Here is a 55,488-nt window from a genome sequence, read left to right as displayed (position 1 = left end):
CGATGTCCAACAATGGCCCAGACTTGCGTAATGTGCTTTGGTACAACCAGCTTGGCATGCACGACGTTGACCGTGTCGGCGGCAAAAACGCCTCCCTCGGTGAAATGATCACCAATCTTTCCGATTTGGGCGTGGCCGTGCCGAACGGTTTTGCCACCACCGCACAGGCGTTTAACGATTTCCTCGAACAAAGCGGTGTTAACCAGCGCATCTATCAGCTACTGGATCAGACCGACGTTGACGACGTTGCACAACTGGCCAAGGCCGGCGCCCAGATCCGCCAATGGGTGATCGACACGCCGTTCCACGCCGAGTTCGAACGCGAAATTCATCAGGCTTACCAACAGCTCGCCGACGGCGAACCGGAAGCTTCCTTCGCGGTGCGCTCCTCCGCCACGGCGGAAGACATGCCGGACGCGTCCTTCGCCGGCCAGCAGGAAACCTTCCTCAACGTGCAGGGCATCGACGCCGTAATGGTGGCGATCAAGCACGTGTTCGCATCGCTGTTCAACGACCGCGCCATCTCTTATCGCGTGCATCAGGGCTATGACCACCGCGGCGTGGCGCTGTCGGCGGGCGTACAGCGCATGGTGCGCTCGGATTTGGCCTCTTCGGGTGTGATGTTCACCATCGATACCGAGTCCGGCTTTGATCAGGTGGTGTTTATCACCTCCGCCTTCGGCCTGGGTGAAATGGTGGTGCAGGGCGCAGTGAACCCGGATGAGTTCTACGTGCACAAACCGACGCTGCAAAACGGCAAGCCGGCGATCGTGCGCCGCAACCTGGGTTCGAAAAAGATCCGCATGGTGTACGCGCCGTCGCAGGATCACGGCAAGCAGGTGCGCATCGAAGACGTGCCGGAAGCGCAGCGCAGCCGTTTCTCGCTGACGGATGACGAAGTGCAGGCGCTGGCGCAGCAGGCGATCCTGATCGAAAAACATTACGGCCGCCCGATGGATATCGAGTGGGCGAAAGACGGCCATACCGGCAAGCTGCTGATCGTGCAGGCGCGCCCGGAAACCGTGCGCTCCAACGAACAGACCATGGAGCGCTACCAGCTGAACGGCTCCAGCCCGGTGCTGGTGGAAGGCCGCGCCATCGGCCACCGCATCGGCGCCGGTCCGGTGAAAGTGATCCACGACATCAGCGAAATGGATCGCATCCAGCCGGGCGACGTGCTGGTCACCGACATGACTGACCCGGACTGGGAACCGATCATGAAGAAGGCCGCCGCGATCGTCACCAACCGCGGCGGGCGTACCTGTCACGCGGCGATCATCGCCCGTGAACTGGGGATCCCGGCGGTGGTGGGCTGCGGCCACGCCACCGACGTGCTGAAAGACGGCCAGAAAGTCACCGTCTCCTGCGCGGAAGGCGACACCGGCTTCGTTTACAGCGATATGCTGGACTTCAGCGTGCAGAGCTCCGAAGTGACCGAGCTGCCGGATCTGCCGCTGAAGATCATGATGAACGTCGGCAACCCGGATCGCGCCTTCGACTTTGCGCGTTTGCCGAACGAAGGCGTGGGCCTGGCGCGGCTGGAATTTATCATCAACCGCATGATCGGCGTGCACCCGCGTGCGCTGCTGGAGTTCGATCAGCAGACGCCGGCGCTGCAAAACGAGATTCGTGCGCTGATGCAGGGTTACGATCATCCGGTCGAGTTCTACGTCGGCCGCCTGACCGAGGGCATCGCGACGCTGGGCGCCGCCTTCTGGCCGAAGCGCGTGATCGTGCGCCTGTCCGATTTTAAATCCAACGAGTACGCCAACCTGGTGGGTGGCGACAAGTATGAACCGCACGAAGAGAACCCGATGCTGGGCTTCCGCGGCGCCGGCCGCTACGTGGCCGACAGCTTCCGCGATTGCTTCGCGCTGGAGTGCGAGGCGGTGAAACGCGTGCGTAACGAAATGGGGCTGACCAACGTCGAAATCATGGTGCCGTTCGTGCGCACCGTGGCGCAGGCGGAAGCGGTGGTGGCCGAGCTGGCGCGTCAGGGGCTGAAGCGCGGCGAAAACGGGCTGAAAGTGATCATGATGTGCGAGATCCCGTCCAATGCGCTGTTGGCGGATCAGTTCCTCGAACACTTCGACGGCTTCTCCATCGGCTCCAACGACATGACCCAGTTGGCGCTGGGGCTGGATCGCGATTCCGGCGTGGTGTCGGAGCTGTTCGACGAACGCAACGACGCGGTGAAAGCGCTGCTGTCGATGGCGATTCAGGCGGCCAAGCGCCACGGTAAATACGTCGGCATCTGCGGCCAAGGCCCGTCCGACCACGAAGACTTCGCCGAGTGGCTGATGGAGCAGGGCATCGACAGCCTGTCGCTTAATCCGGACACCGTGGTGCAGACCTGGATCAATTTGTCGAAAAAGAAATAATTTCTCGGCATCGCTGAGGCATTAACGCCGGGCCGCAGTTAACGCTGCGGCCTTTTTATTTCTGAATGTAAATAACGGCGCGTAAAATAATCAATTCGACGAAAAAAGAATAAAAAAAAAGCCCACCGTAGGAGATGGGCAAAGACTACACACAGCAATTCACATGTATGGCATTACATTGTTCAGAAAGGTTGCTTTAAAATCAGTGATTTGAAGCAATAGATGGCCATAATACTAGATTTTTGAACGCGACTAGTCATTAAGAATCATCCTAATCGATAGCGGCATCACATTTTATTTGCGGGAGTTATCTCTTTTTGCCGTTTGCAACAAACAGGGATTTACATTGCACCTTTCATTCGCGGTACCGTAATCAATATATGGCGGCATTATATTGGGTGGAGATATTACTCGAATGGGGTAGGAATAACGGCAGGAATGAAAAGTTCCGCCCGACGATGCGGGCGGAAGAGGGGAATCAGCGTTTTTCCAAATCTTCGATGACTTGCTCCGGCGCGGTGGTCGGCTCCGGCGCTTCATCCATCCAGGCGGTCAGCAGGCGATAAGATACCGCCAACACCACCGGGCCGATGAACAGGCCAATCATGCCGAAGGCCAGCAAGCCGCCGATAACGCCGGACAGGATCAGCAGCAGCGGCAGATCGGCGCCCATGCGGATCAGCACCGGGCGCAGCACGTTATCCAGCGTAGCCACCACGCAGCTCCAGACCAGCAGCACGGTGCCCCAGGTGGTATCGCCGTGCCAGTACAGCCAGATGATGGCCGGCACCAGCACCAGCAGCGGCCCCAATTGCGCCACGCAGCAGATGAAGATCAGCATCGTCAGCAGAGTGGCGGCCGGAATGCCGCTCACCGCCAGACCGATGCCGCCCAGCACCGACTGCACCAGCGCCGTCACCACCACACCCAGCGCGACGGCGCGGATCGCCTGGCCGCCCAGCAGCACCGCCGCATCGCCGCGCGCAGAGCCGAGGCGCACCGCAAAGTGGCGGATGCCCAACGCCACCTGCTCGCCGCGCGCATACAACAGGGCGCTGAACAGCAGCATCAGCGCGCAGTGCAGCAGCAGACGGCCGATATGCGCCGCCTGCGCCACGAACCAGGTAGCGGTCTGGCCGAAGTACGGCTGCACCTTCGCCAGCAGCGCGGCGCCGCCGGCGTTAACCAGCGTATGGTAGCTGGAATAGAGCCTGTCGCCGATCATCGGCACGGACTGCAGCCAGGCGAGATCGGGAATATGCAGTTTGCCCGGCGAGCTGGCCCAGGCGATCAGCGGCGCGCTGTTATCCACCACACTGCTGATCAGCAGAGAGATAGGCAAAATGAACAGCAGGATCAGCAGCAGGGTCATCACCAGCACCGCCAGCGAGCGGCGGCCCCACAGCAGCTTTTGCAGTTTGAGCAGCAGCGGCCAGGTGGCGATCACCACCATTCCCGCCCAAGCGAAGCCGAGAATGAACGGTTGGATCACCCAAAAACAGGCGACGATCATGATGGCGATAAACAGCACGCCGAAAATAATTCGCGGTAAGTCGTAACGCGATTGCGGGAGTGGCATCAGTGGCTTCTCATCCTGGTCAATTAAATCCCTGGCACCGGCGAATCGGGTGCCTGTCGGTCGGTTTATTACCGCCGGACGGCCGCCTGTGGCGGCGTTCGCAGGGCGGTAATAATGTGAATGCCTTCACTAAACGAGTATGTTAGTTTTTAGTGTCACTAAAAAATAGGGTGGGTCTGAATTAAAGGCCCGATTCAGCGTACATCAGCGCATAAAAAATAGACGGACAGGGTCAAAAAAGCGAATGATCCCACAGATTTCTCAGGCGCCCGGCCTCGTTCAACGGGTGCTCGACTTTTTGGAAGCACTGAAGCAAAACGGATTCAACGGCGATACCGCCACCAGCTATGCCGACCGGCTGACGATGGCCACCGACAACAGCATCTATCAGCTGTTGCCCGATGCGGTGGTGTTTCCCCGTTCCACCGCCGACGTGGCGCTGATCGCCCGCCTGGCCGGGGAAGAGCGATTCAATGCGCTGACCTTCAGCCCGCGCGGCGGCGGCACCGGCACCAACGGCCAGTCGCTCAATACCGGCATCGTGGTCGATATGTCGCGCCATATGAACCGCATTCTGGAGATCAACGTTGAACAAGGCTGGGTAAAAGTCGAAGCCGGGGTGATCAAGGATCAGCTGAATCAATATCTGCGGCCGTTCGGCTACTTCTTCTCGCCGGAACTGTCCACCAGCAACCGCGCCACCCTGGGCGGCATGATCAATACCGACGCCTCCGGTCAAGGCTCGCTGGTGTACGGCAAAACCTCCGATCACGTGTTGGGCCTGCGGGCGGTACTGCTGGGCGGCGAGATGATCGATACCCGCGCCATGCCGACGGCGCTGGCGGAAACGATTGCTCTGGACGAGACCGCCGAAGGGCGTATCTACCGCACGGTGCTGAACCGCTGCCGCGAGCAGCGCTCGCTGATCCTGGAGAAATTCCCCAAGCTCAATCGCTTCCTCACCGGTTACGATCTGCGCCACGTGCTGAGCGACGATCTGCAAACCTTCGATCTGACGCGCATCCTGACCGGCGCCGAAGGCACGCTGGCGTTTATCACCGAGGCGCGGCTGGACATCACGCCGCTGCCGAAAGTGCGTCGCCTGGTCAACGTGAAGTACGACTCCTTCGACTCGGCGCTGCGCAATGCGCCCTTTATGGTCGAAGCCAAGGCGCTGTCGGTGGAAACCATTGATTCCAAGGTGCTGAACCTGGCGCGTGAAGACATCGTTTGGCACTCGGTGAACGAACTGATCGCCGACGTGCCGGATAAAGAGATGCTCGGGCTGAACATCGTCGAGTTCGCCGGTGACGATCGCGCGCTGATCGACGGCCAGATGGAAACCCTGTGTCAACGGCTGGACGAATTGATCGCGCAGCGGCAGGGCGGCGTGATCGGTTACCAGATCTGTGGCGATCTGGCGGGCATCGAGCGCATTTACAACATGCGCAAGAAGGCGGTCGGGCTGCTGGGCAACGCCAAAGGGCGCGCCAAGCCGATTCCGTTCGCCGAGGACACCTGCGTGCCGCCGCAACACCTGGCGGACTATATCGTCGAATTTCGCCAACTGCTCGACGACCATAACCTGAGCTATGGCATGTTCGGCCACGTCGACGCCGGGGTGCTGCACGTGCGCCCGGCGCTTGATATGTGCGACCCGCAGCAGGAAGTGCTGATGAAGCAGATCTCCGATCGGGTGGTGGCGCTGACCGCCAAATACGGCGGCCTGCTGTGGGGTGAGCACGGCAAGGGTTTCCGCGCGGAATACAGCCCTGAATTCTTCGGGGAAAAGCTGTATGAGGAGCTGCGCCGCATCAAAGCGGCGTTCGATCCGGATAACCGCCTGAACCCGGGCAAGATCTGTGCGCCGCTGGCGGTGGATGCGCCAATGATGCAGGTGGACGCGGTCAAACGCGGCACCTTCGATCGCCAGATCCCGGTCGAGGTGCGTACCTCGTTCCGCGGCGCGCTGGAGTGTAACGGCAACGGCCTGTGCTTCAACTTCGACGTGCGCAGCCCGATGTGCCCGTCGATGAAGATCAGCGGCAACCGCATTCATTCACCGAAAGGGCGGGCGACGCTGGTGCGCGAGTGGCTGCGTCTGTTGGCCGAGCAGGGCGTCGATCCTTTGGCGCTGGAGAAACAGCTGCCGCAGCAGCGAGTCAGCCTGCGCGGTTTGATCGAGAAGACCCGCAACAGCTGGCACGCCGGCAAGGGCGAGTACGACTTTTCGCACGAAGTGAAAGAGGCGATGTCAGGTTGCCTGGCCTGCAAGGCCTGCTCCACGCAGTGCCCAATCAAGATTGACGTGCCGGGATTCCGTTCGCGCTTCCTGCAGCTCTACCACACCCGCTATCTGCGCCCGGTAAGCGACTACATGGTCGCCGGCGTGGAGAGCTATACCCCATTGATGGCCCGCGCGCCGAAGGTGTTCAACTTCTTCTTCCGCCAGCCGTGGCTGCGGGAGATGAGCCGCAACGCCATCGGCATGGTCGATCTGCCGCTGCTGTCCAGCCCGACGCTGCGTCAGCAGCTGTCCGGCCACCGCGCGACCACGCTGACGCTGGAGCAGCTGGAAGGGCTGAGCGCCGAGCAGCGCGCAGATCACGTGCTGATCGTCCAGGATCCGTTCACCAGCTATTACGACGCCAAAGTGGTGGCGGACTTTGTCCGGTTGGTGGAGAAGCTCGGCTATAAACCGGTGCTGCTGCCGTTCTCGCCGAACGGCAAGGCGCAGCATGTGAAGGGGTTCCTGACGCGGTTCGCCCGCACCGCGCGCAAAACCGCCGATTTCCTCAACCGCGTGGCGCAGCTCGGCATGCCGCTGGTGGGCGTCGATCCGGCGCTGGTGCTGTGCTACCGCGACGAATACCGCGAGATCCTCGGCGCCGAACGCGGCGATTTCCAGGTGCTGCTGGTGCACGAATGGCTGCAGCAGCGGATCGCGGATCGCGCCGAACAGCCGGCGACCGGCGAACCCTGGTATCTGTTCGGCCACTGTACCGAAACCACCGCGCTGCCGGCCAGTGGCCAACAGTGGGCGGCGATCTTCGCGCGCTTCGGCGCCAAACTGGAGAACGTCAGCGTCGGCTGCTGCGGCATGGCGGGCACTTACGGCCATGAAGCCAAGAACCTGCAAAACTCGCTCGGCATTTATGAGCTATCATGGCACCCGACGCTGCAGCGTTTGCCGCGGCAGCGCTGCCTGGCGACCGGCTATTCCTGCCGCAGCCAGGTGAAACGCATCGAGGGCAATGGCGTGCGCCACCCCTTACAGGCACTTCTGGAGATGATTGAGTGAAATTGTGGAAACGTGAAACATCGCTGGAGCAGTTGAACCGCGCCGGCGACGGCTGCATGGTCAGCCATGTGGGCATCGAGTTTACCCAGCTGGGCGAGGATTTCCTCGAGGCCACCATGCCGGTCGATGGCCGCACCCGGCAGCCGTTCGGGCTGTTGCACGGCGGGGCGTCGGTGGTGCTGGCGGAATCGATGGGATCGATGGCCGGTTACCTGTGCAGCGAGGGCGAGCAGAAAGTGGTGGGGCTGGAGATCAACGCCAACCACCTGCGCGCGGTGTTCGATGGCCAGGTGCGCGGGGTGTGCCGCGCACTGCACGTTGGCCGCCGTCATCAGGTGTGGCAAATCGAGATCTTCGACGCGCGCGATCGGCTGTGCTGCACCTCGCGTCTGACCACGGCGGTCATCGACTGATTCCCGCCGGTTTCCGCAGGCGAGCGGCCTGCGGAGCCTTGCGCCTTACAGCTGAAACGGCACGCGTTTGACGAAGTCCTTCTGAAACGCGTTTGCCTTCTCCCAGGTGCCTTCCATTGCATATTTTTGGCAGATCAGCGTCAGCGTGTGGCGAGCGAAGTGGTAGCTTTGCACCCGAAAAAGCTGGCAGCGCTGTGGGTTGTTGATCTCGACGATCAGCCGGTTGTGCAGCTTGCTGAGCGCATGCAGGTAGCTGTCGTCGTCGCCGTTCTCCAGACACAGATTGGCCATGGTGAGGCTGACGCTGTTGTACCGCTTCAGGTGGTCGATATTGCATTCCGGGCGCCGCAGCGCCGCTTCGGCCATGTAAAAGTCCACCGTGGCGTCGCGCACGCTGAATTTGTAGTCATCAATCTTGCCCAGCAACCATGCGTTGATCGAAAGAGTCATTGGCTTCGCGCTCAAATTACAATTGAATGATAATCATTATCATATAAACTGCCGCGTTGCCGATCAATCCCCGGCGCGGCGTTTTTTCATCGCGCGGGGGTGTAAAAGGCCGTCGACGACCCAATTTAATCCTGAGCGACTAAACTTTAACCTGAGGGTGCGCGCTTGCGCCGCGCCACGAAATGCCGATAAACGCACATTTACGACAGACAGAATGCAGAAATAGGTATTTTCTATGAATGTTTAGATCGGCAACACCCCGCGGCGCTGTAACGCTGACGGGCCACCGGGGAGTGCGGTACGGTGATGCAGGATAGAGAACAAATTCATAGGGATAGCATGCACGCCTTGCCGCCAGACGCCGCAAGCCGCCTCGGGTGTCCCGTTGGCTTGCCGCGCGCCGCAGCGAAAAACCGCGCTCGCGGCGGATACCCCCGCAAAACAAACGGTTGAAGTGATAATCGTTATCACTAACATATAAGCAACCCAGATTGGCTGTGGCCAAACACGAGTGTGAGGTAGACCCTATGCAAACGGAAAATGTCGGCACTTTTTCTCTGGATGAAAATGTCTGGCAAGGCATTTCGCTCAGCGACAGCGCCGTACGACAAATAACCAAACTGATGCAGCAGGATCCGCAGGTGAAAGGGCTGCAGCTAGGGGTGAAACAATCCGGCTGCGCCGGCTTTGCCTATGTGCTGGATCTGACCCGCGAACCCGCCGATGACGATCTGCTGTTTGAGCGCGACGGCGCCAAACTCTATGTGCCGCTGAAGGCCATGCCGTTCATCGATGGCACCACGGTAGATTACGTCCGCGAAGGGCTGAATCAGATATTCAAATTTAACAACCCTAAAGCTCAGCATGCCTGCGGGTGCGGCGAGAGCTTTGGCGTTTGAGCGATGCAATCAACATGACACGAAGCAATGTAGAAATGCCTAATGAAGTGCAGGCTTGGGTCAGCGAAGGTCGCTACAAAGAAGGTTTCTTCACCCAGCTGGCAACCGATGAGTTGGCCAAAGGCATCAACGAAGAGGTGGTGCGCGCCATCTCGGCCAAGCGTAACGAACCCGAGTGGATGCTGGAATTCCGCCTCGAGGCCTACCGCGCCTGGCTGCAGATGGAAGAGCCGCACTGGTTGAAGGCCAATTACGATCGTCTGAACTACCAGGACTACAGTTACTATTCGGCGCCGTCCTGCGGCAGCTGCGACGACGCCTGCGGTTCGCAACCCGGCGCCGAGCAGCAACCGGGCGCGGCGACGGAAAAAGATTACCTGACCAGCGAAGTGGAGCTGGCGTTCAATCAGCTCGGCGTGCCGGTGCGCGAGGGCAGCGAGGTGGCGGTGGACGCCATCTTCGACTCGGTCTCTGTCGCTACCACTTACCGTGAAAAACTGGCGGAGAGCGGGGTGATCTTCTGCTCGTTCGGCGAAGCGATCCAGGAATACCCGGATCTGGTGCGTCAGTACCTGGGGCGCGTGGTGTCGTCCAACGATAACTTCTTCGCCGCGCTGAACGCCGCGGTGGCTTCCGACGGCACCTTCGTTTATGTGCCGAAGGGCGTACGCTGCCCGATGGAACTGTCGACCTACTTCCGCATCAACGCCGCCAAAACCGGCCAGTTCGAGCGCACCATCCTGATCGCCGACGAAGGTAGCTACGTCAGCTATATCGAGGGCTGTTCCGCCCCGGTGCGCGACAGCTATCAGCTGCACGCGGCGGTGGTGGAAGTGATCCTGCATAAAGACGCCGAAGTGAAATACTCGACGGTGCAGAACTGGTTCTCCGGCGGCGAGAGCAAGGGCGGTATCCTCAACTTCGTCACCAAGCGCGCGCTGTGCGAAGGCGCCGGCTCGAAAATGTCCTGGACCCAGTCGGAAACCGGCTCGGCCATCACCTGGAAATACCCGAGCGTGATCCTGCAGGGCGACAATTCGATCGGCGAATTCTTCTCGGTGGCGCTGACCAGCGGCCATCAACAGGCCGATACCGGCACCAAGATGATCCACATCGGCAAAAACACCAAGTCGACCATCATCGCCAAAGGCATCTCCGCCGGCCACAGCGAGAACACCTATCGCGGCCTGGTGAAAATCCTGCCGGGGGCGGAAAACGCCCGTAACTTTACCCAGTGCGACTCGATGCTGATCGGGCCGGACAGCGGTGCCCACACGTTCCCTTACGTTGAAGCGCGCAACAACAGCGCTCAGCTGGAGCACGAAGCCACCACCTCGAAGATCGGCGACGACCAGCTGTTCTACTGTCTGCAGCGCGGCATCAGCGAGGATGACGCCATTTCGATGATCGTCAACGGTTTCTGCAAGGACGTTTTCTCCGAGCTGCCGCTGGAGTTCGCCGTCGAGGCGCAGAAACTTCTGGCCATCAGCCTGGAACACAGCGTGGGTTAATCGCCGCATTTTTAGCGCCGCCGGCGCTATCTGAGGACACAGCATGTTAAGCATCAAGAATTTGAAAGTCAGCGTGGAAGGCAACGAGATCCTCAAGGGATTGGATCTGGAGATCAAACCGGGCGAAGTGCACGCCATCATGGGGCCGAACGGCTCGGGCAAGAGCACGCTGTCCGCCACGCTGGCCGGGCGTGAAGAGTATGAAGTGACCGAAGGGGAAGTCACTTTCAAAGGCAAGGATCTGCTGGAGCTGGATCCGGAAGATCGCGCCGGCGAAGGCGTGTTCCTGGCCTTCCAGTACCCGGTGGAGATCCCCGGTGTCAGCAACCACTTCTTCCTGCAGACGTCGGTCAACGCGGTGCGCAAATACCGCGAGCAGGAGCCGCTGGATCGCTTTGACTTCGCCGATTTCATCGAAGAGAAAATCGCGCTGCTGGATATGCCGGCCGATCTGCTGACCCGTTCGGTCAACGTCGGCTTCTCCGGCGGCGAGAAAAAGCGCAACGACATTCTGCAGATGGCGGCGCTGGAGCCGGATCTGTGCATTCTCGATGAAACCGACTCCGGCCTGGACATCGACGCGCTCAAGATCGTCGCCAACGGCGTCAACTCGCTGCGGGACGGCAAGCGCGCGTTTATCATCGTCACCCACTATCAGCGCATTCTGGACTACATCCAGCCGGATTACGTACACGTGCTGTCCCAGGGGCGCATCGTCAAATCCGGCGATTTCTCGCTGGTGAAACAGTTGGAGGAGCAGGGCTATGGCTGGCTTACCGACCAACAGTAATTCAAACGCGCTGCAGCAACTGTATCGCCTGTTCGAAGGCCGCGGCGGCGAGCGTTCGCCGCATGCGCTGGCGCACTGGCAGCAGGCGCTGCGCCTCGGCTGGCCAACGCGCAAGCATGAAAACTGGAAATACACGCCACTGGAGAGCCTGCTGGAGCAGCAGTTCCTCGAACCGCAGCCCGCGCCGGTGAGCGCTGAGCAGCTTGAGGCGCTGACGCTTGGCATCGATGCCTGTCGGCTGGTGTTTATCGACGGCCGCTACAGCGCCGCGCTCAGCGATGGCGATTTGGGCGAATACCAGTTCGAATTGACTGCCTACGGCACGCCGCAGGCGCTGCCGGAGCCGATCCAGCCGGAAATTTTCCTGCACCTGACTGAAAGCCTGGCGCAGGAAACCAGCCTGATTCGCTTGCCGGCCGGCAAGGCCCCGGCCCGCCCGCTGTACCTGCTGCACATCAGCAGCGGACGCGGCGCCACCGGGGAAGTGAACACCGTGCATCATCGTCACCATCTGGAGATCGGGCGCGGGGCCGAGGCGGAAGTGATTGAACACTACGTCAGCCTGGGCGAAGCCGCGCACTTCACCGGCGCGCGCCTGACCGCCAACGTGGCGGACAACGCCGGGCTGTTGCACTGCAAGCTGGCGTTTGAGAGCCAGCCGAGTTACCACTTTGCCCACAACGATCTGGTTATCGGCCGCGACGCGCGGGTGAAAAGCGACAGTTTCCTGCTGGGCGCCGGCCTGACGCGCCACAACACCAGCGCGCAGCTGAGCGGCGAAGGCGCAAATCTGGTGATCAACAGCCTGGTGCTGCCGGTGGGCAAAGAGATCTGCGATACCCGCACCTATCTGGAGCACAACAAGGGCTATTGCGAAAGCCGCCAGCTGCATAAAACCGTGGTCAGCGATCGCGGCAAGGCGGTGTTCAACGGCATGATCAAAGTGGCCAAGCACGCGATCAAAACCGACGGCCAGATGACTAACCATAACCTGCTGTTGGGCAAGGTGGCGGAGGTGGATACCAAGCCGCAGCTGGAGATCTACGCCGACGACGTCAAATGCAGCCACGGTGCCACCGTGGGGCGCATCGATGAAGAGCAACTGTTCTATCTGCAGTCGCGCGGCATCGACAAACACGCGGCGCAGCAGATGATCATTTTCGCCTTCGCCGCCGAGCTCACCGAAGGCATCGCCAATGACACCATCCGGGAACGGGTGCTGGCGCGTATCGCCCAGCGCCTGCCGGGGGAGGCTGAATGAGTTATCCGATTGAACGCGTGCGCGGCGATTTCCCGCTGCTGGCGCGTGAGGTGAACGGCCAACCGTTGGCCTATCTCGACAGCGCCGCCAGCGCGCAGAAACCGCAGGCGGTGATCGACCGCGAGCTGGAGTTCTACCGCCACGGTTATGCGGCGGTGCATCGCGGCATTCACACCCTGAGCGCCGAGGCGACCCAGCAGATGGAAGCGGTGCGGGAACAGGCGGCACGCTTTATCAACGCCGCTTCAGCGGAAGAGATGGTGTTCGTCAAGGGCACCACCGAAGGCATCAATTTGGTGGCCAACAGCTTTGGCCGCCACCTGCTGCAGCCGGGCGATGCGATTCTCATCACCGAGATGGAGCACCACGCCAACATCGTGCCGTGGCAGATGCTGGCGCAGGAGCGCGGGCTGCAGCTGCGGGTGTGGCCGCTGCAGCCCGACGGTACGCTGGATCTGGCGTTGCTGCCGGAGCTGGTCGACTCGTCCTGCAAACTGCTGGCGCTGACCGAGGTCTCCAACGTGCTGGGCACCGTCAACCCGGTGCGCGACATCATCGCCCGCGCCAGAGCCCTGGCGCCGGAGCTGACGGTGCTGGTGGACGGCGCGCAGGCGGTGATGCACCAGCGCGTCGATGTTCAGGCGCTGGACTGCGATTTTTACGTATTTTCCGGCCATAAGCTGTACGGCCCTTCCGGTATCGGCATGCTGTACGGCCGCCAGGCGTTGTTGCAGCAGATGCCGCCGTGGGAAGGGGGCGGCTCGATGATCCGCCAGGTCAGCCTGACGGCGGGCACCACCTTCGCCGATCCGCCGTGGCGCTTCGAGGCCGGTTCGCCGAACACCGCCGGCATCATGGGGCTGGGGGCGGCGTTCGATTACGTTGAAGCCCTGGGCCTGAATGCGATCCACGATTATGAACAGTCGCTGATGCACTACGCGCTGGAGGCGCTCAGGCAGGTGCCGACGCTGAAAATCTATGGTCCGGCCCATCGCGCCGGGGTGATCGCCTTCAACCTGGGGGAGCACCATGCCTATGACGTCGGCAGCTTCCTCGACCAGTACGGCATCGCCATTCGCACCGGCCATCACTGCGCGATGCCGCTGATGGCGTTTTATCAGGTGCCGAGCATGTGCCGCGCTTCGCTGGCGTTATATAATACCCGCGAAGAGGTGGACCGGCTGGTGGCCGGGCTGCAACGCATTCATCAGCTATTAGGCTAGGCCGGGGCGCGTCCCCGGCGGTACGAAAGGATCCCCATGGCGAATTTGCCGGACAAAGATAAATTGGTGCGTAATTTCTCCCGCTGTTTGAACTGGGAGGAGAAATACCTGTACGTGATTGAACTCGGCGCCAAATTGCCGCCGCTGGACGAGGCCGAGCGGCAGGCCGGCAACCTGATTTCCGGCTGTCAGAGCCAGGTATGGATCGTGATGCGCCGTGATGAGCAGGGGCAGGTCGAGTTTCACGGCGACAGCGACGCGGCGATCGTCAAAGGGCTGCTGGCGGTGGTGTTTATTCTTTATCGTCAATTGACGCCACAGCAGATCGTCGATCTCGATGTGCGGCCGTTTTTCGGCGAGCTGGCGCTCAGCCAACATCTGACGCCTTCGCGTTCACAGGGGTTGGAGGCGATGATCCGCGCCATTCGCAGCAAAGCGGCGCAGCTGGCCTGACCCATAACGCCCGCATCCTCAAGGCTCATTGATACCTTCGCTTTGTCAATGAGTCTTTACAATCCGCAGTTTTCCTCCCGGCAATGCTCCCAATTCAGTGATATTTCAGCAGCTTACCTATTGACGTTTCGTTGACAATCAGCGGCGGCGATTACGTTATAACGTGTTGATTTTTAGAGGACTTATTGCCTTTGATACCAGCGTTGCTAGTATTAATCAGGTATTGTCTGATTTACCCACCGCCAGGCGCTCGTTAGCCTTGGGGGCGAACCGTCATAAAAAAATATAGGGATGATAATGAAACGTGCGTTGAGTTTAATGGGCATGGTCTTCGCCACCGTATTGGCCGGCACGCAGGCCGCCAGTGCGACCGAGTACCCGCTGCCGCCGCCGGACAGCCGTCTGATCGGTGAAAATACCACTTATACCGTGCCAAACGACGGCCGTCCGCTGGAGGCGATCGCCGCCGACTACAAGATCGGCCTGCTGGGCATGCTGGAAGCCAACCCCGGCACTGACCCGTTCCTGCCCAAGCCGGGTACGGTGCTGACCATTCCGACCCAAATGCTGCTGCCTGACACCAAGCGTGAAGGGATCATCGTCAACCTGGCCGAGCTGCGTCTTTACTACTACCCGAAAGGCGAGAACAAAGTGATCGTCTATCCGATCGGTATCGGCCAGACCGGGATGCACACGCCGCTGGAGGTGACCTCCGTCAGCCAGAAGATCCCTAACCCGACCTGGACGCCAACCGCCAATATCCGTAAACGCTATCAGTCCCAGGGCGTGACGCTGCCAGCGGTGGTGCCGGCCGGCCCTGAGAATCCGATGGGGTTGTTCGCCCTGCGTCTGGCGATGGGGCGCGGTGAATACCTGATCCACGGCACCAACGCCAACTTCGGTATCGGCATGCGCGTCAGCTCCGGCTGCATTCGTCTGCGTCCGACGGATATCGAAGCGCTGTTCAATCAGGTGCCGCGCGGTACGCGGGTGCAGGTGATCAACGATCCGGTGAAGATTTCGGTTGAGCCGGACGGCAAACGCTATGTGGAAGTGCATCAGCCGCTGTCGCGGGTAGAAAGCGACGATCCGCAGACCATGCCGATTGCGTTGTCTAAAGCGGAGAAAGCCTTCGCTGCGGATGCTCAGACCGATCGCGCCATGTTCGATAGCGCGGTTGTACGCCGTTCTGGCATGCCGGTGCTGGTCAACGTAGGGGAGAGCCCGTCGGCGGTGAGTTTGACGCCTGCAGCGACGCCTGAGGCGAATAAGAGCCCATTCAAGGCAGCGCCAATCAGTTCCGTGAACTAAGTTTGCAGGATTGTGTGGTCGAAGAGGGGTTCAGCGTGCTGAGCCTCTTTTTTTGCCTGCGGTGCAGGAAAAACCAGTCCAAGGGACAGGCAAAAAAAACGGCGCACAATGTGCGCCGTTTTCAATAACCAAAGCTATCTTACTTTTTGTAAGCGTGAGCTTGGTTGTCCAGACGCTGGTTAGCGCGTGCTGCGTCGTCTTTAGCAGCTTGAACGTCAGAACGCATTGCGTTCACGTCGTTGCTCAGCTGATCAACTTTAGCGTTCAGAGTCTGAACGTCAGAAGACAGTTGATCGATTTTAGCGTTGCTAGAGCAGCCAGCCAGCAGAGTGGAACCCAGGATTACCGCGCCCAGTACCAGTTTAGTACGATTCATTATAACACCCTCTAGATTGAGTTAATCTCCATGTAGCGTTACAAGTATTACACAAACTTTTTTCGAAAGAGAATAATTTTTTAGTGTTGAGGTGCTTTATTTTGATCGTTCGCTCAAACTTGCATCTGGTTTTACAAATTAGTTAAAAAAACGAGGGAAAACAGCCGGCTTCCATGGGACTACTCCGATTCTTTATTAGCTAAATAATGAGCGGATCGCGGTTGCGTTTTGAGAAAAATAGTTTACTGCCGATAAAAAAAACGCCGCAAAGCGGCGTTTTGATCAAGGCAATTATGTCACGTTTTATATTACAGCACGTGTACCGAGGCAGTGTTGGTGGTGCCGCTCGGCACCAGCGCGCCGGAAACCATCACCACGACGTCGCCTTTCTGTGCCAGGCCGCTGGCCAGGGCGGCTTCTTTACCGATGCGGTAGAAGTCGTCGGTAGAGGCGATTTCCTTGACCATCTGCGGGATGACACCCTTGCTCAGCACCAGCTGGTGCGCGGTGGTTTCATTGGTGGTCAGCGCCAGGATCACCGCGTTCGGGAAGTATTTACGCACGGATTTCGCTGACTTGCCGCCGCTGGTGGCGACCACGATCAGCGGCGCGTCCAGTTTCTCGGCGGTTTCAACCGCACCGCGGCACACCGCTTCGGTGATGCGCAGCTTGCGGCGATCGTTCAGGGCGTCGATGCGGCTTGGCATCACGCGATCGGTACGCTCGCAGATGGTCGCCATGATGTTGACCGCTTCCAGCGGGTATTTGCCCTTGGCGCTCTCGCCGGACAGCATGACGGCATCGGTGCCGTCCAGGATGGCGTTGGCAACGTCGCCGGCTTCCGCGCGGGTAGGGCGCGGGTTCTTGATCATGGAATCGAGCATCTGGGTGGCGGTGATCACCACTTTACGCGCGCGGTTGCATTTCTCGATCATCATCTTCTGGGCGAAGATCACTTCTTCGACCGGGATCTCCACGCCCAAGTCGCCACGGGCAACCATGATGCCGTCGGACGCTTCGAGGATCTCGTCGAAGTTGTTCAGGCCTTCCTGGTTTTCGATCTTGGAGATGATCTGGATTTGCTCGCCGCCGTGGGCTTTCAGGTGTTCGCGGATCTCCAGCACGTCGGAGCGTTTACGGATGAAGGACGCCGCCACGAAGTCGACGCCTTGCTCGCAGCCGAAGATCAGGTCGCGTTTGTCTTTTTCGGCCAGCGCAGGCAGTTGGATGGATACGCCCGGCAGGTTGACGCCCTTGTTCTCGCCCAGGTCGCCGTTGTTCAGCACTTTACAAACGACTTCGTTCTCGGTCACGTTGGTGACTTCCATGCCGATCAGGCCGTCGTCAACCAGCACGGTATTGCCGATCTTCAGGTCGGCGGCGAAGCCGGCGTAGGTGACCGCCACGCGTTCGCTGTTGCCGATCACGCTCTGGTCGGTGGTGAAAGTGAAGGTTTGGCCGGCGACCAGCGAGGCGTCTTTGCCGCCTTCCAGTTTCATGGTGCGAATTTCCGGGCCTTTGGTATCCAGCAGGATGCCGGCGTTGATGCCGGTTTTCGCCATCACGGCGCGCATGTTCTTGATGCGGTTGCCGTGCTCTTCATAGTCGCCGTGAGAGAAGTTGAGACGCATCACGTTCATGCCCGCATTGAGCAGGTTGGTCAGCATTTCTTCCGATTCGGTTTTTGGACCGATGGTACAAACAATTTTGGTCTTTTTCATGGCGGAGTTTTCTACAAGTTGTGATGGATAAAAAAACGAATTTGACCGGCGCGGTTTACGCCGGTAGGGAATTTGGGCCGTGCCTGGTGGTGAAAAACATAGTTAAGGATAGGTGACGACAGTTGAAGTGGGGCGGAAAAATTCAGCCCGCGCGGGGGCGCGGGGATGCTGCGCAACGGGGTAAGATCACATCGTGTTGTTATTGCGTTTTCGCAGATCAAGGGCTGAAACCATTCAACTGATAGACGTTGCGCATTATAAAGGCTAAGCGGCGGGAAACAAAATAAAAAACCGCGGCGGTGCGGCGGATATAGCAAAACGGGGCCAAATGTGGCGCAAATGCAACGCGTTGTGGGCCGCTTGTTGCGCAAATAACCTTTCTGTAAATATGGCTTACCGCGGTAGGGGGATTTCCAGCAGCACGCCGGCGCTCAGGCAGAAGCAGCCGCTGGCGACGTTGGCCGGCAATATCAGGCTCTCGCCGGCTCGCACCACTCGCGTATCGCCGCCGAGAGTGAACTCGAATTCACCGGATATCACTCGGGTTTGCAGCGCGTGCGGGGGCTTTTGCAACTGGCCGAAGGCGCCGGCCTCGAAACGCACTTCCGCCGCCGGCGAACCGTCGCTCATCACGCCTTCACGGCGGGCAAGGCCATTGTCGAGCGGTAAAAAGGCGGTTTTGGCGGTAAAAGTGGTCATGTGGCGTTCCTGATGACGGTAGCACGGCGCGATCGACATAACGAGCAGGCGGTCGGGCAGAGACGAAATAACGGGAAGTATAACGCGACAGCGGGAGGTGAATCAGCAATATGGTGCGTCCGAGTGGACTCGAACCACCGACCCCCACCATGTCAAGGTGGTGCTCTAACCAACTGAGCTACGGACGCACTGCGCTGCTTCTGAAATTTGGTGCGTCCGAGTGGACTCGAACCACCGACCCCCACCATGTCAAGGTGGTGCTCTAACCAACTGAGCTACGGACGCACTGTACTGCTTCAGGAATTTGGTGCGTCCGAGTGGACTCGAACCACCGACCCCCACCATGTCAAGGTGGTGCTCTAACCAACTGAGCTACGGACGCATCTTTTCCTGTCTGTCATGGCTGACAGCGGGGACGAATATTAACGAGCTACCCGCGTGCTGGCAAGGGGAAAAGCGCAATTTTATTTGGTATTTCACGCGATTGCTGAGGTTGTGCGCAGTCCGGCGTTTTTTTCTGCAAACCGCAGCCCGGCCGGGGATGAAACCGGCCGGGAGCGGATTCAGCGCGTGGATCGCTGCAGGATGACGGTGGTCGGCTGTTTCTGCAGCCAGCGCATGCGCAGCGCCATCATGATGGCGGCGAAGGTCAGGCCGATGATAAAGCCGATCCAGAAACCGCTCGGCCCCATCGCCGGCACCACCGCGTCGGTTAACGCCAGCAGATAGCCGCTCGGCAGGCCCAACACCCAATAAGCAATGAAGGTGATGAAGAAGATCGCGCGGGTATCTTTATAACCACGCAGCACGCCGCTGCCGATCACCTGGACAGAATCCGAGATCTGGTACAGCGCCGCCAGCAGCATCAGCTGCGAGGCCATCGCCACCACCGCCGGGCTGTCGTTGTATAGCAGGGCGATCGGTTCGCGGAAGGCGGCGGTAAACAGCGCGGTGCAGACGGCCATGGTGATGCCGACGCCGATGGCGGAGTAGGCGGCAACGCGCGCGCCTTCGACCGAGCCTTCCCCCAGACGATAACCGACGCGGATGGTGGCGCCGACGCCCAGCGACAGCGGCAGTACGAACATCAGCGCGCTGAAGTTAAGCGCGATCTGGTGGCCGGCGACCGCGACGATCCCCAGTGGCGACACCAGCAGCGCCACCACGGCGAACAGCGTGACTTCGAAGAACAGCGCCAGCGCCACCGGCATGCCGATGCCGATCAGGCGTTTCAGCGCCGCCCAGTCCGGGCCGCCGAGATCGCCGGTTTGGCGTTTGATGTCGCGCTGCGACGGCGCGCGCTTCACGTACCCGCGCATCATCAGGAACATGATCCAGTAGACGCTGCCGGTGGCGACGCCGCAGCCGACGCCGCCTAGCTCCGGCATGCCGAATTTGCCGTAGATGAAGATGTAGTTGATCGGGATATTCACCAGCAGGCCGAGGAAGCCGATCACCATGCCGGGCTTGGTTTTGGACAGCCCCTCGCACTGGTTGCGCATCACCTGGAAGAACAGGTAACCCGGCGCCCCCCACATGATGGCGTGCAGATAACCGACGGCTTTATCCGCCAGCTGCGGATCGATGTTGTGCATCATGTCGATGACGAACTTGCAGTTATACAGCACGACGATCAGCAGCACGGACACGCCGGAAGCCAGCCAAAAGCCCTGGCGCACCTGGTGAGCGATGCGATCGCGACGCCCGGCGCCGTTGAGCTGGGCGATAACCGGGGTCAGCGCCAGCAGCAGGCCGTGGCCGAACAGGATGGCCGGCAGCCAGATTGAAGTGCCGACCGCAACCGCCGCCATGTCGGTGGCGCTGTAAGCGCCGGCCATGATGGTATCCACCACGCCCATGGCGGTTTGCGATATTTGCGCGATGATGACCGGGATAGCGAGAGCCAATAAACTACGCGCTTCAATTAAGTACTTCTGCACGCATACACCTTTTCTATTTATATATGTGGGAGGGAGGGCTGCCGCGAGAGGACAACAATTAAAATAGCGGAATTTTGTCAAAAAGATTGTACCTGCTCGGCGTCGTTAAGCAAACGCCGCAGATAAATAGTTATTAAATGCGCAGCCATTCGTTTTTTGCCTACGCGGATTTGGTTTTCAGCGCCAACTGGGGCAAACTGCCGATAGCGTTTTAACCTATTTAGCAAGAAGAGGCACATATGTTCACCGGTATCGTACAAGGCACCGCGCCGCTGGTCGCCATTGATGAGAAACCCAATTTCCGCACCCACGTGATCGAAATGCCTGCCGAGCTGCTGCCGGGGCTGGAGCTGGGCGCGTCGGTGGCCCATAACGGCTGCTGCCTGACCGTCACCGCGGTGGAAGGCAACCGCGTCAGCTTCGATTTGATTAAGGAAACGCTGCGCCTGACCAACCTCGGCGATCTGGCGCTGGGCGACATCGTCAATATCGAGCGCGCGGCGAAGTTCAATGACGAAATTGGCGGCCATTTGATGTCCGGCCATATTATCTGCACGGCGGAAGTGGCCAAGATTTATACCTCGGAAAATAACCGGCAGGTATGGCTGCGCATGCCGAATGCCGAATTGATGAAATATGTGCTGCACAAAGGCTTCATCGGCATCGACGGCATTAGCCTGACCATCGGCGAAGTGGTGAATAACCGTTTCTGCGTGCACCTGATCCCGGAAACGCTGGATCGCACCACGCTGGGTAAGAAACGCCTGGGTGACAAGGTGAACATCGAGATCGATCCGCAAACGCAGGCGGTGGTGGACACCGTCGAGCGCGTGCTGGCCAATCGGGAAGCGGCGCTGGCGGCGGCGATGGCGCCGGCGCATAAAGACTGACAGCGATTCGGGCGTTGCCGCCGGAATCGAATCATAAGCAGAGAGGAGAAACGCGTGAAGTTTTATGGGAAAACGTTGTTGTTAACCGCGTTGCTGGCGCTGAGCGCCTGCAGCAGTTCGCCTGAGCAGGGCGCGCAAATGGCCGATGCGGATGATACCTGCGGCGCTTCGCAGTATCAAAACTTCGTCGGCAAACCGATGACCTCGCTGGAAGGCGTGCGGATCGACGCCAAGGTGCGCGCCATTCCGTACAACTCTGCCGTCACCATGGATTTCAACCTGCGCCGCCTGAACTTCCTTGGCGACAGCGACGATAAAATCATCCGCGTCTACTGCGGCTAAGCCGTACGCGTCGAACGAGCAAAAAAAGGCCCCGGCGATATTGCTGCCGGGGCCTTTTTTGTCGGGCAAACGCTTAGCGGGCGACGCGGATGCCGCCTTCAACGCCTTTGGGGCTGAACACCACCTGCCACAGCTGCAAATCGCGCGCCCGGAACGCGCCGGCGCAGGCGTTCAGGTAATAGCTGAACATCCGCTCGAAGCGTTCGGAATAGCGCGGTGCAAGCTGCGGCCACGCCTGTTTGAAGCGCTCGAACCAGGCCATCAGCGTGCGGTCGTAGTCGGCGCCGATGTTGTGCCAGTCTTCCATCACGAAATGGCCCTCGCTGGCTTCGGCGATATGGCTCACTGAAGGCAGGCAGCCGTTCGGGAAAATGTACTTGTTGATCCACGGATCGACGTTCATGTCGGTTTTGTTGGAGCCGATGGTGTGCAGCAGGAACAGACCGTGCGGCGCCAGATTGCGTTCTACCACATTGAAATAGGTGCGGTAGTTTTTCGGCCCGACGTGCTCGAACATGCCGACGGACACGATGCGATCGAACTGCTGATGCAGATCGCGGTAATCCTGCAGCAGGATCTGCACATCCAGCCCGGCGCAGCGCGCCTGAGCCAGCTTCTGCTGTTCTGCGGAGATGGTCACGCCGACCACCGATACGCCGTAATTTTTCGCCGCATAGGCGGAGAGGCCGCCCCAGCCGCAGCCGATGTCCAGTAAGCGCATGCCCGGTTGCAGCTGCAGTTTCTCGCAGATCATCCGCAGCTTGGCTTCCTGTGCCTCCTCCAGCGTGGTGGCGTCTTTCCAGTAGCCGCAGGAATATTGCATGTAAGGATCGAGCATCAGGGTAAACAGATCGTTGCCGAGATCGTAATGTTCTTTGCCGACGATCCAGGCGCGCTTTTTCGATTGCAGATTGGTCAGGCGCGCGGCGGCGATACGCAGGGTATCTTTCAGGTGGTGGGGGAGTTTCTTCTCCAGCCCGGCGCTGACCACGCGCTGGAAGAACATATCCAGCCGCTCGCATTCCCACCAGCCGTCCATATAGCTTTCGCCCAGGCCCAGCGAACCTTGCTGCAAGACGCGTTTAAAGAAATCGGGGTTTTTAACCTGAATATCGAAGGGGCGCGAACCGTTGATTTCAATGCCGGCCAGGCCGAGCATTTCGTGCGCGATACGGTACCACTGATTGTCCTGGATGCTCAGATCTTCTATACACGATGAACTCATAGCTTCTCCATCACCTTCTTCTGACTGATGACCCGTTAGGAAACAGCTTAGACAATTTCTGCGGGTGCATACGTTTACCGGCGGAAAATAGGCCCGCGGCGTCTGATATCCGACTATGAACAGAGGAAATTTAAAGAAGCGACCCGGCGCGAACGGCGCGGGATAAACGCATCCTTAAAAAAAGAGTGTGACGCAAAGCGCGTACACAAGCGCTAATTGAGATATAGAGATTATAAGGTGTTACTTTACAAGGTTGTTTTTGAGTATAGGCGTGCCGAGGCGTTGACTCAACTGTAAATCGCACTCGGCACGCATATTCTTTAAGTGATTATTAAACTTGGCAATTATGACGCTGAGTTAGCATGTTCCCGCTGCGGCTTTTGCTGCGCATCGGCCGCTTTTCCCCGCTGCAGGAAATACCCCAGCGCGGCCAGGATTACCGTAGACACCATCACCGTCACCGTCGCCAACAGCGGCTGGGCAATAAACGCCGACACCAGCATGCTCGCCACAAAGCACAGCCCCAGCTGCAGCGTATTTTGCAGCGCGGCGGCCTTGCCGCTGCTTTCCGGGAACGGCATCAGCGCATTCGCCACCATGATCGGGTAGCCGGCGCCGTTGACCAGCGCCATCACGCAGAATGGGATCAGCAGCGTAGTGAGCGTCGGATCGGTCAGGGTGGCCACCAGATACAGCGCCACCATGCTGACACCATAAGCTACCAGCAGCCACGGCAGCAGGGTTTTGCCATTGATGCGCTTGAGTGCGGCGCGGCAGCCGTAGCCACCCAGCAGGAAGGCCAGCGTTTGCGGCACATAGCTCAGGCCGATATCGCTCGGGCTGTAGCCCATATCACCGAGGATGAACGGCGAGCCGGTCAGCCAAGCGAAGAAGCCGGCCGAGCAGGCGGCGTACATGGCGACGTTGCCGCTGAACACCGGGGATCTCAACAGTTGCCAAAAGCTGACGCCGTTTTTTGGCGCATCGGGGCTGGGCTGCGTTTTGGCGCGCTCTTTGAGCAGCAGCGTCGGCAGCAGCAGCAGCGCGGTGATGGCCAACAGTGCGGCGAAGATCGCGCGCCAGCTGGCGTGGTTCAGCAACCAGGCGCCGAGCAGCGGTGCCAGCGCCGGCGACAGCGCTACCAGCGGCATAATGGTGGCGAACACGCGGTTGGCCTGGCCTTCGCGGTAACGGTCAACCACCAGCGCTTGCCAGATGGCGGCGGCGGCGCAGACGCCGACGGCCTGAATAAAGCGCAGGATCCAGAGCTGCACGGCGTTTTCCACCCACAGCATGCCCAGGCAGCCGAGGGCGAACAGCGTCAGCCCGATCAATAATACCGGTTTGCGGCCCAGACGGTCGGAGAGCGGCCCCCACAGCAGCTGCGCGAAGGCGAAGCCGGCCAGGAAGATGCTCAGGCTGGCGCTCACCGCGCCGGCGGAAATTTGCAGTTCTTCCCGCATGGCGCCGAAGGCGGGCAGGTACATATCGGTCGCCAGATAACCCAGCATGCTCAGGCCGGCGAGGTAGAACATAAAGCCAAAGGAATTTCGCATGGTATTTCTCGTTAATATTTTAATGTCGCAGGTTTTTAGCGCCGGCCAGTGTATCCGGCTGGATCTCTGCTTGTGAAACGGTAATATTTGCAAAGTGCTGTTAAAAAAATTGAAGGCAAGGCGATGTGGTCTGAATATTCTCTTGAAGTGGTCGATGCGGTGGCGCGCACCGGCAGTTTCAGCGCGGCGGCGCAGGAGCTGCACCGGGTGCCGTCGGCGGTCAGCTATACCGTACGGCAGCTGGAGCAATGGCTGGCGGTGCCGCTGTTTGAGCGGCGTCATCGCGATGTGGAGTTGACGCCCGCCGGTGCGCTGTTTATCAAAGATGCGCGAGTTGTTATCAAAAAAATGCTCGACACCCGCCGCCACTGTCAGCAGGTGGCCAACGGGTGGCGCGGCCAGCTGAATATTGCGGTCGACATCATCGTCAAACCGCAGCGCAGCCGCCAACTGGTGCTGGATTTCTACCGTCATTTCCCCGACGTCGAATTGATGCTGCAACCCGAGGTGTTCAACGGCGTGTGGGATGCCTTGGTGGACGGCAGGGCGGACATGGCGATCGGCGCCACGCGAGCGGTGCCGGTCGGCGGCGGCTTCGCCTTCCGCGACATGGGTTATATGAACTGGCTGTGCGTGGTGAGCCCGCAACATCCTCTCGCGCAGTTGACGGGGCCGCTGAATGACGATCAGCTGCGGCCGTACCCTTCGCTTTGCCTGGAGGACACCTCGCGCAATCTGCCCAAGCGCGTCACCTGGACGCTGGATAACCAGCGGCGGCTGGTGGTGCCGGATTGGACTTCGGCGCTCGACTGTCTGTGCGCCGGGCTGTGCGTCGGCATGATGCCGGCGCATCGGGCGCTGCCGCGGGTGCAGCGCGGTGAGCTGACGGCGTTGCAGCTGCAGCAGCCGTTTCCCGCCAGCCCTTGCTGCCTGACCTGGCAGCAGGATAAACCGTCACCGGCGATGAGCTGGCTGCTGGCGTATCTGGGCGATGGGGAGACGCTGAATCAGGAGTGGCTGAGCGAGGTGGAACCGGAAGCCGCGCAGGCTTCCGGCGCGGGGGATTAGCGGCGGTAGTCGATGAATGGGCCGTCGGCGACCGAGCGGCGTTCGATCAGCTTCGGATGCACTTCGATCACCTGCGACTCTTCGCGTTTGCTGATAATGCGATCCAGCAGCATGGTGAAGGCCATTTCGCCCAGACGCTCTTTCGGCTGGTGAATGGTGGTCAGCGCCGGGGTGAAGTAGCGGGCGTTGCGCACGTTGTCATAGCCGATCACGGAAATATCCTGCGGCACCCGCAGCCCCAGCTCGTCGGCCGCGCAGATGGCGCCCATCGCCATGATATCGCCGCCGCAGAATACCGCGGTAGGCCGCTGTTTTTGCGACAGGATTTGGTGCATCGCCTTGTAGCCGGACTCCGGTTCGAAGTCACCCTGGACGATCCACTCTTCGCGAATGTCGATATGCGCTTCCTGCAGCGCCTTCATAAAGCCCTGATGACGGCCGCCGCCGGTGTTGCGCGACAGCTGGCCCGGAATGGCGCCGATATCGCGGTGGCCGCGCTCTATCAGGTAACGGCCGGCCAGATAGCCGCCTTCGAACGCGTTATCGATGATGGTGTCGGTGAAGTCGCCGCGCGCGGCGCCCCAGTCCATTACCACCATCGGGATGTTGCGGTAATCTTCCAGCATGCCCAGCAGCTGATCCGGGTATTCTGAGCACATGACCAGCAGGCCGTCGACGCGCTTTTGCGCCAGCATCGCCAGGTAGGCGCGCTGCTTGTCCAGATTATTGTGCGAGTTGCACAGGATCAGGGTGTAGCCTTTGCTGTAGCAGCTGTTTTCCACCGCCTCGATCACTTCGGCAAAGTAGGGCGCTTCGCTCGAGGTGGCCAGCAGGCCGATCGACTTGGTGTGATTGACTTTCAGGCTGCGCGCCACGGCGCTCGGCGAGTAGTGCAGCTCTTTGATGGCGGCCCACACGGCCGCTTTGGTCTCTTCGGCGACGAAACGAGTCTTATTGATGACGTGCGAAACGGTGGTGGTGGAAACGCCCGCGCGTTTGGCCACATCTTTAATCGTTGCCATGTAAGGAATGACTCCTGAACTCACATGTTTACAGCATGTAAGTGTGATGTTAATCGTTTGCCTACGTAGATCCTTCTCCAGAGAAGCGAAAACTGAGTTTTTAGTGTGTTGAAGTCTTCAGCGCTTAATCAGGAGGGGCATGGATGCCGGTACGCAGTTGTGAACTGCGAATTTTGTCGCATATTGAACAAAAGTGGAAGAGGTAATCGAGATTATAAACCGGGAAATGATAACAAGATTTTATCGGCGAACTGTGGGAAAATGATTTGACGTACTAATTGTACGCCTTTTATCCTTAGGAAAGCCCATTTTAAAGGAGTTGTCATGGATACCGAATTGAAGATGTCGCTGTTCACCACCGTCTGCGCCTTGGCGGTCATTATCGCTTTCAGCTTCGTTGCCGCGTTGAACTGATTTACCCCCGGTTATAAAAAAGGCGCAGCCTGGCTGCGCCTCATCACCTCAGAACCTGCGCTTACGCCAGGTTTTTCGCTGCGAAGGTCCAGTTGACCAACGCCCAGAAGTTTTCCAGGTATTTTGGTCGCGCATTGCGGTAATCGATGTAATACGCGTGTTCCCACACGTCAACGGTCAGCAGCGGTTTGTCTTCACCGGTCAGCGGGGTGGCCGCGTTGGAGGTGTTGACGATCGCCAGCGCGCCGTCCGGTTTTTTCACCAGCCAGGTCCAACCGGCGCCGAAGTTTTTCACTGCGGCATCGGTAAACTGCTCTTTGAACGCAGCGAAAGAGCCGAAGGATTTGACGATCGCCGCCGCCAGTTCGCCCTGCGGTTCACCGCCGCCCTGTGGCGACAGGCAGTGCCAGTAGAAGGTGTGGTTCCACACCTGCGCGGCGTTGTTGAAGACGCCGCCGTTTGAGGTCTTGATGATCTCTTCGAGCGATTTGCCCTCGAACTCGCTGCCTTTCACCAGGTTGTTCAGGTTAACCACGTAGGTGTTGTGGTGTTTGCCGTAGTGGTATTCCAGGGTCTCGGCGGAGATGTGCGGCTCGAGCGCGTTTTTCTCATACGGTAATGCAGGTAATTCAAACGACATTGCTTCCTCCTTTACAGCGCCACTCTTTTTCCGCCGGAGCGGGAGCCGAATGGGCCGTTTTTTATTGTGGTCTTTTAATCTTAACAATTTTCATCATAAAAAACAGGAAGAAAAGCGAGAAATACGCGTGAGGCGGTGTGAGGGGCGATAGCTTGAGCAGACGGTTGCGACCGGGGCCGCAACCGCGCAGAGCAGGGAATTAACGAATGGTTTTCGGCGTTACTACGCGGCGCGCGCCGATGTAGTGGTTCTGCCAATAGTCGTTGTCGAGCTGGCTGATGCGGATCTCTTCGCCGGTGCGCGGCGACTGGATGAATTTGCCGTTGCCGAGATAAACGCCGACATGATCCGCCACGCCGCGGTTGTTGATGCGGAAGAACACCAGATCGCCACTTTCCAGTTCGCTTTTCTTGATCGGCGCCGCGTCGCGCAGGTGATACATCTCGTTGGCGGTGCGCGGCATCTTGATTTTTACCACGTCTTTATAGGCGTAATAGATAAGGCCGCTGCAGTCGAAACCGGTGCGCGGCGAGCTGCCGCCCCAGCGGTAAGGTTTGCCCATCTGGCCCATCAGCTTGGCCATCGCGGTCTGCTTGGCATGCTGATAGCGTTTTTTGTGCGCCGGGCTGAGTTTCAACGGTTTTTCATCACGCGCCAGCTTGGCGGTGGCCATACCGGCTTCGCGGTGGCGGCCGTAGCCTTTTTTGTAGCCCTTTTTCGGCGGGGTGACTTTAATCTTGGCGGTTTTCTGCGCTTTGGCCTTGGGTTTGGCGCTGGCGATCTTTTTCGCGCTTTTCTCGCTTTTCGCCTTGGCGGTCTTGGTTTTTTTCGCGGGGGCCGTCACTTTGGCTTTTTTAGTGGTTTTGTCCGCTTTCTTTTTTCTGCGGTCATCGGGCCGCGCTTCATTAGCATGGCTTTTACGCTGCTCGGCGGCAACACGCGCCTGTGGCGCAGCGTGCGCCAAATTGAAGAAGAGCTGCGTAAAAAGCAGCGCAAAGAGCGTAAGAATTAAACGCATGTCGACGTCACCAACCTTGGCCCCGAAACGGATATCGAAAGAGTTACAGTATTCCCGAATTTCGCCATATAAAACAGCGAAGAACTCATAAATAATAATCCATATTGTGAGAAAACGTTAATGACATTTTTTTTGGTTCAAAATCAGCCCGTTGGTGTATGAAAAAGCGCCGGCAGGGGGCTATGGATATAATTAATCCGCGCCGTCAGCGCCGCGCAATATATTAGTGAAATGGTCGGATTAAAAATGTTATTCTCAACGTATGTTTTGACCGGAATGACGTGGCCGGTGAAACGCGATCGGCGGCGGGTGAATATCCTTGCAAAAGATGGCGTTTTCTTGCGACTGTTCCAGCCGCTACAATAGCCCGCGTGATGCATGTTGTAGCCATGAAATGTGGCTTGAGGAAGCAATAAATGACGACGACACTTGAAAAAATTCAGCACCAGATCGCTGAAAACCCGATTCTGCTGTACATGAAAGGTTCGCCAAAGCTGCCGAGCTGCGGCTTCTCCGCACAGGCTGTGCAAGCGCTGTCCGCCTGCGGCGAGCGTTTCGCTTACGTGGACATTCTGCAGAACCCGGACATCCGCGCCGAGCTGCCAAAATACGCCAACTGGCCGACGTTCCCGCAGCTGTGGGTAGACGGTGAGCTGGTCGGCGGTTGCGATATCATTATCGAAATGTATCAGCGCGGCGAACTGCAGCAGCTGATCAAAGAAACGGCAGAAAAGTATAAAGCGCAGGAAGACCAGCAGTCTTAATCGACGGGCTTGCGGTTATCGCGTAACGGGCGGCGCCAGTGCAAACTGGGCCGCCTTTTTCGTTGGGCTTATTCGGCGAGATCGCCGGCGGGCAGCGGCCAACCGCCGAGACGTTTCCAGCGGTTAACCAGCTCGCAAAACAGCAGGGCGGTTTGCTCGGTGTCGTACAGCGCAGAGTGCGCCTGGCTGCTGTCGAACGGCATTCCGGCCGCGATACAGGCCTTCGCCAACACCGTTTGGCCCAGCACCAGGCCGCTCAGCGCGGCGGTGTCGAAGGTAGCGAACGGATGGAACGGGTTGCGCTTCAGGCCGGCGCGTTCGGCCGCGGCCATCAGGAAGCTGTGATCGAAGTTGGCGTTGTGCGCCACGATAATGGCCCGGTTGCAACCGCGATCCTTGAGCCCTTTGCGCACCGCTTTGAAAATGGCGTGCAGCGCGTCATATTCGCTGACCGCGCCGCGCAGCGGGTTGTGCGGATCGATGCCGTTAAACGCCAGCGCTTCCGGCTGCAGGTTGGCGCCCTCGAAAGGCTCCACGTGGAAGTGCAGGGTCTCGTCCCGCTGCAGCCAGCCATCTTCATCCATTTTCAGCGTGACGGCGGCGATCTCCAGCAACGCATCGGTATTGGCGTTAAAGCCGGCGGTTTCAACATCTATTACTACGGGATAAAACCCACGAAAACGACCACTCAGGGCGTTAAGATCACTTTTTTCGGCCATCAGTTTCTTATCTTCATCGAATGCAGCGCGCATTATGGCAAATTTTGCGCCCGGTTGCAGGCGCTATCGCGCGGAGAATCAGCAGGGCGCCGGTGCGCCCTGAAGGGGAGGCTTAGTGGCCGAGGCCCTGGCCGGCGTGTTTGTTTTCGATCAGCTCGATTTTGTAACCGTCCGGATCCTCGACGAAGGCAATGACCGTGGTGCCGCCTTTCACCGGGCCGGCTTCGCGGGTGACCTTGCCGCCTGCGCGGCGGATGCTGTCGCAGGTGACGGCAACGTCGTCCACGCCCAGCGCCAGGTGGCCGAAGGCGGTGCCCATATCGTAGCTGTCGGTGCCCCAGTTATAGGTCAGTTCGATAACCGCGCCTTCGCTCTCTTCCGTATAGCCGACGAAAGCCAGGGAGTACTTGTACTCCGGGTTTTCGCTGGTGCGCAGCAGGCGCATGCCTAATACCTTGGTGTAGAAGTCGATGGCGCGTTGCAGGTCACCGACGCGGATCATGGTATGGAGTAAGCGCATAATTCCTCTGAATTGACAGTGCCGTGGCAGACGGCGGGTGGATTGAAGCACAAGCGAGTATAGCCTTGTCCCGCAAGGGAATTCAACGTGACGAGTAAGTGACGATGTCACGTATTGGTTTTCCGTCAACGGTGTCTAAATATTGATCGAGCGTACCGATCGATACAGAGTAATTGATCTGCACAATCAATTATCTATTCCAGCGGCAATCGTGTAAAAATTGAACGGCAATAGAGAACAACACCAGGGAACACCGGCCCGCCTCGTGCGGGCCTTTTTGCGCGCGGCGCACAAAAAAACGGCCATGCGATTGCGTGGCCGTTGGGGTCAGGAAGGGTTACTTCGCCAGAAACGGATAGTCGGTATAGCCTTCGGCGCCGCCGCCGTAGAAGCTTTCCGGCTTAGGTTCGTTCAGCGGAGCGTGCTGACGGAAACGCTCTACCAGATCCGGGTTGGCGATGTAGCTGCGGCCGAAGGCCACCGCGTCGATGAAGCCTTTTTCGATCAACGCTTCGGCTTTCTCGGCGGTGTAGGCGCCGGCGCCGACGATCACCCCGTTAAAGTGGGCGCGCACCGAGTCGCGGAAGGCGTCGGAATACGGTTTGCCGCCGGCCCAGTCCGGTTCGGAGATGTGCAGGTAAGCGATGTTGCGCTTATTCAGCTCTTCCACCAGATACAGCGCCGCTTCTTCCTGATCTTCACCGTTGTCCAGCCCGTTGAACGGCCCCAGCGGCGAGATGCGGATGCCGATGTGTTCGGAACCCCATTCGGCGATGGTGGCGTCGACCACTTCCAGCGTCAGGCGAGTGCGATTCTCGATGCTGCCGCCGTATTGATCGGTACGTTGGTTGGAAGCCGGTGACATGAATTGATGCAGCAAATAGCCGTGCGCCGCATGCAGTTCGATGAAGTCGAAGCCGGCTTCCCGCGCGTTGGCGGTCGCCTGGCGGAAATCGTTGACGATGCCCGGGATCTCGCTGGTTTCGAGCGCACGCGGCGTGGAGGTCGGTACGCGCACCCAGGCGCCGGTTTCATCACGCACGGTGGTGCGAGTTTCGGCGTTGATTGCGGAAGGGGCGACCGGTGCTTGCCCGCCCGGCTGCAGGCTGGCGTGGGAGATGCGGCCTACGTGCCACAGCTGTACGGCGATATGGCCGTTTTTATCATGCACTGCCTGCGTGATGTTTTTCCATGCGGCGATCTGCTCCGGCGTATGCAACCCCGGCGCACCGGCGTAGCCTTTTGCCTGGAAGGAAACCTGGGTCGCTTCGGTCACGATCAGGCCGGCGCTGGCGCGCTGTGCATAATATTCCGCCATCAGCGGCGTAGGAATGTCGCCCGGCTCGATGCTGCGCAAACGCGTCAGCGGAGCCATAAACACGCGGTTGGGCAGGGTGATGGCGCCAACCTTCAGCGGAGAGAGCAATTTTTCAGTCTTCATAGTGCATCCTGTATTTAATAGACCGGTCGTCTAGTAATGAGCGATAAAAAACCACGAACTGCATTTTCAATAAAAAGAAATTGTTACCGTTACGCTTGCGGCGGGCGCAGCAGCAACTCGATGCTTTCCAGCGCGCTGGTTAACGGCGCCAGCGAGTGACGGATCTTGGCGCGCAGCGAGGCACCGAGCCACAGTGAATACAGCGTTTCTGCGGTCGCCGCGGGGCTCATGGCCACCGACAGCGAGCCCTCGGCGATACCGCGCTCGATGGCCTCCTGCAGGTGGCCGATCACGCGAGCGGTGCCCGTTTCCAGCGCATGACGCATCGGTTCCGACAGATCGCTCACCTCGGCGGAAAGCTTCACCGCCAGGCAGGCGTTGTGGCATTCGCTGCGGCAGTGGTAGCTGATGGCCTGAGCGTAATAGCCGAGCAGCTGGTGGCGGGCATCGCCGCGCCTGTCGGCAAACAGCGCCTGCATTTCTGCATCATAATGGGCGAAATAGCGTTGCAGCATCGCTTCGCCGAAGGCTTCCTTCGAGCGAAAATAGTGGTAGAACGAGCCTTTCGGCACGCCCGCGGTGGCCAGCAGTTCGCTCAGCCCCATGCCGGTAAAGCCCAGGCGCAGGCTGAGGGTTTCGCCGGTGGCGAGCAGATGTTCACGTGTGTCCACGTTGCAATGCGTTGATTTGGTCATCATGGTGCCGAGCATAATAGACCGATTGGTCTAGGTCAATGGGAATAAAAAAACCGGCGCACAAAACGCCGGTTGTCTGCAAACTATTGTGCCCCAGCGGCACGCGGAAGTTAAGCCCTTACGCCGCGTTGCGGCAACGCTGCAGGATATCCAGCCGGGATTGATATTCGCGGGTCTGTACGTTCAGCATGCCCAACAGGGTGTGGAACAGGTTGTCCTGTGACACGTCGTCCTTTTCCGCCAGCGCGTTCAGGCACTGGCGATCGACGCCGAAATTGCGCTGATAGTCGGCCGACATCCACATCAGGAAAGGCACGTGCGTCTGCTGGCTCGGCGCGAAGACATAGGGCGTGCCGTGCAGATACATGCCGTTTTCCCCCAGCGATTCGCCGTGATCGGACAAATAGACCAGCGCGGTATTGAACTGGTCGTCATACTGCCGCAGCAGCTTGATGGTGGCATCGAGCATCGCGTCGGTATACAGGATGGAGTTGTCGTAGGTGTTCACCAGCTGTTCATGGCTGCAATCCTGGATCTGATTGCTGTTGCAGGTCGGCGAAAATGTTTGGAATTCTGGCGTGCTGCGGCGGTAGTAAGCCGGGCCGTGGCTGCCCATCTGGTGCAGCACGATCACGCCGTCGTCTTTCAGGCCATTGATATAGTCGTTCAGTTTATACAGCAGCGCGTTGTCCATGCAAACCTCGCCGTCGCAGTCCTGCGGCAGTTTCAGCTTGGTCATGTCGATGTGCGGCACCCGGTCGCAGGCGCCTTTGCAGCCGCCGTCGTTATCGCGCCACAGCACGCTGACGCCGGCATGCGCCAGCACGTCGAGCATGCCTTCCTGATGCGTTGCCTGAGTCGCGTCGTACTCCTTGCGCGGCATGTTGGAGAACATGCAGGGCACGGAGATCGCCGTTTCGGTGCCGCAGGAACTGGCGTTCTTGAAGTAGACCACGTTGTCCTGCTTCAGGCGCGGGTTGGTTTCGCGTTGATAGCCGCCGAGGGAGAAGTTTTCGGCGCGAGCGGTTTCGCCTACCACCAGGATCACCAGCGTTTTCTTGGCCTGCCCGGCGATCAGCGGCCCTTTGCGTGCGTCCTCGCCGATCTTGACCAGCGGCAGATTGCGGGTGAAGTAACGCTGTTCGGTAAACTTGATGGTGCCGGCGACGAAGTTGGAAGGGGTCAACATCTTCACCACGCTTTTATTGTTGCGGATCAGCGAAGCATAGTCTTTGTAGAACAGCGCGGCGACGATCAGGATCACCGCCAGCGATAGCATGACGTTGGCGGCGCGCAGTCCAACCATGTACCACCAGGGGCGAGTCTGGCGAATCTGGGTGAAGCAGACCGCTACCGCCGGCAGAATGCCGAGCAGCGCCAGCCACAATCCCATGCGCGGCGTCAGCAGCGCCGTCGCCTCCTGAGGGTTGGTTTCGAAGGCGTTTTGCATCATGTTGCCGTCGATCACCACACCATAGCTGAACATGAAATAGTTGGCTGCGGCGCTGCCGAGCAAGAAAAAGATGATCAGCGGCTTGCGCAGGTAGGGCACGGTCAACACGCTGAAGATGATATTCAGCGCACAGAAGATCACCACCGGCATGCTGGCAGCGAAAATCACGCTGTGGACGCTATCGAAGGTGATATACGACCAGGCGCGATGCAGGAATAACGCGTTTTGAAACAGAGTGAAGAACAGGGCGGTGGCGAGGGTAAAACCGAGGCTGTTGCACCGTAAGCATTGACGTAACCACATTGCCGAATCGGGATCCTGAAAGTAGATAATGCTTTGAAATCTACCGGATGAAACTTAAGGAAACCTTAGAAACTCAGAATATTGGCGGCGGAGCATGCGCGGAAAACGCCAGGCCGGGTGGCCTGGCGGTGGGGCGGTTTAGTAGGCGGCGGTGAATTGCGAGCGAATAAACTGAGGCTTTTCAATTTCATCAACGATAGCGACCGCCAGGTCTTCTACCGAAATGCTGGCCGGCGCTTCGCCGTTCATCAACAGTTGCGTGGTGCCGAGGCGGAACTGGCCGGTGCGTTTGCCCGGCTCCAGCAGGGCGGCCGGCGAGAGATAGGTCCAGTCGAGCGCCGATTCATTGCGCAGTTTGTTGCGCAGATCGCGCACCGCCTGCGCGCCGGGGCGGATATTTTCCGGGAACTGCGGCGTATCCACCAGTTCAACGCCGGGCGCCACTTCCAGGCTGCCGGCGCCGCCGACCACCAGCAGGCGCTTGACGCCGGCCTGTTCGACCGCGGTGAGGATCTGTTGGGCGCCGCGGAGGGTTTTCTCATACAGGTTGTCTTCGCCCCAGCCGGGGTTGTAGGCACTGATCGCCGCATCCTGACCGCGCAATTGCCCCGCCAGCCAGGCGGTATCGGCAACGTCGCCCAGCGCGACGGTCAGGTTGGCGTGCTCCGGCAAATCTTTTTTCTGGCGGGCGATTGCCGTCACCTGAATACCGCGAGCCAGCGCTTCATCCACCACGCGGCGGCCAACAAAACCGGTTGCTCCAATAATGGCTACTTTCATCTGCATGCTCCTTCGGGGATAGGTTCAGTATCGTGACGCAGGCCGATGTGCCTGCTGCGTGGTGTTTACTCTAGTCCTTAACAATAGCCGTGATTAGTGCCATATTCATGCTTTCTTGATTAAGTAAAACTTCATAATCGTGGATAAACTCAATCGAATGGCGGTATTCGCCACCGTGGTGGCGGAGGGATCGCTGGCCGGCGCGGCGCGGCGGCTGGGCATGACGCCGTCGGCGGTCAGCCAGCACATGCGCTCGCTGGAGAAGGCGCTTGGGGTGCCGTTGCTGCATCGCTCCACCCGCCGTCTGGCGCTGACCGAGGCCGGGGCGGCGTTTTACCCAGGCTGCGAGGCGATGCTGCAACAGGCGCAGCAGGCGGAGCAGCGGCTGGCGGAATTGCGGGATACGCTGGTGGGCGAGCTGCGCATCGCCACCCCGGTCGGCATCGGCGGCCGATCGCTTGCGGAGGCGCTGGCGCCGCTGTTGCAGGCGCACCCCAAGCTGACGCTGCGGGTGCTGGCTGACGATCGCATCGTCGATATGATAGAGCAGCGGGTCGACATCGCGCTGCGGGCCAACCGTCAACTGGCGGACGCCAATATGATCGCGCATCCGCTGACGGCGTGGCCGATGGTGCTGTGCGCCGCGCCGCGTTATCTCAGCCAGCATGGGGTGCCGGAAAAGCCGCAGGATTTGGTGCAGCACCGCTGGATCTCCAGCGGCTACAGCGGGGCCCATCTGGACTTGCTGCACCAGTCCGGCCAGCAGGTTAAGCTGCGGCTGGCGGAAGGGCAGATCGTCAGCGAGAGCATGAACGTGATGCGCGCCTTTACCCGCGCCGGGCTGGGCATTTCCGTTCAGCCGCTGTATGAAATTGGCGACGAGCTTCAGCGCGGCGAGCTGTTGCTGCTGTTGCCTGAGTGGCGGCCGGCGCCGCTGCGGCTGCACGCGCTGACGCTCGAGCGCAACGTGCCGGAGAAAAGCCGCCAGGCGCTGCGCTATTTGCGCGACTATTTTCGCCGCAATGGCGAAAAGGGACTTGCCAGCGGCGGCGATGGCGTCTTCAATTAGCAAGAGAACGCAGGAGGAGCCCCGTGGCGCAGCAGCTTGAGTTTTTCGACATTCCCAGCCCGTGTCGCGGCATTTGCCAGGCCGACGATCGCGGATTCTGCCGTGGCTGCCTGCGCAGCCGCGAGGAGCGTTTTGGCTGGATGAACATGAGCGACGCGCAAAAGCGCGAGGTGCTGCGCCTGTGCCGTCAACGCTTCCTGCGCCTGCAGCGCGCCAATAAAGCGCCCGACGAGCCGCTGCCGGAGCAGCCGTCACTGTTTTAACCTTTCCTGATCTGCCGCACGTTCGTGTGGCTTACCGCTTCCCTGTGCCTCACCGGCTTGTGTATGCTGACTGACAACTAATGTCATGAGGTTTTCGCAATGGTAGAACGTATTCGTCTCGCGCCGCAGGGGCCTGAATTTTCCCGTATGATTTGCGGTTACTGGCGGTTGATGGAGTGGGGCATGTCGCCGCAGCAGCTGCTGACGTTCATCGAACAGCATGTCGAACTGGGCGTCACCACCGCCGATCACGCCGATATCTATGGCGGCTATGCCTGCGAACAGGCGTTCGGCGACGCGCTGCGCCTGAAGCCGGCGCTGCGCCAGTCGCTGGAGCTGGTGAGCAAATGCGGCATCGCCACCACCGCCAAGCCCGGCAACCCGATCGGCCACTACATCACCGACCGCGACCATATCGTACAGAGCGCGGAACAGTCGCTGCGCCATCTGCATACCGACTACCTCGATCTGCTGCTGATCCACCGGCCGGATCCGTTGATGGACGCCGATGACGTGGCCGAAGCCTTTGTCGCGCTGCACAAAAGCGGCAAGGTGCGCCATTTCGGCGTCTCCAACTTTACGCCCGCGCAGTTCCAGCTGCTGCAGTCGCGCCTGCCGTTCTCGCTGGCGACCAATCAGGTGGAGATCTCGCCGATTCACCAGCCGGCTATTCTCGACGGCACGCTCGACCAGTGCCAGCAACTGCGCATCAAGCCGATGGCCTGGTCCTGCCTGGGGGGCGGGCGCCTGTTCAACGACGCCGAGTTCCAGCCGCTGCGCGACGAGCTGCAGCGGGTGGCGCAAGAAATCGGCGCCGAGACCATCGAGCAAGTGGTGTACGCCTGGGTGATGCGCCTGCCGTCGTCGCCGCTGCCGATTATCGGTTCCGGCAAGATTGAGCGGGTACGTTCGGCGCTGAAGGCGCAGAAACTGGTGCTGAACCGCCAGCAGTGGTTCCGCATTCGCAAGGCGGCGCTGGGGTATGACGTGCCTTAAGGCAGAGTAAAAAAAGAGCAAAGCCGGGCGGCGAAAGCGCCCGGCTTTTTTACGTCGATCTTTAGGCCAACACCACCTGATCGGTGTTGAAGTGATCGAGCGAGACGCCGATCAGCGTGACCTGGCTGTGGCCGAAGGCCAGCACCAGATCGTCGTTTTGCTGCGTGGCGTAGTCGCGGATATTTCCGCTGGCGCCTTCGGTGCCGACAAACACCAGCTTATCGGTGGCGTTGAAGCCATACAGCTGATCGCGGCCAAAGTCACCGCTGAACAGGAAGGTATTGCCGTTGCCGACGCCCTTCAGGATGTCATCGCCGCTGCCGCCGACGAAGGTCAGGTTGCCGCCGGCGTGGCCGTTAAGGGTGTCGTTGCCGGCGTTGCCGAACAGCCAGGCGTCGTGGCTGCGAGCCTGCAGGACGTCATCGCCGTCGCCGCCGGCGGTGGCGGCGGCATAGGCTTTGAGGCCAGAGTCCGATTTCAATCCGGCGGCGGTCACCTGATGGTCCACCTGTTTGTTGAAGATAAGCCACGAGGTTTCTTTGCTGCGCAGGGTGCTGATGTCGTCCGCCAGCGTAATGCCGCCTTTGGCGTCGCGCAGGTAAAGCGTGTTGCCGTCGTAGGCGACCTCGGTGTTTTTCAGCGCCTGTTGGGTATCGAAGATATTGTGGCCTTTGCCGCCGGCGATCAGGTTATAGCCGCCTGCATCGCGGAAGATATCGTCGCCGTCGCGCCCCTCGAGATAGTCGTTGCCTTTGCCGCCCTTGATCAGATCATTGCCGTCGCTGCCGATGATAAACGTCGGCCCGCTGTGCGTTTCCGCGTTGCGGTTCAGGTCTTCCACCCAGGTATTGCCGCGCGTCACGTTCGACAGGTTGGAGACGATGATGGTCGAGTCTTTGTCGGTCAGCGAATAAAACTCGGAGTTCAGCACCCGCATCAGGCCGTCCTGATAGAAGAACGGCAGGTGCGACAGCCAGGTTGGAATGTTGAGAATGGAAAACGGCAGCAGGTTCCAGGTGTCCGACGCGTAGTGGTCGTTGAAGTTGACGATATTGTTGGTGGCGGAGGCATGGGGCGCATCGTGTACGCCTAACGACGCCCCGGTCAGCGTGGTGCCGTCGAGCGCGCGGAACACCGGATCGTTCTCGTAGCCGATGTTGATCACCTTGCCGCCGGCTTCGTACTGGGTCGGCGAGGCGAAGGCGACATAGTTGGACTGCGCGTAGAAGCCGCCCCAGTTGGCGTCGCTCTGCGCCGCCATGCTGTTGACCGCCAGCCCGCCGAGGCTGTGGCCGCTGACCACCACGTCTTCTCCGCTCAGCCCGTGCGCCTGCGCGAACTTCGCCACGTCGCCCAGCAACTGGCCGAAGGCGTTCAGCGTGTAGCCGTCGGCGTAGCCTTTCGGCCCGAAGCCGGCCAGCAGATCGTTAATCACATCGCCGATGGTATCGCCGATCAACGACTCGCGCGGGCCGCTGGTGCCGCGAAATGAGATGCCAATGGCGGTGAGATTGCCTTCGCTGTCATATTTGCCCAGCACCTCGGCCTGAGCGGTGGTGTAACCGGCGGTCTCGCCGTAGTAGGTGCCGCGCGCATCGGTTTTGCCGGCGTAACCCAGCTGCGCGGCGCTGATCACCGACCAGCCGGCGTTATTCACCGCCTGCTGCGCGGCCTGTTCGGAGTCGGGATTCCAGGGAATGCCGGGCAGGCCGCCCTGCGATTGGGTGCTGCCGATGAGCGCAGTGACCAGCGTCAGCGGCAGACCCAGCCCGAAACCGGTCTGGTGATAGCCTTCATCGAAGCCGTTATCGATATTGTGGTAAGCGTAGGTAGAGATGGCCAAGGCGTCGGAAAATAGCGCTTTCGACGCCTTTTCGTCCAGATCCTTATAGCTAAAGATGCCCATATCAGTTCCTTATGAAGTATGCCGCGGGCCTGTAAGTGGACTCACATGCGTCGGCGGTGGAAACAGGGAAACAACGTTAGCCGAACGACAGCTGGTCAGAGGACCAACATCGGTAGAATTATTATTAGTGTTAAATATTAGGCCTGCGAATCAAATTAGCGAGATTGTGCGTTGGTTAACAGTGCCGGCGCAGGCTCTCCTATACTGATAGCTCGATATAGTCATTAAGGAGACTGATTGATGAAACGTTATTGGTATGCAGCGCTCGGCCTGATGGCGTGTGGTGCGGCTCAGGCGGCGACAACCGACGTCGAGATGCACCTGGTGACCGGGCAGGGGATCGGTCAGGACATCGGCAAGGTGGTCATCAGCGAAACGCCGTATGGCCTGCTGTTCACGCCGAGCCTGAAAGCATTGCCGGCCGGGGTACACGGCTTCCACGTGCATGAGAAAGGCAGCTGCGAGCCGGGCATGAAGGACGGCAAAGCGGTGGCGGCGCTGGCGGCCGGCGGACATCTCGACCCGCAAAAGACCGGAAAACACCTCGGGCCGTATGCCGACGGGCACCTGGGTGACCTTCCGGCCATCTATGTGGCCGCCGACGGCATGGCGAACTATCCGGTATTGGCGCCGCGGCTGAAAAAAATCAGCGACATTGAGGGTAAAGCACTGATGGTGCACGCTGGCGGCGACAACCATTCGGATCATCCACAACCGCTCGGCGGCGGCGGAGAACGCTTCGCCTGCGGTGTGATCAAGTGATTATCCGCCGCTAACGGCCGGTCCGGCGGTGGGCTGGCCCATCGCCTGTTGCAACTGCTGCAGCGAGCAGTAGAGCCGCCAGATCAGGCCGGCCAGGTCGCGCGCCGCCTGTTCCGGGTGGTGCGCCAGCGCGTTGCTCATGCGCAGCAACTCCTGCAGCGTGGCGTCCAGCGAACTGTGCTGTACGCCTTTCTCCGTCATGATGCCGCGCAGGCAGTGGATACAGACGTTGCGCACCGCCGACAGCGGATCGGAACGGGTTTGCCAGTCGCGCAGTTGCCAGACGATATGGCTGCAGTTGAGCAGCACTACGCCCCAGCGCAGCAGCCAGGTGCGAGCGTCCTGATCCTGACTTTGATTAAGCTGGCTGATGCGATGGTAGATCAGCGATTCGAACTGGCTTTCGCTCTGCTGCGGCCGTTTGCTCAACTGATCGATAAAGTCGCGCCGCAGCGCGCGGATAATGCGGCGGCTTTTGCGTTTGTCCGAGCTGGGGCGCAGGATCTGAAACGCCAGCCCGGCCAGCAGCACGCCGACGATTTTAGCGATGTTGTCATTGATAAAGGACTGGTAGTCATAGCTCGGCGGATTGCTGACGGTCAGGAACGAGCCCATAAAGACGATCAACTGCCCCCAGAGCGCGGCATAAGGCGGATTCTGCAGCTTGAGCATCTGCATGGTCACCAGGATCGGGAACAGGAAGGCGCAGAACACCCAGAAGTCGTCAATCTGGATCATCAAACCGAATTTCACCACGAAGCAGGCGACCGAGAGCAGCAGCACCGCCTTCAGCAAGGTGCTGACGCTGTTGATCGGCGAAGGCGTGGAAGAGTAGAGCACGCAGCTGATGGCGGTGAGCGTCAGCGCCGCGCTGCCGGCGTCCCACTGCGTGTTGATCCAGTAGGCGCAGCCGATCACGATGCACAAAAAGGTGCGCAGGCCGTTGTAGGCGGCTTCGTAGCTATCGGTATGGCGCGCCAGCGCAGTGACGCGCGGCGGTTGGAGGTCGCTGACCGCCGTGGCGCTTTCCAACCGCCGCAGCCAGCGGTTGCAGCGCAGGTAAAGCCAACAGAAATCTCGCAGCCGCAGCCAGAAGGCGCGATGGCGGTAGTCCGTAGCCTCTTGCGGGGCGATCTGCTGAAGCAGGCGCGCCAAACGGTATTTGTCGGTGGCGGGATCGCGCAACTCGTCCAGCAGTTGCGTCAGCACCGGCATCAGATTGGCGGGGCGATCCGGCCAGTTCAGCAGCATGCGGCGCAGGCTGGAGATAACGCTGGTCATGCGCAGCTGTTGGTGCAGCAGATAGTTGAGCAGGTTATTTTGCCTCCGCAGCCGGTAGTGGCTCCAGAATGCCTGAATGCGCAGCAGGTTCATGGTCAGGATCTGGCCGATGACCCCTTCGTGCGAGGTGCGCATCTGCGCGGTGATCTCCGGCTGCCACAGCATGGCGGCATGCTCCAGCAGGCGCAGCTGCATGCGCCGCAGCGAGGTCAGCAGGGCTTCGCCGTCCGAGGTGCTGGGCAGGATCATCATCATCAACCCGCCGCATAGAATGCCGGTGATCACTTCGCAAACCCGCGCCTGCGCGATATCGAAGATTTGCTGGGTATCGGTGACGTTGACTGTGCCGAAGGCGATGATGGCGGCGGTATAGCCCGCCAGCGCGAAGGCGTAAGAGACGTTGTTTTGGTAATGGTTGGAGACGTAGGTGCACAGCCCGATCCAGGCGGCGATGAACAACGTAAACAGCCAGGGATCGTTCAGGCAGTGGCCGGCGATCGCCACCGACGCGGCGGCGCCCACCAGGCTGCCGAAGATGCGGCCGATGCTTTTGCTGATCACGCCGCCGATGGTGGGGAAGCTCACCACCGCGGCGGAGGTAAGCGCCCAATAGGGTTCGTCGAGTTCGAGCACGAAGGCTACCCATAGCGCCAGACACATCGCCAGTGAGTTGCGCAGCGCATAGCGCCATTGGCCGCCGGTCGCCTTACCCCAGGGGGTGCGGCTCCACTCCAAAAAAGGCAGGTTCACACTTTAGTTCCGCTGATGAATCGAAATGGTGCAGGTGGTGCCGGCGACCAGCGTCAAATCGGCGGGCACGTTGAGCAATTTTATCCGTACCGGCACGCGCTGAGCCAAACGCACCCAAGGAACATTAGGCTTAACGTCCATTAATAGATCGTTGCTGCTGTCAACGCTCTGATCGTAAATGGCGCGGCCGATGCTCTCTACTTCCCCCTGTAGCGGCGTGTTGCCGTTATATAAAACGATGTCCGCTTTATTGCCTTCTTTTATATGCTTCAGCTTGGTTTCTTCGAAATAACCGAGCACATAAAACGAATGCACATCCACCAACGCCACCAGCGGCGTACCGGCGTTGGCGTAGTTCCCGACCCGCGCCTGCAGGTTGGTGATATAACCGTCGGTTGGCGCGTAAATTTTGGTTTTGCTCAAATTCCATTTGGCCTGTTCCAGATTGGCCAGGGCGGCTTTATAGGCGGCCTTCATTGCCTGCGCGGCTAAATTTGACTCGTCCAAATCTTCAGCGGAAATAACGTTACGCGGTAAACCGCGGCGGCGGGCAGCCTCGTGGTCCGCTTTGGCCAGATCGGATTGCGCTTTTGCCACCGCGGCCTCGGCATTGTCCAGCGCAATCTGGTAGGGCACCGGGTCGAGGGTAAAAATCAGACTTCCCGCAGGTACGAACTGATTGTCATTCGCGCTTATTTTCTCTAATCTTCCAGAGACTTCAGGGGTGATATTGACGAGTTCGGCGCGCACTTTTCCATCACGGGTCCATGGGGATTGCATATAATAATTCCAGAGCCACCAACCGGCGCAGACGGCAATGGCGCAGACGATCACCGTAGAGAAGTATTTTAATGTTTTATGCTGCATGGGTTACCAACTCGCTAAAATCCATAAGGAACCGCTGACGGTCAGAACGAAAATGGACAGGTCCATCAACATGGGATGCCAGATTTCACCGGAATACATCCAGTCTCTCAGCAGCTGATGAATCAGCAGCCATAAGAGCAGTCCTAGTAAAAAAGCTTTAAATATAGGTGGAAAATAAAGCGATGCTCCCAGGACCAAATCGGGCAAGGGAGATGAGGTGTGTAACCATGATGTATTCACATTAACAATCCCTAAGGGTGAATATGTTGAATATTTGCATAACGATTAAACAATAGCGGCTAAAAATAGTGGCTATTTCCACAATATACATTATATACATTTGTGTTTTTAATGTGAGTTACCCAAAATAGTCTAAGCTCTGGGAGGTAATGTTAGCATGCTAATTATAAGGAGGGGGAAGTGGAGTCAACATTAGGTTCAGATTTAGCACGATTAGTTCGTGTGTGGCGCGCGCTCATCGATCATCGGCTCAAGCCGTTGGAGCTGACCCAAACGCATTGGGTCACGTTGCACAATATCAATCGCTTGCCGCCGGAGCAGTCGCAAATCCAGCTGGCCAAGGCGATCGGTATCGAGCAACCGTCACTGGTTCGTACGCTGGACCAACTGGAGGAGAAAGGGCTGATCACGCGTCACACCTGTGCCAACGATCGCCGCGCGAAGCGCATCAAGCTGACCGAAGCGGCCGATCCGATCATCAGGGAAGTGGACAGTGTGATCACGTCTACGCGCAGTGAGATTTTAAGCGGCATTACCGCCGACGAAGTGCATCTGTTGGTAGGGCTGATTGGCAAGTTAGAACAAAATATCACCGAACTGCAGAACAAATAATAATATTCTTATTTTCTACGATTACAGTTTCACAGCATCAGAAATAAAACCGGAGGCGATTGCCTCCGGTTTGCCGCTTGTCGCCGGCTGGCTTACAGCGGGGAAACGGTGATGGTGTCGCCCATGCGCGCCATGCGCACGCGCTGGCCAGGGCTGAACTTGGTGTCGCCCGCTTTCTGCACCACCACGATGTTCTCTTTCTGGTCGGTCTTGATTTCCAGCTCGTAGCCGGAGGTACGGCCGGCCACTTCACCGATGCTGTTACCTGCCGCGCCGCCGGCGATAGCGCCCGCCGCGGTAGCCAGCGTACGACCGGTGCCGCCGCCAACGGTGTTGCCCAACAGCCCGCCAATCACCGCGCCGCCGATCATCCCCATGGCGTTGGAGCCTTCGCCGCCCTGAATTTTAACCGGACGCACGGAAACCAGCGTCCCGTAGGTGACGTTCTGCACCTGCTTGGCCTGCGAGGACGAGTAGACATCACCGGACATGGATTCATTGGCACAGCCGGCCAGCGTAACGGCGGCGACGGCAACGACGAGAAGACGCTTGATCATACAAAACTCCTGATGGTAGTAGTCCATAACCTGGTAATGCTCCCCAGGCAAGATTCAGTGAAAACGATAGACAAAGTATGGCTGAAAGTTGACACACCGCCATGCTTCATCGCTGCATGCAGCTTAACTTTTCTCTGTTCAACCAATAATAAACCGCGGTTTACCTTTATGACAGCCTTGGCGACATTCCGTCGCCTGTTATGGCACGGTTTAACACATAACCCGTGCCACAGCGGCGTCGGGGGGCATCTGGCTCACGAACCGTAAAAAAAGCATCATAATTCATGGCGTTAATCCGGCAATTCTGGTTTATTTGTCAGGATGAATTTTGCTTACCGAGCGGGTTAGAGGATGTTGCTATGAAGTCAGGCCGCTATATAGGCGTCATGTCCGGCACCAGTCTGGACGGAATCGATGTGGTATTGGCCGCGATCGACGATCGCATGGTGGCGCAGCAGGCCAGCTATAGCCATCCGATGCCGATGGCGTTGAAAAAAGAGATCCTGGGCATGTGCCAGGGGCAGCAAACCACGTTGGCCGCCGTCGGCCGGCTGGACGCGCAGCTGGGCACGTTGTTCGGCGAGGCGGTGCTCGGCCTGCTGAAGCAAACCGGCATCGACGCGGAGCAGATCACCGCCATCGGGTGCCACGGCCAGACGGTGTGGCACGAACCGGAGGGTGACGCGCGTTTCTCGATGCAGCTCGGTGATAACAACCGCATCGCCGCGCTGACCGATATCACCACCGTCGGCGATTTCCGCCGGCGCGACATGGCCTACGGCGGGCAGGGCGCGCCGCTGGTGCCGGCGTTTCATCAGGCGCTGCTGGGGCATCCCGTCGAGCGGCGCATGGTGCTGAACGTCGGCGGCATCGCCAACCTTTCTCTGCTGTTGCCCGGTACGCCGGTGCGCGGTTTCGATACCGGGCCGGGCAACATGCTGATGGACGCCTGGGTATGGCGCCACCGCGCGCAGCCTTACGATCAGGACGGCGGCTGGGCGATGCAGGGGCGAGTCTGCTTGCCGCTGTTGCAGCAGATGCTGGCGGATCCGTACTTCGCGCTGCCGGCGCCGAAAAGCACCGGCCGCGAGTATTTCAATATCGCCTGGCTGGAGCGGCAGCTGGCCGGATTGCCGGCGATTGCGCCGGTCGACGTGCAGGCCACGCTCACGGAGCTGACCGCGGTCAGCATCAGCGAGCAGGTATTGCTGGCCTGCGGGTGCGAGCGACTGTTGGTCTGCGGCGGCGGGGCGCGCAACACGCTGCTGATGGCGCGCCTGTCGGCGCTGCTGCCGGGCACGGAGGTCGGGCTGACCGACGATTTTGGCGTCAGCGGCGACGACATGGAGGCGCTGGCCTTTGCCTGGCTGGCCTTCCGCACGCTGTCCGGCCAGGCCGGCAATCTGCCTTCGGTGACCGGCGCCAGCCGTGAAACGGTGTTGGGTGGGATTTATCCGGTTTTGCCATTGGGGGCCCGTTAGCTCTGTTAGGATAGCCTGTGAAGGATTTTTCTAAGGAGCAACAGCATGAAAAAAGTCATTTTCGTCGCCGGCGCGCTGGCGCTGTCCGGCTGCAGCTACATCCTGCCGCAAAGCAGCCAGACGATGCACTACCAGTGCGGCACCACGCCGCTGACGGTGGCGCTTGACGGCAAGGCGAGCGAAGTCAGCCTGCTGATGGACGGCGAACAGCTGCATCTCAAGCAGGTGCTGGCGCTGACCGGCGCCAAATACAGCGACGGCAAATACACTTTTTGGTCGAAAGACCGTAACGCCTATCTTGAGCGCAACGGCAAGGTAGTCATGAGCGACTGCGTGTTGACGGAGTGAAGGTCGACGGCGGCGTCGGAGCGATTGAGTTCCTGACGCCGCAGGCGCAGAATGTAACGACGGATTTTTTCAGTTGGTCGATAACCCAGATGATTGAAAAGAGTGAGTTTGATGTTGCGGACCTGCGCCGTGAATACACCCGAGGCGGCCTGCGCCGCAACGATCTGACCGCCAACCCGCTCGAACTGTTCGAGCGTTGGTTGAAACAGGCCTGCGACGCGCGCCTGGCCGATCCCACCGCCATGTGCGTCGCGACCGTCGACGAACACGGCCAGCCTTATCAACGCATCGTGCTGCTGAAGCATTTCGATGAGCAGGGGCTGGTGTTCTACACCAACCTCGGCAGCCGCAAGGCGCAGCAGCTGGCGCACAACCCGCATATCAGCCTGCTGTTCCCCTGGCACATGCTCGATCGCCAGGTGATTTTCCTCGGGCAGGCGGAGCGCCTGTCGACCCTCGAAGTGCTGAAGTATTTCAACAGCCGGCCGAAAGACAGCCAGATCGGCGCCTGGGTGTCGCAGCAGTCGTCGCGCATTTCCGCGCGCGGCGTGCTGGAAAGCAAATTCCTTGAGCTGAAGCAGAAGTTCCAGCAGGGCGAGGTGCCGTTGCCGAGTTTCTGGGGCGGATTCCGCGTGAAATTTGACTCCGTCGAGTTCTGGCAGGGCGGCGCCCATCGCCTGCATGACCGTTTCCTGTATCAGCGGGACGGGAATGACTGGAAAATTGACCGACTGGCACCCTGAAGACGGAAAATCCCCTCTAAGCGCTGGTGCTGACGCCGCCGGCGCTTTATTCTATGCGCTACCCTGAATTTTTATTTCGCCACTGGGCGAAAGGCCGTGTACCGGCAAAGGTGCATTCGTTTATACATGGAGTCATTGATGGCAAGCAGCAACTTGATTAAACAACTGCAAGAGCGGGGCCTCGTTGCCCAGGTTACGGATGAGGAAGCGTTAGCGGAGCGACTGGCGCAAGGGCCAATTGCACTGTATTGCGGTTTCGATCCGACCGCTGACAGCTTGCATTTGGGCCATCTGGTTCCTCTGTTGTGCCTGAAGCGCTTCCAGCTGGCCGGCCACAAGCCGGTAGCACTGGTGGGCGGCGCCACCGGCCTCATCGGCGATCCGAGCTTCAAAGCGGCGGAGCGCAAGCTGAACACCACCGATACGGTGAACGAGTGGGTCGAGAAGATCCGCAAACAGGTTTCCCCGTTCCTCGATTTCGACTGCGGCAGCAACAGCGCTATCGCGGCCAACAACTACGACTGGTTCGGCGGCATGAATGTGCTGACCTTCCTGCGTGACATCGGCAAGCACTTTTCCGTCAACCAGATGATCAACAAGGAAGCGGTCAAGCAGCGCCTGAATCGCGACGACTCCGGCATCTCCTTCACCGAGTTCTCTTATAACCTGCTGCAGGGCTACGATTTCTCCGAGTTGTACAACCGTCACCAGGTGGAGCTGCAGATCGGCGGTTCCGATCAGTGGGGCAACATCACCTCAGGCATCGATCTGACGCGTCGTCAGCACCAGAAGCAGGTGTTCGGCCTGACCGTGCCGTTGATCACCAAAGCAGACGGCACCAAGTTCGGTAAAACCGAAGGCGGCGCGGTCTGGCTGGCGCCGGAAAAAACCAGCCCGTACAAGTTCTACCAGTTCTGGATCAACACCGCCGACGCCGACGTTTACCGTTTCCTGAAGTTCTTCACCTTCATGAGCCTGGAAGACATCAACGCGCTGGAGGAAGAAGACAAGAACAGCGGCAAGGCGCCGCGCGCCCAGTACGTGCTGGCGGAAGAAGTGACCGGCATGGTGCACGGTGCGGAAGGCCTGGCGGCCGCCAAGCGCATCACTCAGAGCCTGTTCTCCGGCGCGCTGCACGACATGACCGAAGCGGACTTCGCCCAGTTGGCGCAGGACGGCATGCCGACCATTAAACTGGAGCGTGACGCCGATCTGCAGCAGGCGCTGGTGAATGCCGAACTGGTGCCGTCACGCGGCCAGGCGCGCACCATGATCGGCTCCAATGCGGTGACCATCAACGGCGAGAAACAATCGGATGCCGAATACCGCTTCAGCGATGCGGACCGTCTGTTCGGCCGCTACACGCTGCTGCGCCGCGGCAAGAAACACTACTGCCTGGTGGATTGGCAGTAACGAATAATGACGGTAAGGGGCCCTGGTGGCCCCTTTATTTTTGCGCAGCCGCCAGGCTGCGGTATTCCGAACGAGTTCTGTCGATGAAAAACATTCTTTCTATCCAGTCGCACGTGGTGTTTGGTCACGCCGGCAACAGTGCGGCTGAATTCCCGATGCGCCGTATGGGCGTCAATGTCTGGCCGCTGAACACGGTGCAGTTCTCCAACCATACGCAATACGGCCAGTGGACCGGCTGCGTTATGCCGGCCAGCCACCTGACCGAGATCGCGCAGGGTATTGCCAATATCGAGCAGCTGCAACGCTGTGATGCCGTGCTGAGCGGTTATATCGGTTCGCCGGAGCAGGGCGACCATATTCTGGAGATCGTGCGTCAGGTTAAGCAGGCGAACCCGAACGCCTGGTATTTCTGCGATCCGGTGATGGGGCATCCTGAAAAGGGCTGCATCGTGGCGCCGGGCGTGGCCGAGTTTCACTGCCGCCAGGCGCTGCCGTGCAGCGACATGATGGCGCCGAACCTGCTGGAGTTGGAGATGCTGAGCCAGATGGCCGTCGCCAACGTGGCCGACGCGGTGCAGGCCGCCCGCGTGCTGATCGCCAAGGGGCCGCGGCTGGTGCTGGTCAAGCACCTGGCCCGCGCCGGCTATCACGCCGACTGCTTCGAAATGCTGCTGGTGACGGCGGACGAGGCCTGGCACATCAGCCGGCCGCTGGTGGACTTCGGCGCGCGTCAACCGGTTGGCGTCGGTGATTTGACCAGCGGTCTGCTGCTGGTGGATCTGCTGAAGGGCGAGGCGCTGGACAAAGCGCTGGAGCACGTGACCGCCGCCGTGTATGAGGTGATGCTGACCACGCAGGAGATGGGCGAATACGAACTGCAGGTGGTGGCGGCGCAGGATCGGATCGTGCAGCCGCTCAGCGAATTCAAAGCGGTAAAGCTGTAAGTGCATCGAGCCCCGGCGACAGCCGCCGGGGCTGAAACTTTACTTCAATCCTTCGGCGTTCAGCGCCGCATCTACTGCCGGGCGCGCCGCAACGCGATCGAACCAGGCCGCCAGATGGGCGTGCTTGCGCACGTCGAACTGCAGGGCGAACGCCCAACGCAACACGGTGAACAGGTAGGCGTCGGCTACGCTGAAACGGCTTCCCAACAGGAAGTGCTGCTTCGCCAGCACCGAATCCAGATAGCTGAACTGCTGCTCCAGCTTGGCGCGCGCGATGGTTTGGTATTCCTCGGGCGTTTTCGGGTTGAACAGCGGGCTGAACCCTTTGTGCAGCTCGGTGGCGATGTAGTTCAGCCATTCGATCGCGTGGTAGCGCGACAGGGTGCCCGCCGCCGGGATCAGGTTGCGATCGGGCACGCGGTCCGCCAGGTATTGCACGATCGCTACGCCTTCTGTCAGCAGGCTGCCGTCATCCAGCAGCAGCGCCGGTACCTGTCCCTTGGGGTTGATGGTGAGGTAATCGGCGCCGCTCTCGGTCTTCTTCTGCGCCAGATCGACCTTCTCCGCCGTAAAATCCAGCCCTGCCTCACGCAGCACGATATGCGGGGACAGCGAACAGGCGCCGGCTTTATAGAACAGTTTCATCGGAAGCTCCTTGTTGATGACGAATGACGGGCATGCTTAACCTCTCATCGTAGTCCCATAGCGCCAAAATTACAGCGGCTTAGCTAACAAATTTAACCGATGATCGCCTCGGCGGGCTGCAGCTGCGTCAGCGTTGCGGCGATCTGCTGTTGCAACGCCTGCGGCGCTACCTGCATCGGCGAGCGCAGCTCGTTGGCGATCAGCCCCTGCTGAGCCAGCACCGTCTTGACCGGCGCCGGATTCGGGAAGCTGAACATCTGGTGGATCATCGGCAGCAGCTCATAGAAGTTGCTGCGCGCCGCGGCCAAATCGCCGGCGGCGACCTGCTGCGCCAGCTGCACGAAACGTTCCGGGTGAACATGCGCGGCGGCGGAGATGGCGCCGGTGCCGCCGAGGCACAGCGTGGTGAGGATCAGATTGTCTTCCCCAGTCATCACATCGATTTCGCCGTCGGCGATCAGCGCCATGGTGGCGTCAGGGTTGCCGCCGCAGTCCTTGATGGCGGTGATGCGCGGATGGCGCGCGAGCCGGCGCAATGTGGCCAGCTCCATGGCGATGCCGGTGCGCTGCGGAATGTTGTACAGGATCACCGGCACGCTGGAGGCGTCGGCCAACTGGGTGAAATAATCGATCAGGCCGCATTGCGAAGGGCGGATGTAGTAAGGCGCCGGGATCAGCACGCCGGCGATGTCGCGCAGCTGAATGGCCTGCTGCATCTGCAGCGTGGCGGCCATGTTATTGCCGGAAAGGCCCATCACGACCTGGTGTGCGGGCGCCACTTCCAGCACGGCGTCGAGCACCGCCAGCTGTTCTTCTTTGCTCAGCGCGGCGGCTTCACCGGTGGAGCCGCACACCACCAAGCCATTGATGCCGGCGTCGAGCAGGTGCCGCGCCAGGCGTTTCACCGCCGGCAAATCGACGGCATCGTGATTGAAAGGGGTAACCATCGCCACCCAAATACCCGAAAATGAAGCCATAAAATATTCCTTCTGTGTGACCGACAGAGAAGCCAGATGAGAAAATTGAAGGCGGGGCGTTGCGCGCCGTCCAGTCAGCTCATCTGACGGGACAGCTCGCCCCGGTCAAATGAGCGTCTGTTTCTTCGATTTAACCGCCGCCAAATCGCCAACGGGCAACGCAGGTGTTATCAGAAAGTCGGCGTTGTGTGGGTAGGCCATGGCGGTCTCGTGAAAAGGGGAAGTGGGGTGATAATGAATATTCTTCATCAGGCTGTCAATTTACAACAGATTGATAACATTGTTATTCATGATTCGGTAGCGAGGATGAGTTTGGCTAATAAATAAAAATCCCCGCAGCGGCGGGGAGAGTTTGGCTGGTTCAGCGCGGCGGGCGGGAGCCGATGGTGGCGGACCAACTGAAGGTGTCGCCGCTCGGCCGATAGCGGTTGGCCTTGCGTTCTGCACGCTCCGCCTTGGCGAGCTTCGCTCTGGCGGCCATGATGCGCGCCACCACTTCATCCTTGACCTTGTGCTGTTCGGCGTTGGTCAGCGGTCTGCCGTGGCTCTTGCGCGCCTTGTCCAGTTCGGTTTTCACTTCCCGCTGTTCGCTTTCCGTCATCTCTTTCAACGTCAACTTTTTCATCTGTGCCGCCCGTTCGGTGAAGTTGACCTACAGTTTAACGGCGTTATGTGACCGAAAATGTTATGGGCATAACGAAATGCGCGGTAAGCCGGCATTACACCTCTTCCAGCAGATCGTCGACAAAGCGCCGCATGCGTTCGGTGCGCTGCTCGGCCATGTGCCGCCCGGCGGCGGTCTGGAAGCCGTCTTGCAGTTTGAACAGCTTGGTTTCGAAGTGATCCAGGCTGAAACGCTTGTCGTCGTATTGGCGATGTTCGGCCCGCGGGTCGGCGGCGTCGTACAGCGCGCTGCGCATGCGGCCGCCGATATAGAAGCAGCGCGCCACGCCGATCAGGCCGATGGCGTCGAGGCGATCGGCATCCTGCAGGATCTTCGCCTCCAGCGTTTGCGGGGGGATGCCGGCGGAAAAACTGTGCGCTTCGATGGCGTGAGCCACCGCCGCGATATCCGCCGGCGCCCATTCCAACCGGGTCAGCATCAGCGTGGCTTGCTCCGCCGCCATGCGCGAGGCCAGATGACGCTGCGGCGAATTTTTTTCCACCGCGACGGCGTCGTGCAGCAGCACCGCCGCACAGAGAATGCGCCGGTCGCCGCCTTCCAGCTTGCTGATCCGGCGGCAGTTCTTCCAGACCCGGTGCAGATGCGCCACGTCATGCGAACCGTCGTCCGACTCGAGGGTGAGCGGCAGCAGCGTTTGCGCCAGCGCCTGATAGGGGGAAAAAGGTTGTAATAACGCTTGCGTAAGCGGGGATGGCGACATATTCAGTTCCTATAGGGAGCCATTTCGAAGTGAATGGACGTCAATTGACGTCTTTTTAATGTCTGAAATTCAGATGATCAGCGTTTTTTGGCGCTTTGTGCTCCTGATTGATTTTATCACGTCAATATTATCCTTTGGCTACAACGTCTCCGGCGATGGTCACGCGTCGCGCCAGGACTAACGCAGCCCTGTTTCAATCCGGTGTTTTCATTCGACTTTACCTTTGGTCATCGAAACGTCATTTTACTCCAGCAGAGTACTCTGCGTCGGCTCACTTATACCTCGAATGCTCGATCATTCGCCAGGCTGCGGAACAAGAATGCCTACAGTTTTGGTGAAATGTTATCTGTTTGATTTTCTTATTTTTTCCAGCTTTTGCAGGATAAATAATAACGATGATAACTCAACAACATTACATCCACAGGGTTCTATTGCACTTCAATATATTTTCACTTCTCGGGGTGCTGGGAGGGGCGTGTCCGTTTTTTGTTGCGGCGGCGCAGGCCGATTTGCCACCGCAACGGCATTTTACTTTCGATTTGCCGGCGCAACCCTTATCGCAGGCGCTGGTCATCTATGGCGAGATCACCGGGCTATCAATTCTGGTCAGGGGGAATTTAACTGCTGGCCGTCAATCCAGTCCGGTCAGAGGCGAGCTCACCGCTGATGAAGCCCTACGCGCCTTGTTGGCCGGAACCCGGCTGACGGTGGTCTATACCAGTGGTTCCGCTTTTACCCTACAACCGCAAAACCGGAACAGCCTGGATCGCGATCGGGAAATATCATCGCCGGCTTTGCTGCGGGGAGCTTACCGCGCGCAATTGCAACGCGGCGTGAGTCGTTTGTTGTGCTCGTTGCAGCCGGCCAATTTGGGGCGCTATCGGTTGGGCATGCAGCTATGGATCGATGCGGCAGGGAAAGTGGTCAGAGTTCATATCTTGAATTCTCCCGGCGCCGAACAGTGGGGGGCAGACGTGAAAAGAGTGCTTGAGACGCGAGAGTTGGTGGCGCCTCCTATAGGATTGCGCCAACCGATAACGTTGTTGCTGCGGGTGCAAACGGACATTCGCGCCGAATGTCGCCGTGTGAACATTGGGCAGGGGTGAATATGCCTGATGCGATAAAAAAAACCATGCGTGAACTGTTTATTGCCAGCTATGCTGAATTTCGGCAGCGGCTTTGTCGACGCCTTGGCTCCGGCCATTTGGCCGACGATGCACTGCATGAAACCTGGTTGCGCATCGACAGCGTGAGTAATGACGGCGTTGTCCGTTATCCGGCGGCATATTTGTTTCGTATTGCGCTGAATGTGGCGGAAGAACAACGACGGAATCAAGCGCGAATCATGAGTACCGATGAAATAGAAGTGCTTTACAATTTTGCTGATGAACTGGCCGATCCGGCGCGTATCACCCAGGGGCAAATCGAAGTCGAGATGTTTCATGCCATATTGGCCGAACTGCCGCCGCGACGCAGAGAGATGATCATCGCAGCGCGGTTTGACGATCTGCCCCATGTGGACATTGCCCGCCGTTTTGGCGTGTCTTTGCGCACGGTGGAAAAAGAGCTGAAAGCGGGACTGCAGTATTGCTGCGAACGCATGGAAAAACAGTATATTCAACGTTTTGGGCCAAAAACAGAGACCCTGCCAAAACCATGACAAACCCAAATCGAACAGAGATGCAGATCCGGGAGAAAAATGAGATCGAACAGCGGGCAATTGGCTGGGTGATTCTACTGGCTTCCGGGCGGGCGACGGTCGCCGACGGTGAGGCTTTTCGCCAATGGTGCGCGCACAATCCCGGGCATGTAAAGGCGTTTGTCGAATGTCGTAAACATTGGCAGGGGCTACAACGGGCCGCCAGCGATCGCGCCCCGGACGAGGCATCCGCCCGGTCACCCGCAAAAATCATCGGTCCATCGTCGTCCGCGCGCCTGAGTCGCCGCGCGTTATTAGGCGGCGCCTTGGCGGCATCGATCGGCTGGCTGGCGATCAGCCCGCCGCTGCAGCTTTGGCCGAGCCTGGACGCGATATCGGCGGATTATCGCACCGGTATCGGTGAACAGCGCGAAGTGGCGCTCAATGCGCATGTCAAATTGCAACTGAATACACAAACCGCCATCAATTTGCTACGGCAACAAGGGGTGGTCACGGGCATGGAGCTACGCAGCGGGGAGACGGAGGTGCTGGCTCAGCCCGGTAATGGCTTGCCGTTCGTCGTCCTGGCCGGCAATGGGCAGATTCAGGCGCAGGAAGCGTTGTTTAACGTCCGCTATATCGATGAATCGACCTGCGTGACCTGTCTGGCGGGGGAAGTCACGGTGGAGCGTGAAGGGCGGCAGATTTTGTTGCAGCGTCATCAACAGCTCCGCTATGACGATCAAATCATGTTGCCGGTTGAACGCGTCGATACGGCGTCAGTCAGCGCATGGCGTCAGCGGATGTTGGTGTTCAATAATATTCCGATGTCGCAGGTCATCGAAGAAATTAATCGTTATCGCACCGGGAAAATCGTTCTACTCAACGCCCGGTTGGGCGCTAGCCTAGTGCAGGCGAGGCTGTCTGTCGACCGTTTCAATGACTTCACTTCGCTGATTCAACGCGTTTATGACGCTAAAGTGCGTTATTTACCGGGAGGCATAGTCGTCATCAGTTAAATGAGGGGGCCTCGTTTCTCCTTGTTACAACATGGCGATGCGGGGCGCTGTTCATATGAATCTTTTATTAAAAGCTGCACTCTTTTCGTTGCCCGTTCATCTACTACCTGAATGCAAAATTGTCGCGCAGATGAGACATGCGACAGTCCACCAGGCCCGATTGAGCACAGGAAGAGAGTTGCGATATGCAAGCCAGAGCCGCCGACCGACGTCCAAACCCATCTTCCGCCGTGAGCGGAAAAATCCTGTCCGGTGATGTCCAGCATACCGGTTTTGTCGTAAAACCCCTCGCTTATGCCATCGGCTTGATGCTGCTGTCGGCAAGTGTGCAGGCCGCCGAACCGCGGCCGTTCAGCGGCGGTTGGTTCAACGCCAAAAATGTCGGCCAGGCGGGGGGGGCGCAGGGCGCCCGCCCGGGAATGAATCTGCCGGG

The 55,488-nt window shown here is 59.3% G+C and carries 55 protein-coding genes, 3 tRNA genes and 1 other RNA gene; 29 read left to right on the top strand and 30 right to left on the bottom strand.

The features are described 5' to 3' along the window. Nucleotides 1–2: 2 nt before the first annotated feature. The gene (gene ppsA, locus ACJ8HB_RS00295; RefSeq protein WP_041034881.1) at nt 3–2,381 is read left to right on the top strand and encodes a phosphoenolpyruvate synthase; all 2,379 of its coding nucleotides are present in this window, start codon (nt 3–5) and stop codon (nt 2,379–2,381) included. 110 nt (nt 2,382–2,491) lie between these two features. On the opposite strand, the gene rprA is transcribed toward ppsA, so the two are convergent. Together rprA and ydiK are read right to left on the bottom strand one after the other, a co-directional pair. Continuing rightward, nucleotides 2,492–2,601, bottom strand: an RNA gene (rprA, locus tag ACJ8HB_RS00290) — antisense sRNA RprA. 258 nt (nt 2,602–2,859) lie between these two features. Next, complete coding sequence (gene ydiK / locus ACJ8HB_RS00285) at nt 2,860–3,960, bottom strand: AI-2E family transporter YdiK (RefSeq protein WP_047567779.1); 1,101 nt, start codon at nt 3,958–3,960, stop codon at nt 2,860–2,862. A gap of 244 nt (nt 3,961–4,204) precedes the next feature. On the opposite strand from ydiK, the gene ydiJ reads away from it, so the two are divergent. Then, complete coding sequence (gene ydiJ, locus ACJ8HB_RS00280) at nt 4,205–7,261, top strand: D-2-hydroxyglutarate dehydrogenase YdiJ (RefSeq protein WP_047567777.1); 3,057 nt, start codon at nt 4,205–4,207, stop codon at nt 7,259–7,261. Next, the gene (gene menI, locus ACJ8HB_RS00275) at nt 7,258–7,674 is read left to right on the top strand and encodes a 1,4-dihydroxy-2-naphthoyl-CoA hydrolase (protein WP_016927938.1); all 417 of its coding nucleotides are present in this window, start codon (nt 7,258–7,260) and stop codon (nt 7,672–7,674) included. Before ydiJ ends, menI begins: the two co-directional genes overlap by 4 nt. 45 nt (nt 7,675–7,719) lie before the next feature. Here the strand turns inward: menI and ACJ8HB_RS00270 are convergent, their stop codons facing one another. Then, on the bottom strand, nt 7,720–8,124 hold the full coding sequence (locus tag ACJ8HB_RS00270) for a hypothetical protein (protein WP_004931369.1): 405 nt from the start codon (nt 8,122–8,124) through the stop codon (nt 7,720–7,722). Nucleotides 8,125–8,651: 527 nt separating this feature from the next. Here ACJ8HB_RS00270 and sufA point away from each other — a divergent pair. The 7 genes from sufA to ACJ8HB_RS00235 all read left to right on the top strand — a co-directional run bounded on the left by sufA (nt 8,652) and on the right by ACJ8HB_RS00235 (nt 15,572). After that, nucleotides 8,652–9,023, top strand: a complete 372-nt coding sequence (gene sufA, locus ACJ8HB_RS00265; RefSeq protein WP_004931368.1) for a Fe-S cluster assembly scaffold SufA — start codon at nt 8,652–8,654, stop codon at nt 9,021–9,023. A gap of 14 nt (nt 9,024–9,037) precedes the next feature. Then, nucleotides 9,038–10,534: a Fe-S cluster assembly protein SufB gene (gene sufB, locus ACJ8HB_RS00260; protein ID WP_047567773.1), complete on the top strand. Its 1,497-nt coding sequence runs from the start codon at nt 9,038–9,040 to the stop codon at nt 10,532–10,534. Nucleotides 10,535–10,577: 43 nt separating this feature from the next. Continuing rightward, complete coding sequence (gene sufC / locus ACJ8HB_RS00255; protein ID WP_016927936.1) at nt 10,578–11,324, top strand: Fe-S cluster assembly ATPase SufC; 747 nt, start codon at nt 10,578–10,580, stop codon at nt 11,322–11,324. Further along, nucleotides 11,299–12,585 (top strand): Fe-S cluster assembly protein SufD, encoded by a 1,287-nt coding sequence (gene sufD, locus ACJ8HB_RS00250; RefSeq protein ID WP_047567771.1) that lies wholly within the window; start codon nt 11,299–11,301, stop codon nt 12,583–12,585. Before sufC ends, sufD begins: the two co-directional genes overlap by 26 nt. Continuing rightward, a complete protein-coding gene (sufS, locus tag ACJ8HB_RS00245) occupies nt 12,582–13,808 on the top strand; it encodes a cysteine desulfurase SufS (protein ID WP_047567769.1) in 1,227 nt (408 codons plus the stop codon). The genes sufD and sufS overlap by 4 nt, the downstream gene beginning before the upstream one ends. Before the next feature lie 36 nt (nt 13,809–13,844). Next, on the top strand, nt 13,845–14,261 hold the full coding sequence (gene sufE, locus ACJ8HB_RS00240; protein ID WP_033638363.1) for a cysteine desulfuration protein SufE: 417 nt from the start codon (nt 13,845–13,847) through the stop codon (nt 14,259–14,261). A gap of 297 nt (nt 14,262–14,558) precedes the next feature. After that, on the top strand, nt 14,559–15,572 hold the full coding sequence (locus ACJ8HB_RS00235; protein ID WP_047567766.1) for a L,D-transpeptidase family protein: 1,014 nt from the start codon (nt 14,559–14,561) through the stop codon (nt 15,570–15,572). A 139-nt stretch (nt 15,573–15,711) separates the two neighbouring features. On the opposite strand, the gene ACJ8HB_RS00230 is transcribed toward ACJ8HB_RS00235, so the two are convergent. From ACJ8HB_RS00230 to ACJ8HB_RS00200, 7 genes are all read right to left on the bottom strand, one after another. Further along, entirely contained in the window at nt 15,712–15,948 is a 237-nt protein-coding gene (locus ACJ8HB_RS00230) for a major outer membrane lipoprotein (protein ID WP_004931354.1), read from the bottom strand. Between the two features lie 308 nt (nt 15,949–16,256). Next, the gene (pykF, locus tag ACJ8HB_RS00225) at nt 16,257–17,669 is read right to left on the bottom strand and encodes a pyruvate kinase PykF (RefSeq protein ID WP_033638367.1); all 1,413 of its coding nucleotides are present in this window, start codon (nt 17,667–17,669) and stop codon (nt 16,257–16,259) included. A 393-nt stretch (nt 17,670–18,062) separates the two neighbouring features. Beyond that, nucleotides 18,063–18,368: a cupin gene (locus ACJ8HB_RS00220; protein WP_033646294.1), complete on the bottom strand. Its 306-nt coding sequence runs from the start codon at nt 18,366–18,368 to the stop codon at nt 18,063–18,065. Between the two features lie 111 nt (nt 18,369–18,479). Beyond that, a tRNA-Val gene (locus ACJ8HB_RS00215) sits at nt 18,480–18,556 on the bottom strand. A 20-nt stretch (nt 18,557–18,576) separates the two neighbouring features. Beyond that, nucleotides 18,577–18,653, bottom strand: a tRNA-Val gene (locus tag ACJ8HB_RS00210). Between the two features lie 20 nt (nt 18,654–18,673). Then, a tRNA-Val gene (locus ACJ8HB_RS00205) sits at nt 18,674–18,750 on the bottom strand. 181 nt (nt 18,751–18,931) lie between these two features. Further along, complete coding sequence (locus ACJ8HB_RS00200; protein ID WP_033638369.1) at nt 18,932–20,308, bottom strand: MATE family efflux transporter; 1,377 nt, start codon at nt 20,306–20,308, stop codon at nt 18,932–18,934. 239 nt (nt 20,309–20,547) lie between these two features. Between ACJ8HB_RS00200 and ACJ8HB_RS00195 the strand changes: the two genes are divergently transcribed. Continuing rightward, nucleotides 20,548–21,198, top strand: a complete 651-nt coding sequence (locus ACJ8HB_RS00195) for a riboflavin synthase (protein ID WP_033638371.1) — start codon at nt 20,548–20,550, stop codon at nt 21,196–21,198. A 54-nt stretch (nt 21,199–21,252) separates the two neighbouring features. Then, nucleotides 21,253–21,540 (top strand): I78 family peptidase inhibitor, encoded by a 288-nt coding sequence (locus tag ACJ8HB_RS00190; protein WP_170943477.1) that lies wholly within the window; start codon nt 21,253–21,255, stop codon nt 21,538–21,540. 73 nt (nt 21,541–21,613) lie between these two features. Here the strand turns inward: ACJ8HB_RS00190 and cfa are convergent, their stop codons facing one another. Then, nucleotides 21,614–22,765 carry a cyclopropane fatty acyl phospholipid synthase gene (gene cfa / locus ACJ8HB_RS00185; RefSeq protein WP_033638372.1) on the bottom strand — a complete coding sequence of 384 codons (1,152 nt, stop codon included), beginning with the start codon at nt 22,763–22,765 and terminating at the stop codon, nt 21,614–21,616. A gap of 344 nt (nt 22,766–23,109) precedes the next feature. Next, on the bottom strand, nt 23,110–24,321 hold the full coding sequence (punC, locus tag ACJ8HB_RS00180) for a purine nucleoside transporter PunC (protein ID WP_047567759.1): 1,212 nt from the start codon (nt 24,319–24,321) through the stop codon (nt 23,110–23,112). Between the two features lie 123 nt (nt 24,322–24,444). Between punC and punR the strand changes: the two genes are divergently transcribed. Beyond that, the gene (gene punR, locus ACJ8HB_RS00175) at nt 24,445–25,389 is read left to right on the top strand and encodes a DNA-binding transcriptional activator PunR (RefSeq protein ID WP_047567756.1); all 945 of its coding nucleotides are present in this window, start codon (nt 24,445–24,447) and stop codon (nt 25,387–25,389) included. On the opposite strand, the gene purR is transcribed toward punR, so the two are convergent. Continuing rightward, entirely contained in the window at nt 25,386–26,411 is a 1,026-nt protein-coding gene (gene purR, locus ACJ8HB_RS00170) for an HTH-type transcriptional repressor PurR (protein WP_033638375.1), read from the bottom strand. The genes punR and purR overlap by 4 nt on opposite strands. 324 nt (nt 26,412–26,735) lie before the next feature. On the opposite strand from purR, the gene cydH reads away from it, so the two are divergent. Next, nucleotides 26,736–26,825: a cytochrome bd-I oxidase subunit CydH gene (cydH, locus tag ACJ8HB_RS00165; protein WP_019455989.1), complete on the top strand. Its 90-nt coding sequence runs from the start codon at nt 26,736–26,738 to the stop codon at nt 26,823–26,825. Nucleotides 26,826–26,886: 61 nt separating this feature from the next. Here the strand turns inward: cydH and sodB are convergent, their stop codons facing one another. Together sodB and ACJ8HB_RS00155 are read right to left on the bottom strand one after the other, a co-directional pair. Then, the gene (sodB, locus tag ACJ8HB_RS00160) at nt 26,887–27,465 is read right to left on the bottom strand and encodes a superoxide dismutase [Fe] (protein WP_094859803.1); all 579 of its coding nucleotides are present in this window, start codon (nt 27,463–27,465) and stop codon (nt 26,887–26,889) included. 199 nt (nt 27,466–27,664) lie between these two features. After that, nucleotides 27,665–28,483, bottom strand: a complete 819-nt coding sequence (locus tag ACJ8HB_RS00155; protein WP_094859804.1) for a C40 family peptidase — start codon at nt 28,481–28,483, stop codon at nt 27,665–27,667. Nucleotides 28,484–28,899: 416 nt separating this feature from the next. Here ACJ8HB_RS00155 and ACJ8HB_RS00150 point away from each other — a divergent pair, with 416 nt between their 5' ends. Next, nucleotides 28,900–29,247 carry a Grx4 family monothiol glutaredoxin gene (locus ACJ8HB_RS00150; protein WP_004931329.1) on the top strand — a complete coding sequence of 116 codons (348 nt, stop codon included), beginning with the start codon at nt 28,900–28,902 and terminating at the stop codon, nt 29,245–29,247. A gap of 68 nt (nt 29,248–29,315) precedes the next feature. Here ACJ8HB_RS00150 and rnt read toward each other — a convergent pair whose 3' ends face one another. From rnt to ACJ8HB_RS00120, 6 genes are all read right to left on the bottom strand, one after another. Continuing rightward, nucleotides 29,316–29,999, bottom strand: a complete 684-nt coding sequence (gene rnt / locus ACJ8HB_RS00145; protein ID WP_016927925.1) for a ribonuclease T — start codon at nt 29,997–29,999, stop codon at nt 29,316–29,318. A 79-nt stretch (nt 30,000–30,078) separates the two neighbouring features. After that, nucleotides 30,079–30,486, bottom strand: coding sequence for a lactoylglutathione lyase (gloA, locus tag ACJ8HB_RS00140; RefSeq protein WP_047567752.1), 408 nt, complete (start codon nt 30,484–30,486; stop codon nt 30,079–30,081). A gap of 337 nt (nt 30,487–30,823) precedes the next feature. After that, nucleotides 30,824–31,927, bottom strand: a complete 1,104-nt coding sequence (locus ACJ8HB_RS00135; RefSeq protein ID WP_047567750.1) for an alkene reductase — start codon at nt 31,925–31,927, stop codon at nt 30,824–30,826. Between the two features lie 89 nt (nt 31,928–32,016). Next, nucleotides 32,017–32,637 carry a TetR/AcrR family transcriptional regulator gene (locus ACJ8HB_RS00130; RefSeq protein ID WP_033654775.1) on the bottom strand — a complete coding sequence of 207 codons (621 nt, stop codon included), beginning with the start codon at nt 32,635–32,637 and terminating at the stop codon, nt 32,017–32,019. 103 nt (nt 32,638–32,740) lie between these two features. Then, the gene (eptA, locus tag ACJ8HB_RS00125; RefSeq protein WP_047567747.1) at nt 32,741–34,378 is read right to left on the bottom strand and encodes a phosphoethanolamine transferase EptA; all 1,638 of its coding nucleotides are present in this window, start codon (nt 34,376–34,378) and stop codon (nt 32,741–32,743) included. Nucleotides 34,379–34,516: 138 nt separating this feature from the next. Continuing rightward, nucleotides 34,517–35,158 (bottom strand): NAD(P)-dependent oxidoreductase, encoded by a 642-nt coding sequence (locus tag ACJ8HB_RS00120; RefSeq protein WP_047567745.1) that lies wholly within the window; start codon nt 35,156–35,158, stop codon nt 34,517–34,519. A gap of 139 nt (nt 35,159–35,297) precedes the next feature. On the opposite strand from ACJ8HB_RS00120, the gene ACJ8HB_RS00115 reads away from it, so the two are divergent. The 3 genes from ACJ8HB_RS00115 (at nt 35,298) to ACJ8HB_RS00105 (ending at nt 37,486) form a co-directional block, all read left to right on the top strand. Next, nucleotides 35,298–36,227 (top strand): LysR substrate-binding domain-containing protein, encoded by a 930-nt coding sequence (locus tag ACJ8HB_RS00115; RefSeq protein WP_187325707.1) that lies wholly within the window; start codon nt 35,298–35,300, stop codon nt 36,225–36,227. A 23-nt stretch (nt 36,228–36,250) separates the two neighbouring features. After that, on the top strand, nt 36,251–36,490 hold the full coding sequence (locus ACJ8HB_RS00110; RefSeq protein WP_015377731.1) for a DUF1289 domain-containing protein: 240 nt from the start codon (nt 36,251–36,253) through the stop codon (nt 36,488–36,490). Nucleotides 36,491–36,589: 99 nt separating this feature from the next. Beyond that, nucleotides 36,590–37,486, top strand: coding sequence for an aldo/keto reductase (locus tag ACJ8HB_RS00105; RefSeq protein WP_033638383.1), 897 nt, complete (start codon nt 36,590–36,592; stop codon nt 37,484–37,486). 61 nt (nt 37,487–37,547) lie between these two features. Here the strand turns inward: ACJ8HB_RS00105 and ACJ8HB_RS00100 are convergent, their stop codons facing one another. After that, on the bottom strand, nt 37,548–39,392 hold the full coding sequence (locus ACJ8HB_RS00100; RefSeq protein ID WP_047567742.1) for a polyurethane esterase: 1,845 nt from the start codon (nt 39,390–39,392) through the stop codon (nt 37,548–37,550). A gap of 240 nt (nt 39,393–39,632) precedes the next feature. On the opposite strand from ACJ8HB_RS00100, the gene sodC reads away from it, so the two are divergent. Continuing rightward, on the top strand, nt 39,633–40,154 hold the full coding sequence (gene sodC / locus ACJ8HB_RS00095; RefSeq protein WP_047567739.1) for a superoxide dismutase family protein: 522 nt from the start codon (nt 39,633–39,635) through the stop codon (nt 40,152–40,154). On the opposite strand, the gene ACJ8HB_RS00090 is transcribed toward sodC, so the two are convergent. The 3 genes from ACJ8HB_RS00090 to ACJ8HB_RS00080 are packed head-to-tail and all read right to left on the bottom strand — an operon-like array spanning nt 40,155 to nt 43,292. Beyond that, entirely contained in the window at nt 40,155–42,185 is a 2,031-nt protein-coding gene (locus ACJ8HB_RS00090) for an FUSC family protein (protein ID WP_047567736.1), read from the bottom strand. Nucleotides 42,186–42,188: 3 nt separating this feature from the next. Further along, nucleotides 42,189–43,052, bottom strand: a complete 864-nt coding sequence (locus tag ACJ8HB_RS00085; protein WP_004931305.1) for an efflux RND transporter periplasmic adaptor subunit — start codon at nt 43,050–43,052, stop codon at nt 42,189–42,191. Nucleotides 43,053–43,055: 3 nt separating this feature from the next. Then, the gene (locus ACJ8HB_RS00080; RefSeq protein ID WP_049234481.1) at nt 43,056–43,292 is read right to left on the bottom strand and encodes a DUF1656 domain-containing protein; all 237 of its coding nucleotides are present in this window, start codon (nt 43,290–43,292) and stop codon (nt 43,056–43,058) included. 180 nt (nt 43,293–43,472) lie between these two features. On the opposite strand from ACJ8HB_RS00080, the gene slyA reads away from it, so the two are divergent. After that, nucleotides 43,473–43,904 (top strand): transcriptional regulator SlyA, encoded by a 432-nt coding sequence (slyA, locus tag ACJ8HB_RS00075; protein WP_004931301.1) that lies wholly within the window; start codon nt 43,473–43,475, stop codon nt 43,902–43,904. Nucleotides 43,905–43,996: 92 nt separating this feature from the next. Here slyA and ACJ8HB_RS00070 read toward each other — a convergent pair whose 3' ends face one another. Beyond that, nucleotides 43,997–44,461 carry a glycine zipper 2TM domain-containing protein gene (locus tag ACJ8HB_RS00070; protein WP_033638390.1) on the bottom strand — a complete coding sequence of 155 codons (465 nt, stop codon included), beginning with the start codon at nt 44,459–44,461 and terminating at the stop codon, nt 43,997–43,999. 359 nt (nt 44,462–44,820) lie between these two features. Here ACJ8HB_RS00070 and anmK point away from each other — a divergent pair, with 359 nt between their 5' ends. From anmK to pdxY, 5 genes are all read left to right on the top strand, one after another. Continuing rightward, nucleotides 44,821–45,942 carry an anhydro-N-acetylmuramic acid kinase gene (gene anmK / locus ACJ8HB_RS00065; protein WP_047567735.1) on the top strand — a complete coding sequence of 374 codons (1,122 nt, stop codon included), beginning with the start codon at nt 44,821–44,823 and terminating at the stop codon, nt 45,940–45,942. Between the two features lie 45 nt (nt 45,943–45,987). Beyond that, nucleotides 45,988–46,290: an MliC family protein gene (locus ACJ8HB_RS00060; RefSeq protein ID WP_004931294.1), complete on the top strand. Its 303-nt coding sequence runs from the start codon at nt 45,988–45,990 to the stop codon at nt 46,288–46,290. Between the two features lie 89 nt (nt 46,291–46,379). After that, nucleotides 46,380–47,033 carry a pyridoxamine 5'-phosphate oxidase gene (pdxH, locus tag ACJ8HB_RS00055; protein WP_033648477.1) on the top strand — a complete coding sequence of 218 codons (654 nt, stop codon included), beginning with the start codon at nt 46,380–46,382 and terminating at the stop codon, nt 47,031–47,033. Nucleotides 47,034–47,171: 138 nt separating this feature from the next. Next, the gene (gene tyrS / locus ACJ8HB_RS00050; protein ID WP_033648189.1) at nt 47,172–48,446 is read left to right on the top strand and encodes a tyrosine--tRNA ligase; all 1,275 of its coding nucleotides are present in this window, start codon (nt 47,172–47,174) and stop codon (nt 48,444–48,446) included. 83 nt (nt 48,447–48,529) lie between these two features. Next, nucleotides 48,530–49,390, top strand: coding sequence for a pyridoxal kinase PdxY (gene pdxY / locus ACJ8HB_RS00045; RefSeq protein WP_033638395.1), 861 nt, complete (start codon nt 48,530–48,532; stop codon nt 49,388–49,390). Between the two features lie 39 nt (nt 49,391–49,429). On the opposite strand, the gene gstA is transcribed toward pdxY, so the two are convergent. The 4 genes from gstA to ACJ8HB_RS00025 all read right to left on the bottom strand — a co-directional run bounded on the left by gstA (nt 49,430) and on the right by ACJ8HB_RS00025 (nt 52,397). After that, nucleotides 49,430–50,035, bottom strand: coding sequence for a glutathione transferase GstA (gstA, locus tag ACJ8HB_RS00040; RefSeq protein ID WP_033648193.1), 606 nt, complete (start codon nt 50,033–50,035; stop codon nt 49,430–49,432). A 92-nt stretch (nt 50,036–50,127) separates the two neighbouring features. Next, nucleotides 50,128–51,012, bottom strand: coding sequence for a 4-hydroxy-tetrahydrodipicolinate synthase (dapA, locus tag ACJ8HB_RS00035; protein ID WP_047567731.1), 885 nt, complete (start codon nt 51,010–51,012; stop codon nt 50,128–50,130). A gap of 361 nt (nt 51,013–51,373) precedes the next feature. Continuing rightward, nucleotides 51,374–51,637, bottom strand: coding sequence for a DUF3811 domain-containing protein (locus tag ACJ8HB_RS00030; RefSeq protein ID WP_004938373.1), 264 nt, complete (start codon nt 51,635–51,637; stop codon nt 51,374–51,376). Between the two features lie 94 nt (nt 51,638–51,731). Then, on the bottom strand, nt 51,732–52,397 hold the full coding sequence (locus ACJ8HB_RS00025; RefSeq protein ID WP_047567726.1) for an HD domain-containing protein: 666 nt from the start codon (nt 52,395–52,397) through the stop codon (nt 51,732–51,734). Nucleotides 52,398–52,792: 395 nt separating this feature from the next. On the opposite strand from ACJ8HB_RS00025, the gene ACJ8HB_RS00020 reads away from it, so the two are divergent. From ACJ8HB_RS00020 to ACJ8HB_RS00005, 4 genes are all read left to right on the top strand, one after another. Then, a complete protein-coding gene (locus tag ACJ8HB_RS00020) occupies nt 52,793–53,503 on the top strand; it encodes an STN domain-containing protein (RefSeq protein ID WP_052133441.1) in 711 nt (236 codons plus the stop codon). 2 nt (nt 53,504–53,505) lie between these two features. Continuing rightward, nucleotides 53,506–54,057, top strand: coding sequence for an RNA polymerase sigma factor (locus tag ACJ8HB_RS00015; protein ID WP_047567724.1), 552 nt, complete (start codon nt 53,506–53,508; stop codon nt 54,055–54,057). A 20-nt stretch (nt 54,058–54,077) separates the two neighbouring features. Further along, nucleotides 54,078–55,055: a FecR family protein gene (locus ACJ8HB_RS00010; protein ID WP_047571637.1), complete on the top strand. Its 978-nt coding sequence runs from the start codon at nt 54,078–54,080 to the stop codon at nt 55,053–55,055. 185 nt (nt 55,056–55,240) lie between these two features. After that, nucleotides 55,241–55,488, top strand: a 248-nt coding sequence (locus ACJ8HB_RS00005) for a hypothetical protein (RefSeq protein WP_442520180.1), incomplete at its 3' end; no start/stop codon positions are given.

The sequence above is a fragment of the Serratia sp. CY27727 genome, assembly GCF_052169275.1.
In the GTDB taxonomy this organism is placed as follows: Bacteria; Pseudomonadota; Gammaproteobacteria; order Enterobacterales; family Enterobacteriaceae; genus Serratia; species Serratia sarumanii.
Note: the sequence above shows the minus strand (reverse complement) of the source record. Positions and strands in the feature narration are given on the sequence as shown.

Excerpts from the sequence above, each read along its gene's own strand:
- ppsA (WP_041034881.1), top strand. The coding sequence starts at position 3 with ATGTCCAACAATGGCCCAGACTTGCGTAATGTGCTTTGGTACAACCAG.
- ydiK (WP_047567779.1), bottom strand. The coding sequence starts at position 3,960 with ATGCCACTCCCGCAATCGCGTTACGACTTACCGCGAATTATTTTCGGC.
- ydiJ (WP_047567777.1), top strand. The coding sequence starts at position 4,205 with ATGATCCCACAGATTTCTCAGGCGCCCGGCCTCGTTCAACGGGTGCTC.
- ACJ8HB_RS00270 (WP_004931369.1), bottom strand. The coding sequence starts at position 8,124 with ATGACTCTTTCGATCAACGCATGGTTGCTGGGCAAGATTGATGACTAC.
- sufA (WP_004931368.1), top strand. The coding sequence starts at position 8,652 with ATGCAAACGGAAAATGTCGGCACTTTTTCTCTGGATGAAAATGTCTGG.
- sufB (WP_047567773.1), top strand. The coding sequence starts at position 9,038 with ATGACACGAAGCAATGTAGAAATGCCTAATGAAGTGCAGGCTTGGGTC.
- sufC (WP_016927936.1), top strand. The coding sequence starts at position 10,578 with ATGTTAAGCATCAAGAATTTGAAAGTCAGCGTGGAAGGCAACGAGATC.
- sufD (WP_047567771.1), top strand. The coding sequence starts at position 11,299 with ATGGCTGGCTTACCGACCAACAGTAATTCAAACGCGCTGCAGCAACTG.
- sufS (WP_047567769.1), top strand. The coding sequence starts at position 12,582 with ATGAGTTATCCGATTGAACGCGTGCGCGGCGATTTCCCGCTGCTGGCG.
- sufE (WP_033638363.1), top strand. The coding sequence starts at position 13,845 with ATGGCGAATTTGCCGGACAAAGATAAATTGGTGCGTAATTTCTCCCGC.
- ACJ8HB_RS00235 (WP_047567766.1), top strand. The coding sequence starts at position 14,559 with ATGAAACGTGCGTTGAGTTTAATGGGCATGGTCTTCGCCACCGTATTG.
- ACJ8HB_RS00230 (WP_004931354.1), bottom strand. The coding sequence starts at position 15,948 with ATGAATCGTACTAAACTGGTACTGGGCGCGGTAATCCTGGGTTCCACT.
- pykF (WP_033638367.1), bottom strand. The coding sequence starts at position 17,669 with ATGAAAAAGACCAAAATTGTTTGTACCATCGGTCCAAAAACCGAATCG.
- ACJ8HB_RS00220 (WP_033646294.1), bottom strand. The coding sequence starts at position 18,368 with ATGACCACTTTTACCGCCAAAACCGCCTTTTTACCGCTCGACAATGGC.
- ACJ8HB_RS00195 (WP_033638371.1), top strand. The coding sequence starts at position 20,548 with ATGTTCACCGGTATCGTACAAGGCACCGCGCCGCTGGTCGCCATTGAT.
- cfa (WP_033638372.1), bottom strand. The coding sequence starts at position 22,765 with ATGAGTTCATCGTGTATAGAAGATCTGAGCATCCAGGACAATCAGTGG.
- punC (WP_047567759.1), bottom strand. The coding sequence starts at position 24,321 with ATGCGAAATTCCTTTGGCTTTATGTTCTACCTCGCCGGCCTGAGCATG.
- punR (WP_047567756.1), top strand. The coding sequence starts at position 24,445 with ATGTGGTCTGAATATTCTCTTGAAGTGGTCGATGCGGTGGCGCGCACC.
- purR (WP_033638375.1), bottom strand. The coding sequence starts at position 26,411 with ATGGCAACGATTAAAGATGTGGCCAAACGCGCGGGCGTTTCCACCACC.
- cydH (WP_019455989.1), top strand. The coding sequence starts at position 26,736 with ATGGATACCGAATTGAAGATGTCGCTGTTCACCACCGTCTGCGCCTTG.
- sodB (WP_094859803.1), bottom strand. The coding sequence starts at position 27,465 with ATGTCGTTTGAATTACCTGCATTACCGTATGAGAAAAACGCGCTCGAG.
- ACJ8HB_RS00155 (WP_094859804.1), bottom strand. The coding sequence starts at position 28,483 with ATGCGTTTAATTCTTACGCTCTTTGCGCTGCTTTTTACGCAGCTCTTC.
- ACJ8HB_RS00150 (WP_004931329.1), top strand. The coding sequence starts at position 28,900 with ATGACGACGACACTTGAAAAAATTCAGCACCAGATCGCTGAAAACCCG.
- rnt (WP_016927925.1), bottom strand. The coding sequence starts at position 29,999 with ATGCGCGCTGCATTCGATGAAGATAAGAAACTGATGGCCGAAAAAAGT.
- gloA (WP_047567752.1), bottom strand. The coding sequence starts at position 30,486 with ATGCGCTTACTCCATACCATGATCCGCGTCGGTGACCTGCAACGCGCC.
- ACJ8HB_RS00135 (WP_047567750.1), bottom strand. The coding sequence starts at position 31,927 with ATGAAGACTGAAAAATTGCTCTCTCCGCTGAAGGTTGGCGCCATCACC.
- ACJ8HB_RS00130 (WP_033654775.1), bottom strand. The coding sequence starts at position 32,637 with ATGCTCGGCACCATGATGACCAAATCAACGCATTGCAACGTGGACACA.
- eptA (WP_047567747.1), bottom strand. The coding sequence starts at position 34,378 with ATGTGGTTACGTCAATGCTTACGGTGCAACAGCCTCGGTTTTACCCTC.
- ACJ8HB_RS00120 (WP_047567745.1), bottom strand. The coding sequence starts at position 35,158 with ATGAAAGTAGCCATTATTGGAGCAACCGGTTTTGTTGGCCGCCGCGTG.
- ACJ8HB_RS00105 (WP_033638383.1), top strand. The coding sequence starts at position 36,590 with ATGGTAGAACGTATTCGTCTCGCGCCGCAGGGGCCTGAATTTTCCCGT.
- ACJ8HB_RS00100 (WP_047567742.1), bottom strand. The coding sequence starts at position 39,392 with ATGGGCATCTTTAGCTATAAGGATCTGGACGAAAAGGCGTCGAAAGCG.
- sodC (WP_047567739.1), top strand. The coding sequence starts at position 39,633 with ATGAAACGTTATTGGTATGCAGCGCTCGGCCTGATGGCGTGTGGTGCG.
- ACJ8HB_RS00085 (WP_004931305.1), bottom strand. The coding sequence starts at position 43,052 with ATGCAGCATAAAACATTAAAATACTTCTCTACGGTGATCGTCTGCGCC.
- ACJ8HB_RS00070 (WP_033638390.1), bottom strand. The coding sequence starts at position 44,461 with ATGATCAAGCGTCTTCTCGTCGTTGCCGTCGCCGCCGTTACGCTGGCC.
- anmK (WP_047567735.1), top strand. The coding sequence starts at position 44,821 with ATGAAGTCAGGCCGCTATATAGGCGTCATGTCCGGCACCAGTCTGGAC.
- ACJ8HB_RS00060 (WP_004931294.1), top strand. The coding sequence starts at position 45,988 with ATGAAAAAAGTCATTTTCGTCGCCGGCGCGCTGGCGCTGTCCGGCTGC.
- pdxH (WP_033648477.1), top strand. The coding sequence starts at position 46,380 with ATGATTGAAAAGAGTGAGTTTGATGTTGCGGACCTGCGCCGTGAATAC.
- tyrS (WP_033648189.1), top strand. The coding sequence starts at position 47,172 with ATGGCAAGCAGCAACTTGATTAAACAACTGCAAGAGCGGGGCCTCGTT.
- pdxY (WP_033638395.1), top strand. The coding sequence starts at position 48,530 with ATGAAAAACATTCTTTCTATCCAGTCGCACGTGGTGTTTGGTCACGCC.
- gstA (WP_033648193.1), bottom strand. The coding sequence starts at position 50,035 with ATGAAACTGTTCTATAAAGCCGGCGCCTGTTCGCTGTCCCCGCATATC.
- dapA (WP_047567731.1), bottom strand. The coding sequence starts at position 51,012 with ATGGCTTCATTTTCGGGTATTTGGGTGGCGATGGTTACCCCTTTCAAT.
- ACJ8HB_RS00030 (WP_004938373.1), bottom strand. The coding sequence starts at position 51,637 with ATGAAAAAGTTGACGTTGAAAGAGATGACGGAAAGCGAACAGCGGGAA.
- ACJ8HB_RS00025 (WP_047567726.1), bottom strand. The coding sequence starts at position 52,397 with ATGTCGCCATCCCCGCTTACGCAAGCGTTATTACAACCTTTTTCCCCC.
- ACJ8HB_RS00020 (WP_052133441.1), top strand. The coding sequence starts at position 52,793 with ATGATAACTCAACAACATTACATCCACAGGGTTCTATTGCACTTCAAT.
- ACJ8HB_RS00015 (WP_047567724.1), top strand. The coding sequence starts at position 53,506 with ATGCCTGATGCGATAAAAAAAACCATGCGTGAACTGTTTATTGCCAGC.
- ACJ8HB_RS00010 (WP_047571637.1), top strand. The coding sequence starts at position 54,078 with ATGCAGATCCGGGAGAAAAATGAGATCGAACAGCGGGCAATTGGCTGG.